Source organism: Streptomyces sp. Ag109_O5-1, assembly GCF_003814875.1.
Lineage (GTDB): Bacteria > Actinomycetota > Actinomycetes > Streptomycetales > Streptomycetaceae > Streptomyces > Streptomyces sasae.
Genome location: NZ_RKQF01000001.1, coordinates 8,150,874 through 8,207,560 on the forward strand (window position 1 = coordinate 8,150,874; position 56,687 = coordinate 8,207,560).

Genomic DNA, 56,687 nt, shown 5'->3' on the forward strand with positions numbered 1-56,687 from the left:
GGAACTGCGGCTGTCCGTGGGCGACACACTCGCCGCCGAGCTGTCCAACCAGCTGCCGGACAGGACCACCACCTCCATCCACTGGCACGGCATAGCCCTGCGTGCCGACATGGACGGCGTACCCCCGGCCACCCAGGCCGCCGTACGCGCCGGCGGCAACTTCACCTACCGCTTCGTCGCCGACGCCCCCGGCACCTACTTCTTCCACCCGCACGTCGGCGTCCAGCTCGACCGGGGCCTCTACGCCCCGCTTGTCGTGGAAGACCCCAAGGAACCGCTCCAGTACGACGACGAGTGGGTCATCGTCCTCGACGACTGGGTCGACGGTGTCACCGGCACCCCCGATGAGGTCTACGCCGAGATCAAGCAGGGCATGGGGGGCATGGGTATGGACATGGGCGGAGCCGGCGCCGACCCCGGCGACTCCTCCAGCGGCGACATGGGGGGCATGGGGGGCATGGGCGGGATGGACATGACCAACATGAGCATGAACAGCGGTAGTTCGGACGCGAGCGCCTCGCCGTCCGGCTCCGGCGGCATGTCGATGAAGTTCATGCTCATGGGGGCTCAGAGCAAGCTGCTCGGTGGCGACGCGGGCGACGTGAAGTACCCGTACCACCTGGTCAACGGACGTGTCCCGGCCGACCCCGACGTGTACACCGGCAAGCCGGGCGAGCGGGTGCGGCTGCGCATCATCAACGCGGGCGGCGACACGGCCTACCGGGTGGCGCTCGGCGGGCACAAGCTGACCGTCACCCACACCGACGGATACCCCGTTCAGCACCAGCAGGTCGATGCCCTGCTCGTCGGCATGGGGGAGCGGTACGACGTCCTGGTCACCCTCGCGGACGGTGTCTTCCCGCTGGTCGCCCTCGCCGAGGGCAAGGACGCCAATGGCATGGCGCTGGTCCGGACCGCCTCCGGCAGCGCGCCGACACCGACCGTCCGCCCGGAGGAACTCGACGGCATCATCATGACCGCCTCTCGGCTGAAGGCGGCGGACGACGTCCGGCTGGCGACGAAGAAGGCCGACCGGGTGCACCGTATCGAGCTGACCGGCAGCATGGGTAAGTACAACTGGGGCATCAACGGCAAGCGGTTCGACATGGGCAACCCGACCGCGAACCCCATCCTGGTCGAGCAGGGCGAGCGGGTCCGCCTGGACTTCGTGAACAGGACGACGATGTGGCATCCGATGCACCTGCACGGCCACACCTACCAGCTCGGCACCGACGGCCCGCGCAAGGACACCACCATCGTGCTGCCGAAGAAGACGGTGTCCGTCTACTTCGACGCCGACAACCCGGGCCAGTGGATGCTGCACTGCCACAACGCCTACCACGGGGAGGCCGGCATGATGGCGCTGGTGGCCTACCAGGCCTGACGAACGTCAGACCGGGCTCTTCCGTCGGCACCGCTTTCGCCGTGCCGACGGAAGCGCCGGCGACCACGGTCGTTTGTGTACGGCACGTCGGTGTTACCCGGCTGCCTGCCGTGCGGGTTCCGCGAGCGGACACGCGGGGCCGGGTTCAAGTCCTCGACGGCTCTGATGAACGCGTCTGCTTCGCCGTCATCCGCGTGCGCGACGGTGCGCAGGACGCCACCTTCCCGGACCACGACCTCATCACCTCTGGGTCTGCTCCTGGCCGGCCGCGGCCGTACCGGTCTTCATCCAGAACGTCGCGTCTCCCACGCGTGTCCGGCCTTCGCGACCCTGTCCGCCGGCGGCGCCCGTTACGTTTCGGCGCGTCTTCCGGCGTTGCGCAGGGCCTTGCGGAGCGCGGTGATCTCGGTGGAAGACATCTGGTCCACGAAGTGGGTCAGCGCCACCGGGCGGTCCTCGCTGGCGCTCAGGGCGTCCTCCATGAGGGCGGCCGAGTACTCCTCCCGAGTGCGGACCGGTTCGTACAGCCAGGCCCGGCCGTCTTTCTGCTCGCGTACCAGCCAGCCCTTGCTGTGGAGGATGTTGGCCACGGTCATCACGGTCGTGTAGGCGACGGGCCGGGTCCGGTTGATGTCGTCGACGATCTCGCGCACGGTCGCCGGGCGCCTCCACCTCCACAGACGGTCCATGATCTCCGCCTCCAGATCGCCCAGCCGTCGCATGCCCAGCGTCTCCTTCTGCACCGCGGTAATAGGGGTCATCGTAGAGGCTGCAGTACGGCCGGTGGGGTGGCCCGAGTGAGGACGAGCCCGCCGCGGCACGACTTCTGGACGCAGGTTGGACACGAGGACCGGAACGGACCGACAAGGACCGAGAAGGAGTGAGGGGCCGAACTCGGTTCGACCTGGCAAGACGGCCAAGATGAGCATTGATCGGCAAGGCCCGCCAAGATTCTCGCAGGACTCATGATCCGTCGGCTGTGGGTTCGAGTCTCACCCGCCCCTCCAGTGCAGGTCCCTGACCTGCGAAAACGTTTGTTTTTGGGTGTCGGTGCGTCAACTTCGCCTGAACGGACTGAATCTGCTGCTCGTGAGTGTGGGGCCGGGTTGGTCTGCGTCAGCGGGTGGTCGTCTGGCCTGTACGAATGCGTGCAGGTGGGGAGACTTGTTCCGCTGCGTCGTGGTGCGGTAGGACCATGAATCGAGGTCGGCCTGAGGCCGCCGGTGACGAGGACCTGCCGCCAACGGGGCCGCACTTCGGCCGGTATGTGTGGGTCGAGGCGTTCGACGCGGTGGCCGTCCGGGGTCGCGGCATACCGAAGTGCGTGTCAACGATGACGGCCGGTGGGTGTGGTGCTCCGTGGCCAACCTCGCTCAGAGCCTCGGCGGAGACCTGGCGCTCGACACCGCAGAGCCTGCCGACGGGGCAGCCCGCGTCGGCTACAGCGACGGGCGAGGCATCAGCTTCCGCGTCGACGCTGGCGAAATCACCGGATCACCGGCAGTGTCCATCCCCGCTCCGGATGACATCACCCTGGCGGACCAAGCCCTCTGAGCGTCGGTGCGGCGCTGTACTCGTCCAGTTCGGTGGTGCGGCCGAGCGGGTCGGTGACGGTCGTCTTCACCGTGCCGCCCTTGGGCGGGATGACGGTGGTGGTGTCCCCGTTGTAGACGTTGACGGTCTCCTGCGCGAGGTTCGCGTACTGCTCGGAATCGTCCACGACCGTGTGTCCGAGGCCGTCGAAGGTGTAGACGTCCTGGTTCGGGATCTTCGAGTCCTGTACGGAGGCCACGGCGAGCGTCGGGGCGGTGGCCGGGTCCCAGTACTGGTTGTTCTTCTTGCGGACCCAGCCGCGCGAGTCGTAGAACGAGTCGCTGATCAGGCGGCCGCCCTGAGGAGTGGGGTCCTGGGTCTGCCGGACCCGGCCGAGGGAGTCGTACACGGTGACCGAAGTGGCGTAGCCGAGCGAGTCGTTGAGCCGGTCCGTCACCGTGCCGGACAGCCCCGTACCGGAGACGGTGCAGTCGTAGGTGATGTTGGCGGGTGCCGAGGTGGCGCGGGAGTTCTGCCATACGGCGGTGACCCGGCCGAGCGCGTCGCAGCTCCGTGACTGGGTACGGAGAACGCCGAGGCTGTCGACCGCGCCCGAACTGCCTACGACGACCTTGGCGGCCGTCCACCTGCGGATGCCGTCTTGGTGTGCTGATCCGGCTGTGAAACTCGCAGGTCGGCACCGGGTGCCCAGACGCTGAGCTTGACCTTCGATTCCAGGCCGCCCAAGGTCGCTGGCGATTGCACGTTGTCACTCGGCGCCAGTCTTCGCGCGTATACCTGTCGCTTTCCTGTGATGAACATCTTGATTCCTGCATCGCCCTTCGGCCTGTCGGCGCCCGGGCGACTGCCCCGCCCTCCCGAAGGAGAGCGGGGCCGCCCGGACGATCACTTGGTTACGCCGTGGCGGGGCCGAAGAGCAGCCTGAAGGCCTCTTGGAAGCGGGTCACACCCTCTTCCAATTCGCTCAGAGCCCGAGCGATCCGCTCGGTTCTCCGCTGCACCCAGCGGAACTCCAGCATCAGGCGCTTGCAAGCTGCCTTCAGCCGGGCCGACACCGTCGTAGTCCACGCCCCGGAGCCCGAGCCATGGTTCTGGTCATATCTCATGCCTGGACAACGACGAGCAGCACGCCACGCAACGCCTCGTACCGAAGTACGAACGGGTCAGCGCCAGGGCGTCAAGTCCAGCTCTGCCGGCGGTTCGGGCGCGGTCCCGGCCGGGGTGTCCGGACCCACGCGCCGCGCCCACCGGTGCAGGTCGAGATACGCGCGGGTCAGTGGCTTCCGCTGGGGCCGTTCCTCCTTCAGCTCCTTGTCGAGCCTGCTGGTGATCGCCGGCCAGTTCGCGGGCCTCGTCCAGGACGCGCAGCCGTCGGTAGCGTGCCGTGACCTCACGCAGGGCGGTGTTGACGGTGTCGCGCTTGGTGGTGGTGCAGAGTTCCTTGGCTGCCTCTTCCAGCGCCTCGTCCTGGAGGCGCAGAGCACGTTGCGGCCGGGGAGAAGCGGTTTCGTCGGGCGGAGGTGGTGCCGGCGCTCGGGGAGGCCCGGCAGCCCACTTCGGTGAAGCGTTTGTGCCTGTCTGTTCTGCTCCGGGCTGTCGCCGACGCTCTGACCCGAGGGTCTGTGATCGGTCGGGAACGAGAGCACCAGCGGCAGACGTGCTCACGCCCACCCCGAAACCGTGACGTGGTGTTCCCCGCGGATAGGGTGGGCGGTGATCGACAGGGACGGGCTGGGCGAGGGCGGCGGACGGCATGGGTGGTGCCGAGGAGAACAGGAGCGCGGGGACCGGGCGCCCCACGTCCCGGGACGTCGCCCGGCTCGCCGGTGTGTCGCACACCGCGGTGTCCTTCGTGTTCAACGGCCGGGCCGAGGGCAACCTGTCGCCCGCCACCCAGGAACGCATCCGGCAGGCCGCCGCTCAGCTGGGCTACCGTCCCGACCCCGTCGCCCGCGGTCTGCGCCGACGCCGTACGGCCGTGCTCGGGCTGGTCACCGACGAGATCGCGTCCTCGCCGTTCGCCGGCCGGCTGCTGCGCGGGGCCATGGAGACCGCCTGGGACAGCGAACACCTCGTGCTCACCGTCGACTCCGGCGGTGACCCCGCCAAAGAGGACGCGGCCGTCGCGGAACTGCTCGACCGGCGCGTGGACGGCATCATCTACGCGGCCATGTCACTGCGCCGGGTGCGGGTCCCCGAGGGACTGCACCGCACCCACTCCGTGCTGGCCAACTGCCTGCCCGAGGACGACTCCCTGCCCGCCGTCGTCCCGGCGGAACGCGCGGGCGGGCGTACGGCGGCCCGGCTGCTGCTCGACGCGGGCCACCGCCGGCTCGCCGTGATCGGCGGCCTGGACGACATCGCCTCGGCCGAACGCACCCGCGGCTTCCGGGACGCGCTGCGCGCCGAGGGCGTCACCGTGCCCGAGAAGTGGATCGTGCGCGGCGGCGGGGAGATCTCCGCGGGATACGCGGGGGCGCTGCGCCTGTTCGACGGGGTCGGGCCGGACCGCCGCCCCACCGGCGTCCTCTGCTACAACGACCGGGTCGCGGCGGGTGTCCTGCACGCCGCGACCCGGCTCGGGATCGACGTCCCCGCCGATCTGTCGGTGGTCGGTTACGACGACCAGGAGCACATGGCCGCGTTCCTCACCCCGCCGCTCACCTCGGTCGCGCTGCCGCACCGGGCGATGGGCGAGGCCGCGGCCCGGCTGCTCCTGGACGCCATCGACTCCGGCCGGACGCCGCCCGCGACCGTCCGGCGCCTGGCCTGCCCCGTGGTCAGCCGCGACTCCGTGGGTCCGGCGCCCATCCGGTGACCCGGGCACCCGGCCCTTCGACCATCAGCTCGGCGATGTCGCCCGGGCGCCGGTAGACGCGCTCGGTGACCGTCGCCCGCTCCCCGACGAAGAGTTCGAGGAGCGAGCCGTCGACGAGGAGCCGGAGTGCGAGTTCCGGCGCCTTCGGTACGCGCACGGTGATCGGGGCGGAGCCTTCCCTGCCGGTCCGGGGCCAGGCACCGCGGTCGAGGAGGACGGTTCCGCCGACGGGGTCCGCCCGGACGGTCAGCTCCCGGCCCGACGCGTCCCGGAGCAGGCTCACCGTGGTCGGTCCGCATACGGTGATCGCCAGGTCGTACGTCTCCGGAAGCGGAACCCGGCCCGGCGCGGTGACGAACGGCTCGGCCGGGCGGAGCAGGTCGAGCTCCGGGGCCGGACGGACGCGCAGCGAACCGTCGGGGTGCACGTCGACGACCCGTGGCGCGGTGAGGACGCCCGCCCAGCCGGCCCGGTGCACCTCGTCCTGCGGACGGGCCTCCCACGACCAGCCCCACAGCAGTGCGCGGTCCGGCTCCTGGAGCACGGCGGGAGCGTAGAAGTCCCGCCCCTGGTCGAGCCGGCCGCCGGTGCGCGTCACGAACCTCAACATGCCCTGACCGTCGGCCTGCAGACGGCCGGTCAGGTACCCGGTCGCGCAGGGGTCACCGTCCCACAGGGACACCAGAAGGACGTGGTCGCCGCCCGCTGTCGCGTACAGGTGCGGGCACTCCCAGCCCACCGCCTTGTCGCCGAACACACCCGCGGCCACCGGGTCGTTGCCGTCCAGCAGCACACCGGCGAACCGCCAGTCGGTCAGGTCGTCGCAGTCGTAGAGCAGGACCGACGGCGTGCCGTCGGCGTGCCCGGCCCCGAGGAGGGCCCAGCGCCGGTCCGCGAAGCGGAAGACGAACGGGTCGCGGAACATCACCACGTCCAGTCCCGGCGGCGGCCCTGCCACCACGGGCGTCGGCAGCGGCTTCCACTCGGTCAGCCGCTCGTCGTCCGGGTCCGCCGCCCGCGCCAGGCAGATGGTGCCGAGACCGGTGTGGTGATGGTCGATTCCCGTGTATATGGCGGTCGGTGTGCCGGCGTCGTCGACCACGCATCCCGACCAGCAGCCGGCCTCGTCAGGCCCGCCGGGCGTCGGCGCGAGGGCGACCGGGTGGTCCTCCCAGTGGACGAGGTCGCGGCTGGAGGCGTGGCCCCAGTGGATGTCGGCGTGAACCGGGGCGTGCGGGTTGTACTGGTAGAAGAGGTGGTGGCGGCCGCGCCAACGGAACGGGCCGTTGGGGTCGTTGATCCAGCCGGTGGGCGGACGGACCCTGAACCGGGGCGCGTTGGGGTCGTGGTTCACCGGTTGACTCCCGCCGAGGTGATGCCCTCGCGCAGCGGGCGCTGGCCGACGACGAACACGGCGAGGGCGGGCAGCATCGACAGCACGACTCCGGCCAGGACGACCGAGATCGACCCGGTGCCGAGGTTGCCCTGGAGGGAGACCAGGCCCAGCGGAAGCGTGTAGTTCTGGCTGGAGGTCTCCAGGATCAGCGGGCGGAAGAATTCGTTCCAGTGGTAGTTGAACGCCAGCACGCCGACGATCGCCAGGCCGGGTGCGGCCAGCGGCGCGTACACCGAGCGGAAGATCCGCCAGGGCCCCGCGCCGTCCAGCATGGCCGCCTCGCCCAGGTCCTTCGGCATGCCGAGGAAGTACTGGCGCATCAGGAAGGTGCCGAAGGCGGTCGGGAAGGCCGGGATGATCAGGCCGAGGAGCGTGTCGGTGAGGTGCATCGACTTCAGCACCAGGAACACGGGCACGATGGTGACCTGCAACGGCACCATCATGGTCGCAAGCACCAGGCCGAACAGCGGCTTCTTGAAGCGGAACTCCAGGCGGGCGAAGGCGTATCCGGCCAGGCCCGCCGTGACCATCTGGCCGAGCGCGATCAGCGCCGTCACCAGCGTGGAGTTCAGGGCGAGCAGCCATACGTCGATCTGCTGGAAGACCCCGCGGTAGGCCGCGGTCGTCGGGTGTGCCGGGATGACCTGCGGGGGCAGGTCGAAGGACTGGGCCGGGGTGCGCAGGGAGGTGGAGACGGTCCAGATGACCGGGCCGAGCGTCAGCAGGGCGCACACGGTCAGCCCGGCGATCCGGGCCCAGGGGGCGAGCGAGTGCCGTACGCGGCTCAGCGCAAGGGGCAGGGGCAGGGTCGGGGTTGCTTGGCTCATGCGGCTCACCGGCTCACTGGTAGTGGACGAAACGCCGGCTGAGCCGGAACTGGACGGCGGTGACCGCCATGATCAGTGCGAAGAGCAGCACGCCCACCGCGGATGCCTCGCCGAAGTCGAGCTGTTCGAAGGCCCGTTCGTAGATCACCATCACCACGGTGCGGGTGGCGTCGCCGGGACCGCCGTCGGTGAGGACGTACGGCTGCTCGAAGACCTGGAGCGCGTTGATGATGCCGACCACCGACGCGACGAGCAGCGTCGGCGACAGCAGCGGCAGCGTGATGCCCAGGTGCTTGCGCAGGCCGGTCGCGCCGTCGAGGGCTGCGGCCTCGTGGATCTCCTTGGGGATGTTGTTCAGACCGCCGACGAACAGCAGGAACGAGAAGCCGAACTGCTGCCAGACGTAGACCAGGACCACCGTGGCCATCGCCGCGTGCTCCGACGTCAGCCAGGGCACGGGTGCGACGCCGACCAGGCCGATCAGCCAGTTCACCACCCCGAAGTCCTGGTTGAACAGGTACTTCATCACCACCGAGATCGACGCGGCGGACAGCACCAGCGGAAAGAAGAACGCCGAACGGAACACCGACCGCAGCCACCCCGGCATCCGCCCGTTCAGCGCGAGCGCCAGCGCCAGCGCGATCAGCAGCTGCAGCGCGACCGCGAGGACCATGAAGAGAAGCGTGTTGCGGAAGGAGACCAGGACGGTCGAATCCGTGAACGTCGTACGGTAGTTGGCGCCGCCGGCGAAGTGCGGCGGGTCGATCACGTTCCAGTGGAACAGGCTCAGTACGACCGACCCGATGATCGGTACGACCGTGAAGACGACGATGCCGACGATCGTGGGCGCCAGGAACAGCGCGGCCAGCAGCCGGGTGCCGCGGTCGCGGACGGGGGGCCGGGCGGTGACCGTGGAGGGCGGGACCGGACGTGAACTCACTTCCTGTACCTGGGTGTTCGTCATACCTCACGCTCCATGGCCTGTTCCAGGTCGCTCTGCATCCGGCGCAGCGCGGGTCCCACCGCGCGCGGCGAGGCCAGCGCGGTGCCGGTGTACTTGAGCAGCACATCGGTCACCTCGGCGACCTGCGGCGGCGCGGGGATCGGTCCGGTGTCGGGAAAACGGTCGAGGGTGTCGTAGAAGACCTGCCAGTGCGCCGGGCCGCTCTCGGCGTAGCGGGCGGCGTTCAGCATCGAACGCCGGGCCGGGGTGGTCTGGTTGCCGCGGAACAGCCGGGTCATGGTGTCCTTGCGGGCGGCGTACTTGATGAACTCCCAGGCGGCTTCCTGCTTCTTCGAGGTGCGCAGCAGCGCGTAGCCCGCCGCGCCGAACTGGTGGCGCTGGGTACGCCAGCGCGGGAAGTACTGCACGTCGTAGTCGGCGGCCCGCATGCCGGCCAGCTGCAGGCCGCCCGCCCAGAAGCCGCCCGCCGGGGTGACGCCGACGCGGCCGGTGGAGAACACGCCGACCAGGTTGCTGCCGTTGCCGCCCTCGGGCCGGGTGCACAGGTTCTCCTGGACGAGGGAGGCGAGATAGTCGTACGCCTCCTCGACCCGGCCGTCGGTGGCCTGCGGGGTCGTCCAGCGGAAGCCCCCGCCGCGCCCCTGCCGGTCGGCGGCCGGGTAGAAGGTGTCCCACAGCCAGGAGCCGCCGGGCGCCTTGGACTCCTTCAGCAGGTTGGTGCCGTTCGCGAAGAGCCAGGGCACCACGCCGCCCCACAGCCGGTTGGTCCAGAAGTACGGTGTGAAGTGCGCATCGCCGGCCCGCTTCATCTCCCGCAGCAGCGCGGTGAAGTCGTCGCGGCTCCAGTCGGCCGCCGGGAAGCCCGCGCCCGCCCGCTTGAGTACCTGCTTGTTCAGGTACATGTCGGCGGCGTTGAACTCCATCGGCAGTTGATAGAGGTTCCCCTCGTACATCATCGACTCCACCAGCGAGGGGTGGACGTCGGCGAAGTACTCACGCAGCTCCGCCGCGTCCCGCCGCACCCAGCGGTCCAGGGGCACGCCGAGCCGCCGGGCGAACAACTGCACGCCCTCGGTGGCCACATACACCAGGTCGGGCGCGCTGCCCGCGGCGATCTGGGTGAGGATCTTCGCGAAGAAATCCGACCAGTCGACGGCCTGTACCGCGTTCACCCGCAGCGGGATGTCGGGGTGGAGTCGGTGGAAGCCCTGGGCGAGGGCGTCGACGGTGGCCGGGTCGAAGGCGGAGCCGAGGGTGGCGACGACGAGGGAGCCGTCGTCGCGGCCGGGTATGTCCGCCCCGGTGAGCCGGTCCCAGCTCGCGGCGGTCGCGGACAGGGCGGCTGCTCCCGCTCCGTAGGCGCCGTACCGCAGCAGCGCGCGGCGGGGGAGGTGCGAGTCAGTCATCCAACAGGCCTAACTCGTGTTAGATCAGGGTTGATGCCCCAGATGATGGGAACCGCGCAAGAGGCCTGTCAAGGGTCGGGAACACTTGACCTTTAACGAGTTAGGTCTACAGTCCTCGTTCACACGAGCCGCTGTTCCACGCCCTGTGCGTGGTGAGTCATGAAAGGGCGATGCGTCATGCCCGGAACCTCGGGGATCTCCCGGAGAGCGTTGTTCGCGGGGTCGGCCGCCGGTGGAGCCGCCGCACTGCTGCCCATGGGAACGGCCACGGCCGCACCGGCGGCCGCGCCGACGGCCGAAGGCAAGGCCAGAGGCAAGGCCGAAGCCAAGGCCAAGGCTAAGTCCTGCACGACCGCGGCGAGTTACCGTGCCGCGTACCACTTCACGGTTCCCGACCAGTGGAAGAACGACCCGCAGCGGCCCGTCTGGGTCGACGGCGAGTACCACTACTACTACCTCTACAACGCCGACTACTTCACCGGCGTCGTCGGCACCGCGTGGCGCCTGGCCACCACCGGGGACCTGGTCTCCTTCACCGACCATGGGGTCGCCGTGCCCAAGGACACCACGCCGGGCGGCGATCTCTGGTCGGGTTCGGCGGTGGTCGACACCGGCAACACGGCCGGGTTCGGCGGGGGCGCGGTCGTCGTCATCGTCACGATGTCCCCGGGCGGCGGCACCGACCACCAGGAGCAGTTCCTGTACTACTCGACCGACGGCGGCCGCACCTTCAGCAACTACGGGACCGATCCCGTCCTGCCCAACCCGGGTGTCGCCGACTTCCGCGACCCCAAGGTGATCCGCGACGAGGACCGGGGCCGCTGGGTGATGGCCCTCGCCGAGAACGACAAGATCGGCTTCTACCACTCCGACGACCTCAAGTCCTGGACGTACGCGGGCGGTTTCGTCCACGACGGCATCGGCGTCCTGGAGTGCCCCGACCTGTTCCGCATCACCGCCGGCGACGGCACCGTCAAGTGGGTGCTCGGCGTGAGCGCCAACGGCAAGGGCTCGGGGCTGCCCAACACGTACGCCTACTGGACGGGTTCCTTCGACGGCAGCGCGTTCACCGCCGACGCGGGCGACCCGCAGTGGCTCGACCACGGCTGGGACTGGTACGCGGCCGTCACCTTCGAGAAGCGGGACGCGGGCGGCGCGGTGGACGCGGCCGCCCGCTACGCGATCGGCTGGGTGAACGACTGGGACTACGCCGACACCACCCCCACCATCGACTGCGACGGCTTCAACGGCACCGACTCCATCGTCCGCGAGGTCACCCTCAACAGGGCATCGGACGGCACCTATTACCTTGCCTCCCAGCCGGTCGCCGGTCTCGACTCGTACGTCTCCCGCACCGTGAACCTCGGCGACGTGACCGTGGACGGCACGAAGGTGCTCGACTACACCGGCATCTCCTACGAGGTGACGACCGAGATCGCCTGGTCCCAACTCACGGGTGCAGGGCTCCAGTTGCGGCGCTCCCCGGACGGCGGCCGGCACATCGACGCCGGGATCTACGCCGACTACGCCTTCCTCAACCGGCGCAACACGGTGAACGCCGACACGTCCGGCAAGTGGCAGGAGAGCCACACCCCGTTCGACCCGTCCGCCGGCACGGTGAAGCTGCGCATCCTGGTGGACCGCACGTCCGTGGAGATGTTCGTCGACGACGGCCGCTACGTGCACACCAGCCAGGTGTTCCCGTACCTGCTGGACACCCGGCTCGCGCTGTTCACGATCGGCGGCAGCGCGGTGTTCCGCAACACGGTGATACGCGAGTTCTCGGTGTGAGGCGGGCCACGGACCGGACGGCCGCAGCTCTCGCCGGGACCTGCCCCAGGCGAAGTCCCTGGGCGTCGGAAGGGACATCCGCTGCGCGCGGGTTCGCATCCCGTCCTTGAGCCGGCGCAATCGTCCCCTGCACCGTCGGCGTCATTCTGCAGGTTTCCACCGAGCCCATGGGGTGCCGTCGAAAGACGCTGATGAACAACCCATCGCACAGGACACCCACGGGCCGGCTACGTGGCTACCTGTCCCAGATCTTGCGGTAGGCCTCGCGGTAACCCTCGGAGTCCCAGGACGGTGTGCCGCCGCTGTTGGCGGAGAGAGGGCGGCACGGCCGGTACGGCCCTGGTCACCGGCGGCGAAACCGACGCCTCCGCGCCCCTGGTCCACGCCCACGTGACTGTCTGACCGGTACGGAGGCGGTCAGCGCGCGGCCGCCCGCCGTGGACCACTGGGCGGAACAGGACATGACAATCGCGGTGTTGCGAACCAAGCTCCCTGGCGCACCTGTCCGGTCCGCTCGCCGGATCACGGACACGCCGACCGCGAGGAAGGGGCAAGGATGACCACGGGAGAAAGCTCCGGGCTGGAAGTGCGCGTACTGGGACCGCTGGAAGCCGTCGTGCACGGCCGGCCGGTCGATCTGGGCGGTCCTCAGCCGCAGGGCGTCCTCGCCGAGCTCGCCGCCGTGCCCGGGCGGACGGTGAGTGTGGGGGCCCTGGTCGACGAGCTGTGGGGTCCGCTCCCGCCGCGGGACGCGCACCGCACAGTGCGCACGTATGTGTCGAGGCTGCGCGCCGCCCTGCGCCACGTCACCGGCGGCGACGCGGCGACGGTGCTGGTCACCCGGCCGCCGGGCTACGAACTTCGCGTGGACCCGGGCTTCGTGGACGCCTGGCGGTTCCAGCGCCTGGTGACCTCGGGGCAGCAGGCGCTGGGGGCACAGCCCCGGCTCGCGTTCGAGAGACTGACCGCGGCGCTCGGCCTGTGGCGGGGCGATGCGTTCGCCGAGTTCGGCCATCTTCCGGGGATCGCCGCGAAGTCGGAACAGCTGGAGCGACTGCGGTTGTCGGCGACGGAGGCCCGGATCGAGTCCGCGCTCGCTCTGGGGCTCGATGCGCAGGCCGCCGCCGAACTGGAGGTGCTGGTGCGGGCACACCCCACCCGGGAACTGCTGTGGGGTCAGTTGATGATCGCGCTCTACCGCCTGGGACGGCAGGCCGACGCGCTGGGAGTGTTTCGCGTGGCGCGGGCCCTGCTCAGGGAGGAACACGGGGTCGAGCCCTCACCGGCGCTCTCCGCGGTGCATTCCCGGATCCTCCGGCATGATCCCTCGCTGAGCGGTGCGGGGCGGTCCTCACTGCAGGGGACGGCCGTCATCGGTTCGACGGCCGTGGTCGGTTCGACGGTCCTGCAGTGACGGCCGGCCGAGTGCTGCCGGTCGGCGGAGTGGTGCCGGCCGGGGGTGGCGAGCGGTTCCCCGCCCCGGTACCGACCGTCCCGCGATCAGGAAACGACGATCCGCACGAACGCGTTCACGGAGTTCAGGCACTGGTTCCCGGTGCCGTTGTCGTGTGCGGTGTAGCCGTTGTCCGAGTAGCCGTCGTCCTCGTAGCCCAGTTTGAGGCTGCCTCCGCGGCCACCGACGACGTACTGCCGGCCGACCACGTTCACCAGCCGCACCAGGTCACCCGTTGCGCCGGGAATGGTGATCAGGCCGTGGTAGAGGTCGTTGTCGGACGCCGGGTCGACGTACCGCTTCCAGGTCAGTCCGTGGCCGCCGGTCTGCACACACCCTCCGGCGTTCACCGTGACGTGGTCGCCGGGGAGGAAGGAGAAGGGGTACGTCGTCTCGTGCTGGGTGACGACCGGCTCGGTGATCGTGCAGTCGATCGGCAGTGTGGTGCTGGAGCAGCCGGGGCTGTAGATCACGTCCGCCGCCTTCAGGGCCGCGGGTATCCGCCTGACGTCGCGGTCCACGGACTGCCCGTGGCGGCCGGTCCCGGCGGCGTCCGCGCGGGCCGGGCCGGCGGGTGCGGCGCCCGCGGCGGGGGCCGTGGCCATCGCCGCGCCCGTGGCCAGGACTGCCGCGGCGACGACGGTCATGATGCTTTTTCTCATGCGGGATCACTCCAGGAGTGGGGGGTTCGCCGGTGGAAGTTCTCCGGTCTGGACACAGCTCAGTCTGGCGAGAGCCGTCCACAGTCCGACTGCAGACCGTCGACAGCTCGTCGACACGGCGCTGCCCCCTACGAGGGCGGGCGGTCCTCGTTGTCCCCGAACAATTCCCGGGGACGGCGCAGCAGCGCCTCTCGCACGCCGTCCGGGGACGGTGCGCGTAGCGGGGTGCCCAGGCGGAGCAGGCAGCCGCCCCACGGACCGGGCTCGGACTCGACGCCGTGGCCGAGCTCCCGCAGCCTGGCGACGTCCCGGCGGACGGTGCGCTCGGTGACCTCCAGCCGCCTGGCCGGCTCACGGCACGTCCACGACGGCCGCGAGGACAGCAACGAGACCAGTGACAGGAGGCGGGCGGAGGCGCTGATCACATCCCGAACTCCCTCTCACGACTAGGACAGAGGCTGTCCTAGTCCCGGCCTAGCGTCTTCTCCATGAGCACCGAAACCACATCCGCGCCCGCCATCCGCTACGCGGCCGTCACGTTCGACTGCCCGGACCCCGCCGAGCTGGCGCGCTTCTACGGAGAGGCCCTCGGCCTCCCTGTCCTCTACTCCGGCGACGACTTCATCCTGCTCGGCCAGGAGGGCTCGGCCGGACTGGGCTTCTCGCGGCTGGCCGGCTATCAGCGCCCCACCTGGCCGGACCCCGCTCGCGAAAAGCGGGCCCACCTCGAACTGGGGGTCGACGACCTGGATGCCGCCCAGGCCCGGCTGTTGGCCCTCGGCGCCGTAGAGCCCCCGGCGCAGCCGCAGCCCGATCGGTGGAGGGTCCTGCTGGACCCCGCCGGCCACCCGTTCTGCATCACCACCCTGGCCTGAGTACGACAGAACTCCTGTCACCGTAGCCGGGGAACGGGCGTGCCGGTCAGAAGCCCGTGGTGAGGACGTGGCCGAGGAAGCCGGCGAAGTCGTCGTCGGCGGCGCGGCCTAGGCAGAGCGGTGGGTGATGCTCCACAGGAGGTGCTGGATCAGTCGCAGTGCCCGCTCGGTGTCCCAGAGCCGGGGGGAGGCCAGGGGGCCGCTCTCGGCGCGGAGTTCGTCCGGGGGGAGGTCCGCGGGGGTGGGCAGGGCGCTCAGCAGATCGTTCAGCAGCGTGCCGAAGTGCTCGCCGAGCGGTTCGGCGGCCGCCCGGCGCAGTCGCTCCAGCGTCGCTTCCACCGTGGCCAGCCGGGCGAGTACGGCGGCGTCGTCGACGGTCTCCCCGGGCGGCGGTGCGAAGTCCATGGACCGTACGAGCCGTTCGGCCACGACCGCGTCAGCCGGTGCGGCCCGCCACTCGTGGGCGTCCATGGCGTCCTGGGCGCGCCGCACGATCCCGGCCACCGCACGGGCGACCGGCCGGGGGTGCAGGGCGAGGGCACGGCCCGTCCACTCGCCCGCGTACTCGGCGAACGAGGGGTCGCTCCTGATGTCGCTGTTCACCTCGACGTAGTCGATGTCGATCCGCTCGTGGGCCTCGGAGTGCTCCCACATCAGCTCCACCGGGTGATAGGCGTGCTCGTACAGGAACTTCCACCACGCTTCCCGGGGGACCGGGGCATCGAGCAGCGGCAGCGTGATCCTGCACCTGTGGCACGCCACGTCGACGGGCTCCCACATGGCTTCCTCCCCTTTTCCCGGCGTGATCTCCGTCCGCCGGGTGACGTCGGACGACGGATGGACCGACGCGTCGCCGACGGGGAGTGGTTCGGTCCGGCGGGGCAAATGATCAACAAAGGATTGTTGGGCAACGCTTGTCCCGTGTCCGGGCGGGCTGCGGCGGCGCGCCGCCTAGCATGGCCGCGGTTGGTTCGGGCAGGTGGAGGAGCGAATGGGAACGAGTCGGCGGATGGTGCTGGCGGCTTTGGCCGGGGGAACCCTGGCCGGCTGCGCGGCACCGACGAAGGCGACCGGGGCGGGGACGATGGCCTCCCCCTCGCCCGCCTCTGCCTCCGGCTCCGGCTCCGCCGACGGTCCGTCGCCCGCAGCCTCCGCCGCTGCGTCGCCCTCGGCCACGGCCACGCCGGCCGGTCTGCCCGCCGTCACCCGCGCCGAGACCATCACCCGGTACGGTCACGCCGTGCCCCACACCTGGGGCTTCGACGCGCCCGGCGTGGTGCACCGGCTGCCCGCCGGCCAGCAGGGGATCGCGCTGACCTTCGACGCCTGCGGCGGCCGGGGCGGCAGCGGCTACGACCGTGCCCTGATCGACTTCCTGCGCAAGCGCGAGGTACCGGCGACCCTGTTCCTCAACTCCCGCTGGATCGACGCCAATCCGGCCGTCTTCCGCGAACTGGCCGCCGAGCCGCTCTTCGAGATCGCCAACCACGGCACCCGCCACCTCCCCCTCTCCGTCACCGGCCGCTCCGCCTACGGCATCCCCGGCACCCGCAGCGCCGCCGAGGTATACGACGAGATCGCCGGCAACCGGGCGAAACTCACCCGGCTGCTGGGCAGCCCCCCACGTTTCTTCCGCTCCGGCACCGCGTACTGCGACGACGTCGCGGCCCGGATCGTCGCCGCGCTGGGCGAGCGGTTCGCCGGCTTCTCGGTCAACGGCGACGCGGGGGCCACCTTCAGCCCCGAGCAGGTCCGTACGACCGTCGGGGCCGCGCCCGCCGGCTCCGTCGTCATCTGCCACATGAACCACCCCGAGGGCGGTACGGCCCGGGGCATCGCCGCCGCCGTACCCCGGCTGCTGGCTTCCGGCCATACGTTCGTACGGCTCTCGGACGCACTGCGCTGATGTGCTTGACGACCTGTCAAATACCGTATCGAGAAAGGTGATTGACGGTCGAATCAGGGCAGTGAAAGGGCGTACGCATACCTTGCCCGCCGTGTAGCTTCTACCCGTCAGTAGAGGCCCGAGCAAGGTTGGATATGTGGTTGCCTCTCCGCATACCGAGAAGTTCGCCGCCCGCCTTCGGATGCTGAAGGACCGCAGTGGCCGGGGCCACGGCCGCCTCGGCAAGGAGGCGGCCGTCAGCGGTTCCAGTCTGCACCGGTACTGCTCCGGCCTCCCCGGGCCTCGGTGCCGCCCCCGAAGTCGCCGTCGATCGTCAGCGGCTGATAGTGGAACGGCTCCATGGCCAGGTTCAGCCGGCACTGCAGCTCCTTGACCTCGACGCCGTTCGCGCCCTTCTACAGGGTCGGGCGGGTGTCGGTGTGGCCGCACACGGCGGTCTGCGCCGTGGCCGATGTGCCCTGGGCCGCGCAGGTGTGCGGCGTGGCGGCCCAGGTGTTCAGCGCCGCCCAGGTCAGCGGGCCGAGCACACCGTCCGGGGTCAGCCCGGCACACGCCCGGAACTCCTTGACCCGCGTCTCCGTCGCCGCCCCTAACGAGCCGTCCGCCGCGATCGGCGTGTACCGGCTCGGCTTCGTCGCCAGATCGAGTTCGCACTGCGCCTCGACCGTCGGATCCCCCGTCGATCCCCGCCGCAGCGTGGGCTGTTCGCCGGTGTGCCCGCAGACCGCGACCGCGGTGGCCGCGGTCTGGGCCGCCTGTACCGCGGAGGGCCCGTACAGGGGCAGGACCGCCGCCACGGCGAGGGTCAGGCCCCGCAGCAGCGTCCTCCGTCCCATCTGTGTTCCCCCTCCTGTGAGTCGGCCGGGAGCCCCCGGCACGCACCATGCCGGCAGCGGCTGTCCCGAAGCCCGGGTGCGCTTGCCCGGATGGGGACGCCGGGACGGTCACACGTCCGTGACCTGCGAGGACGGATCACCGCTGGGACGGAGAGGGGACGGAGAGGGGATGGAGAGGGATGGCCGGCGATGGCCGGCCGTCACGGGCGAACGCGAGAACGGGGGGTCACCACCCGAAGGTGATGACCCCCGTACGTCGATGGCTCGTCGCCGGACGGTGGAGGCGGGGCAGCGGAGGCGGGGCGGTGTTCAGCCCGTGGTGCGGTTGCCGGGGTCCGGCTGGTCCAGGTGGGAGGCGAGGACGGCCGCCTGCACGCGGCGCTGGACGCCGAGCTTGGCCAGGAGGCGGGAGATGTGGTTCTTGACCGTCTTCTCCGAGAGGTACAGCTTCTTGCCGATCTCGCGGTTGGTCAGGCCGTCGCCGATCAGGGCGAGGATGTCGCGCTCACGGGGCGACAGACTCGCCAGCTCGGGGGCGACGGCGGAGGCCTCGGCCGGGTCGGCGCGCAGCGAGCGCATCAGGCGGGCCGTGGTCGCGGGGTCCAGCATGGACTGGCCCGAGGCGACCGTGCGGACCGCCGAGACCAGGTCGGAGCCCTTGATCTGCTTGAGGACGTAGCCCGAGGCCCCGGCCATGATCGCGTCGAGCAGGGCGTCGTCGTCGTCGAACGACGTCAGCATCAGACAGGCCAGCTCCGGCATCTGGCTGCGCAGCTCCCGGCAGACCGTGATCCCGTCGCCGTCCGGGAGCCGTACGTCGAGGACCGCGACATGGGGGCGCAGCGCCGGACCGCGGACGAGGGCGTGCTCGACGCTGTCCGCGTCGCCGACCACGGAGATGTCCGATTCGGCGTCGAGCAGGTCGGTGATGCCGCGTCGTACGACCTCGTGGTCGTCGAGCAGGAAGACACGGATCGGATCCTGCTCCGTGAAGGTGCGCGCCTCGGCCATGACGACCCCTGTTCCCCGGTGGCGATCGGGCTAAGGGCTGCCCGTGAACACGATCATCGCTCGCCGGACCCGGATGTACTAGGGCCGACCGGCCCCAGTACCCGAGGCGTGGCACGATCCCGGGGCGGATCCCCTCGGCGGTCTTCTGTTCAGGCGTGGCTGCCGGCGCCGTACGGGGCGTACAGGTCCAGCAGCCGGGTGCGGGCGGCGTGGAGGCGGTGGGCGAGTACGTCACCGACCCACTGGGCGACGGCGTTGCCCAGGGCCGGGTCCTCCTGGCACATGAGACGGACGGCGGTGGCGTCGAACTCGTAGGCCCGCACCGGGGTCGCCGCCTCGGCTCCCAGGTGCCAGGCGTGCGGACTGAACAGCCAGGACCAGCCGACGAGCTCGTTGTGCCGGAGGGTCTCGATGACCGCGGCGCGGCGGCCGGGGATGTGCATGTCGAGTTCGACCGTGCCGGTGCGGATGATCCAGAACCGGTCGGCCCGGCCGCCCTCCTCGAACAGCCGGGCGCCCTGCGGGAAGCTCACCTCGCGGGCGACGCGCAGGAGCCGCTCGCGTTGCTCGGCGGGCAGTGCCCGCAGCATGCTGGGCGTGGGGGTGCCGGTGGTGGTCATGGCGTGCCTCCCGACAAGGTGTGGAAACGGCCATGGCCAGCGTGTCTCCGACGCCCACCGCCGGACCATGGGCCACCCGGCCCTGCGCGCGGGCCACCCGGCTCCGACCGCCCGCACGACCGCGCCGCGACGGCTTCCCGGGCGGCTCCACGGGACCGAGGCTCTGGGCCCGGGGCCCCGGACAGGGCCCCGGGCACGGTGCTCCGGACACGGCGTCCGGGACCGTCCACGGCGTCCGGGACCGTCCACGGCGTCCGGCACCGGCCGCCCCCCCGTGTCCCCGGCACCCACCCCGACGGCCCCGGAGCGCAGGGCCGTTCAGCCCTGACGGCAGCGACCTTCGGCATCCGGTGGCCGGCAGCCCGCCCGCACGAAGGTGGGAGGCGCCAGATGACCGACCCACTGCGAAGGAGCAGACACCATGAAGGCAGCGGTCGTACGAGCTTTCGGTGAGCCCCTCGTCATCGAGGACCGCCCCGACCCCGAGCCCGGCCCCGGACAGGTCCGCATCCGGGTCGAGGCCTCCGGGCTGTGCCACACCGACATCCATGCCGCTCACGGTGACTGGCCGGTCAGGCCGAACCCGCCGTTCGTGCCCGGACACGAGGGCGTCGGCCTCGTCGAGAAGCTCGGGGACGGGGTGACCCACCTCAGCGTCGGGCAGCGGGTCGCCGTGCCGTGGCTGGGTAAGGCCTGCGGGCGGTGCGAGCACTGCCTGTCCGGCTGGGAGACGCTGTGCGAGCAGCAGATCAACACCGGCTACGGCTGCGACGGCGGGTACGCGGAGAAGATGCTGGCCTGGGCCGACTTCGCCCAGCCCGTGCCCGACGGCGTCACCGCCCTCGACGCCGCCCCGCTGACCTGCGCCGGCGTCACCACGTACAAGGCGCTCAAGGTCGCAGGTGTCCGGCCCGCCCAGCTGGTCGCGGTCTCCGGGATCGGCGGCCTCGGTCACCTCGCCGTGCAGTACGCGAAGATCGCCGGAGCCACCGTCGCGGCGGTCGACGTCACCGACGACAAGCTGGAGCTCGCCACCTCCCTCGGCGCCGACCTCGTGATCGACGCCCGCAAGGAGGACGTCGGCGAGGTCCTCAGGCAGCACGGCGGCGCGCACGCGGCGATCGCGCTCGCGGTGGACGACGCGGCCTTCGAGGCCGTCAACGCCGGTCTGCGACGCGGCGGCAAGCTCGTCATGGTGGCTCTCCCCGCCCACGGCACCGTCCGGGTCCCGATCTTCGACACCGTCCTGAACGGCACCAGCGTGATCGGCTCCATCGTCGGCACCCGGCAGGACCTCGCGGAGGTCTTCCAGTTGCACGCCGCCGGACAGACCAAGGTCATCCGCGAGACCCGCCCGCTGGACTCGGTCAACGAGTGCATCGACGAGGTACTGCGCGGCCAGGTCAGGGCACGGATCGTCTTCGACCTCGCAGCGGGATGGTGAGGGCGATGTTCCTGCCGATCGTCGTCGGCGTCGACGGCTCCGGGACCGGCCTGCGGGCCGTCGACTGGGCGGCCGACGAGGCCGCCGTACGCGGAGCGCCGCTGCGCCTGGTGTACGCCTCGCTGTGGGAGCGCTACGAGGGCGGCCACCTCACCGAGGACCTCCACAAGCCGTCCGAGGAGATCATGGCCGAGGACATCGTCGAGAGCGCGGCCCGGCGTGCCCGGGGCCGGCGTCCCGACGTGCGGGTCTCCACCGCCGTACTGCCCGAGGAACCCGAGTACGCGCTGGTGCGGGAGAGCCAGGAGGCTTCCCTGCTGGTGACGGGCGCCCGGGGCCGCAGCAGCCTCGCCGCGGCCCTGCTGGGCTCCGTGAGCCTGACGGTCGCCGGACACGCGCACTGCCCGACGGTCGTCGTACGCGGCGACCTCGACGACCGGGCCGGTGCCGGTGCCGGAGCCCACGGCCGGGTCGTCGTGGGCGTCGGGGAGAAGCCGGCCGGCTCGGCGGCGGTGCGCTTCGCCTTCGAGGAGGCCCGGCGGCGGGGCGTGCCGGTGGAGGCCGTACGGGCCTGGCGCTGCCCCGCGTACGAGACCACCGACCACCCCCTGCCGGCCGGAGAGCCCGCCCGGCTGCACGAGCAGCAGGCGGTGGAGGCCCTGGAGGAGGCCCTCCGGGACGCCCCCGCCGGCGTCGAGTCGCGGCGTCGTACGGTCGAGGGCCGCACCCGGACCGTACTGGTGGACGCCTCCCGCGACGCCGGTCTCCTGGTCGTCGGAGCCAGGCGCCGCCCCGGACACTTCGGGCTCCAGCTGGGCCGGGTCGCCCACGGGGTGCTGCACCACTCCGCCTGCCCTGTCGTCATCGTCCCGGAACCCGGGTGACAGCGCTGCCGCCCGGCCTGGGACGGGAAGGGGCCCGATCGGCCCAAGCGGGGTTCGCGCGGGTGGGGCAGGCTGGACATGCGGGGCAAATCCGGCGCGGGTGGCGACAGCACCCGCACGGCCGGCCTCGAGGAAAGGACGTGACGGCCATGCCCGAACGAACACCGACCGGCGTCGGGCCGACGGGCGGACGGCCCCTGGGCGACCTGGGGCGCCGCCTCGCCACCCGGCGCACGGAACTGGGGCTGACCCGGGAGGAGGCGGCCGCCCGTGCAGGTGTGGCGGCCAACTATCTGAAACACCTGGAGGAGCACCCCGGCGCCGCACCGCAGCGGGGCACCCTGCTGGGCCTTGCCGCGGCCCTGGAGACGACGTTGTCGCAGCTCACCGGTGGAACCGCGAACCTGCCGCCCGGACCGGAACAGGCCGTGCGCGGCGCGGACTTCGCCGAGCTGGACCCCGACGAGTGCGACTCCCTCCTCGGCACGCACGGTGTCGGGAGAATCGCGGTGTCGACCGATTCGGGGCCGGTCATCGTGCCGGTCAACTACAGCGTCGTCGACGGCTCGATCGTCTTCCGCACGGCCTCCGGTACGACGCCGTCGCTGGCCGCCGGTCACCAGGTCGCCTTCGAGGTCGACCGGATCGACGACGCCTTCAGCTCGGGCTGGAGCGTGCTCGTACGCGGTCCCGCGCTGACCGTCGCGGACCCCGACGAGACACACCGGCTCGACGAGCGGGCCCACAGCGAGCCCTGGGCGGGCGGTGACCGGGACGTCTGGGTGCGGATCGAGCCGGACACGGTCACCGGGCGCCGGATCTCCGTGTGACGGCCGCGTCCCCACGACCGCAGAGGAAGTACGGCTGATGTACGCCGACGAAGGGTTCCGCGAACTCGACCGGAGCGAGTGCCTGCGCCTGCTGGCGCTGGCTCCCGTCGGCCGTGTCGTCCACACGCGTCAGGCCCTGCCGGCGGTGCTCCCGGTCAACTTCGCCCTCGACGGTGAGGCGGTGGTCGTCCGTACCTCGGCCACCTCGGAACTCGTCCGCGCGGTCGACGGCTCGGTGGCCGCCTTCGAGGCCGACGAGGTCGACGCGGGTGCGCACTCCGGCTGGAGCGTCATGGTCACCGGACCGGCCCGCCTGGTCACCGAACAGGCCCACCACGAACGGCTGTTGCGGACCGGGCCGCGCTCCTGGGTGCCCTGGCCCCAGGAGGTCTTCCTGCGGATCGAGCCCGAGCTGGTGACCGGCCGGGAACTCGTCGGCGGGCTGTCGGTCCACGGACTGGACCTCAGGTCCTGAGAAGCCGCGTCGCGCGCGTCATCGCCCCCCCGGTGCTCGGCACCGGGCGGGCGACGGTACGAGAGGCGGACGACCGCCCTGTCTCAGACGGACGACTGCCCTGCTGGGCATCAGCGCCACCGCCGCGCACAACGTGTTCGGCGGCGGCTACGTCTTCACCGGCACGGCCACCACCGGCCCGGCCACGGCAGCCGGGGACTTCGTCGACGTCAGGTGACGGTGTTCCGCAGCACGGCACGCCGGTGAGTTCCGGGTGCGGGCGCGTCGCGGTCGCTCGCGCAGTTCCCCGCGCCCCTGAAGGGGCGCCGAGTGGACGCCCCTGAAAGGGGCGCGGGGAACTGCGCGACCAGCCCCCACCGGGGCCGCACCCGGAGGACCGCCGTCTCGGGGCACGCACGCGCGAGCGGGCCGGCGCGGGCCGGGAGTCATCCCCGTCCGCGCCGGCCCCTGTGGCCGTGCCGTCAGCCGAGGAGCTTCGCCGCCAGGGTCGAGGCGTTGTACGAGCCCCAGCCGGTGGTGAAGTCCCAGCCGGTGGCCGCGGAGTAGGCGCCGTTGCTGCCGCTGGTGATGTCGTGGAAGCCGGTGCCGCTCGCCGAGTAGAGCGAGGGGTTGGCGAAGCCGAGGTTGGCCTTGCCGGCCGCCGCGGCCTGCTGGTTGTAGAGGGCCGCGAACGCCGCCCACTCGGGGGCCGCGGCGCTGGTGCCGCCGACCGAGGACCACGAGCCCTGGGAGTAGATGGAGACGCCGGGGCTGGGGTTGGCGTGCGCCGAGACGTCCGGGACCTGGCGGTAGCCGCCGCCGGCGCTCTTCTGGACCGCGGTCTGCCAGCTCGGGATCTTGAAGACGGTGGACTTGCCGCCACCGCCGCCGGACCAGGCCACCTCCTTGCTCCAGGCGTTGGCGGAGGTGACGGTCAGCTTGGTGCCGCCGACGCCCGTGACGTACGGGTCGCTGGCCGGGTAGTCGACGGAGGTACCGCCGTCGCCCGCGTCGTCCGAGCCGTCGTCGCCCGAGGCCGCGTAGAAGCCGAGGCCCTCCGCGGCGCCCGCCTTGAAGACGGCGTCCACCGCGTTGATGTTGGACGTGGTGCGGGCGCTCTCCGCCGCACCCCAGCTGATCGAGGTGGTCGGGATGCCGCTGTCGACGATCGCCTGGTAGGTGTCGACCTCGCCGGCGTCGGAGTTGGGGCCCTCGAACACCGTGACGTTCGCCTTCGGGGCGATCGCGTGCAGCACTTCGATGTCCAGCTCGACCTCGACCTGGCCGTCGCCGAGCGCACCGGAACCGCCGTCCACCTTGGACACGGTCGGGGTGGGCGAGCCGAGGCTGTAGTTGGTGTCGTACTTGGTGATGTTGGACTGCTGGAAGCCGTCGAACTCCAGCAGCGCGATCTTCTGGCCGCTGCCGGTGTACGTGCCGGAGACGTTGTAGCCGCCCTTGAGCTGGGCCGGGGTGTAGCCGCCGCCGGGGCCGTTGTGCGGGGAGACGGTGCGCGGGGTCGCCTGGTGGTGCAGCTGGACGCGGTTGTTGAGGCCGGCCACGTCGCTGACGATGGAGGCGAGGGTGGACGGCAGGGTCGGCGCGCTGTCGTTGGCATAGAAGGAGCGGCCCGACTTCGCGTCCTTCCAGGTCGACAGCCGGGTTCCGAAGGCCTTCTGGAGCTGGGCGGCGGTGCCGCTGGCGTCGACCAGCAGGTTGCCCGGGTGCACCTTGCCGACGGTGACCCCCTGTGAACGCAGGTAGTCCTTGAGCTGCTTGACCTCGGCGTCGGTCCGGCCGAAGCGGGCCGCGAACTGGCCCTTCGTCAGATAGTAGCCGTAGGCGGCCGAGTGCGGGTCGCTCACCTTGGCGATGAAGGTGTCGAGCGCGTTGCCGCCTCTGGGGGTCAGGCTGATCGCCACCGATATCCGCTTGCCGGAGGCCACTTCGCCGGTGCGGGACGCGTTGTGCTTCAGACCGGGCAGGACGTCTCCGGCGACGGCGGCGCGGGCCGTGTGCGGGGCGTCGGCCGCGTAGGCGGCGGGGACGACCGCCGCGACCAGGGCCGGCGCGGCGACCAGACCGAGCAGTTTCAGGCGTGACTTCACCGAAGTCCTCCGGAAAGTGGGGGGTGGGGAGTGTGTCCCGCAAGCGGAACGGGATCACCGTAGGAACTCCGGCCCCACCCTCGTAAGCGGGGGAACCCTTGCGTCATGTGTTAACTGCGGATGTCACCGTGGATGGCACGTCAACGGCGTGTGTCGAGGGGGCGGGGCAGACGGGCCCGGGACGGCTGACTCGACGTCACCACCTGGGCGGCGGGCCCCGGTCGGTCGTCGCCCGCGGCCACGGCCGCTCCGGACGCGATGACCGCGACCGCCATCGCATGGGCCAGCGCGGTCCGTGAGCGGACGCCGAACTTGCGGTAGACCCGGGACAGCGCCCCTTCCACCGTCTTGACGCTGATGAACAGCTCCGCGGCGACCTCCCTGTTGGTCGCCCCGCCGCCGACGAGTTCGGCGATCCGGGCCTCCGTGGGCGTGAGTTCGGGCCCGCCCGCCTCGCCGCCGCGCTCCCCGGCGTCCAGCCGGGCCAGTTCCTCCCCGGCCCGGGCCGCGAGCGGAGCCGCGCCGATCCGGGTCGCCGTCTCCAAGGCCTCGGCGAGCGCCTCACGTGCCGCGTTCCGGCGGCGGGCCCGGCGCTCGACCGCGCCGAGCGCGATCAGGGTGCGTACCAGCTCCATGGGCAGCGGGAGCCGGCGCAGCCGGTCGACGGCGGTGCGCAGCCGTACCGCCCCCTCCTTCGCCTGGCCGAGCCCAGCCTCCCGCAGGCCCTCCGCCCGCTCCAGCGCCGCCAGTACGCTGCCGGGCGCGCCGTCCGGCACACGTGCCCGGGCGTCGCGGAGAACGTCTCCGGCCGCACCGGTCTCACCCAGCACGACCAGGGCCTCGGCGAGGTCGCCGTACCAGTGCAGCAGGGGCGGGTCGGCGGCGCACATGGCCTCGCCGAGCTCCTTGACGCGTTGCAGCGCCTCGACCGCGGCCGCCGCCCCGCGCGGATCGCCGCCGAGCAGCTCGGCCTGCCCGAGCACCGCGAGTGCGCGCAGCAGGAACAGCCGGTCGCCGTCGGCCTCCGAGGCGTGTACCGCCTGCGCGGCCAGCGTCCGGGCCTCGTCGGCGGTGCCGCCGGCGGTCGCGGCCAGCGCCCGGGCGTACAGCGCCGGAGCGGCCCGGTCCATCACCCGGGAGCAGCGGGCCGCGGTGTGCAGGGCCTCGCGGCAGTGCCCGGCGCGGACCTGGATACGGGTCAGCGCCACCTCGGTCGCCAGCACCTCCTCGGCCCCGGCCGACTCGCCGATCGCCGCGAGCAGCCGGACGACCTGGTCGCGGGCCTCGGTGACCCGGTCGGAGTCCAGGGCGAGGATCGCCCGCATCCGGACCAGCCGCCGGCTCTCGGGGCCGCCGTCGGCGCCGCCGGCCAGTGCGAGGGCCTCGGCCAGCGCGGTGTCGGCGGCGACCGGTTCCCCGGCCAGGGACCGCACCCGGGCGAGGGTGGCGAGCGCCCCGATCCCGGTGTCCGTGTCGCCCGCCGCGGCCGCCTGCCGTGCGGCCCGCCCGGCGTGCCCGGCCGCCGCCGCCAACTCCCCGCACAGCAGCCCCCGTACGGCGGCCCAGTGGTGCAGCTGTGCCTCGGCGCGGGGATCGCCGGCCGCGTCCCGGAGGCCGTCCTCGATCAGCTCCCCGGCGCCCTCCAGGGCCTGCCCGGCGCCGCGCAGCAGGACCAGCCGGGCCCGCACCCGCTGCGCCGCGGAGTCCGACCGGGCGAGGACGTCCCCGGCGGCCTCGCCGGCCTCCTCGGGCCGTCCGGCGTCGCACGCGTACTCGGCGGCGGCCAGCAGCCGTTCGGCCCGCTCCGCCGGGAGCCCGGCGGGGGTGCGGCGGGCGGCGAGAACGGCCAGTTCGAAGGCGGCGCCGGGGAGCCCGGCACGGCGGGCGGAGCCGGCCGCGGCCATCACGGTGCGGGCGGTGGTCTCGTCCGCGTAGGGGTGGGCGAGCGCGAGATGGCGGGCCCGCTCCACGGGCTCGGCCGCCGCGCGGGCCAGCAGCGCGTGCGCCTGCCGCCGGCCGTGCTCGGGGGCGTCGGCGTGCACGGCGGCCCGCAGCACGGGGTGCCGGAAACGTACGGTCCCCTCCGCGTCGGCCGTGGCGATGCCGAGCCGTTCGGCCTCCCCGAGGTCCGCGGCGGGGTCGGGGAGGCCGGCGGCGCGCAGCAGGGTGAGGCTGGGGCGGGCGGCGACGCTCGCGACGAGAAGGGTGTGCCGGACCGCCTCCGGCAGCGAACGGGCCCCCGACAGAAGGAGGTTGCGCAGTCCCGGGGGCACCGGCGGAACCGGGGGGAAACCGACGGGAGCCGGCGCGTGCCGGGCGGCGGCCCGCCCCAACTCCCGCGCGTACAAGGGGTTTCCGGCGGCGGTGTCCTGGACCGCCCGCAGCAGCGCCGGGGGCAGGTCGCCGCCGAGGTCGGTGCGCAGGAGGTCCGCCGTCTCGTCGTCCGTCAGCGGCGGCACGGGCAGTTCGACGGTGCCCGGCGGGCAGCAGCGCAGCCGCTCGGGCTGGCCGCCGTCCGCCACCCGCTCGGCGGCGAGCATCCGTACCCCGTGGCCTTCGAGGCGCCGTACGGCGAAGGCGAGGACCTCGGCGGTCGGTTCGTCGAGCCACTGCAGGCCGTCGACGACCAGCAGGACGGGGCCGGTCACGGCCAGTGTGCGCAGCGCGTCGAGGGCGGCGACGCGCACGGCGAGCAGACCGCGGCCGTCCGCCGGCTCGCGCCCCTGCAACAGGGCCGCCCGCAGCGCCGCCCGGGGTTCGGCCGGCAGGGCCGCGAGACAGCTCTCCGGGACCGGCGCCAACAGGTCGGCGAGCGCCGCGAAGGGGAGCCGGGCGTCCTCCTCGGCGGGCGCGCAGCGCAGCACCGTGCCGCCCGGCGGGGCATCGGCGGCCAGGGCCGTCAGGAGCGTGGACCTGCCGATGCCGGCGGGGCCGTGGAGGAGCAGTCCGGGACGCGCCGCCGCCTGGACCCGGGCGGCGTCGAGCAGCGCACGGCGCCCGGTCAGAAGCATGTGTTCATGACAACCCTCGGTGATCGGCTTGTCAATGACATCGGTCACCTCCGGGGGCCTCGTCCCCGGTGTGACATGGGTAAGGGCCGCGGTGTGACATAAAGGAACAGGCAATGACTTCTTCCTGAATCCCTCGTTACGGAACGCGGAAGGCCCTTCGGCCCTCCTTCTGTGCGTAGGCAATGTGCACGGGTAGGGAAGTCAGGACTAAGTGACATGGGTTTGACCAGTCGAACGACCGTATACGCGATGGTGGCGCTGTCCGCCCTGTGTGTGGCGCTGCTGGTCTGGCTGTGGCCACGCCTCGCGAAGCCGGGGCTGTGGCATGTGCTGGGTCGGCTGGGCGCCATCGGGGTGACACAGGTGACGATCGTCGCCGCGTTCGCGTGCGGGGTGAACTCGTCGTACCAGTTCTTCGGTTCCTGGAACGAGCTGTTCGGCAACGTCGACACCGCCCCCGTGGGCGTGACCCAGGCGTCCGGCGACAACGGCGACGGCACGATAAGCGGCATAAGCAACGTCCACGGCTCGCTCGTACAGCCCGCCGGCGACCAGCAGTTGAGCCGGGTCAGCGGACTGCCCTCCGGGCCGCCCGCGGTCGTCGGCCGGGTGGACTCGGTCAAGGTCATCGGCAAGCGCACCGGCGTCGTCGACCCGGCCTTCGTCTATCTGCCGCCGCAGTACTTCCAGAAGGCGTACCACCGCCAGCGCTTCCCGGTCATCGTCGCCCTCAGCGGCTACCCGGGCTCCATCTACAACCTCGCCCAGCACCTGCGGGTCCCGCAGACCGCCGCGGAGCTGCAGAGCAAGGGCGAGATGCAGCCGACGATCATCGTGATGATCCGGCCCACGATCGCCCCGCCGCGCGACACCGAGTGCGTGAACGTCCCCGGGGGACCGCAGACCGAGACGTTCCTGGCCAAGGACCTCCCGCTGGCGATCAAGTCCGTCTACCGGGCCGGCCACGACGCCAGTTCCTGGGGCGTGATGGGGTACTCCTCGGGCGCCAGCTGCGCCCTCCAGCTCACGATGCGCGACCCCCACGTCTACACCACGGCCGGTGCCCTGTCGCCCGACTACAAGGTCAAGGACGACCCCACCACCGGCAACCTCTTCGGCAGCGGTCTGGGCCGCCAGGCCCGGGTCGACGGCCACGACCTGATGTGGCGGCTGGCGCACCTGCCCGTCCCGCAGGTCTCGGTCCTGGTCGCCCACAGCAAGAACGGCGAGAAGGGCTACCCGGAGACCGAGGCCTTCATCAAGGCCGTCAAGGCGCCCATGCGGGTCGTCTCGATACTGCCCGAGAGCGGCAGCCACAACTTCCCCACCTGGCTGCGGGAGCTGCCCGCCACCCTGAAGTGGATGAACGACCAGCTGACCTTCCCCCAGGACGTCGTACCCCAGCACCACCCGAAGAAGGCGAACGAGGCCGGAGGCAAGCCCTCGCCCTCGCCGTCGCCCAGCGCCGACCGCGGCTCCCTGCGGGCGGAGGGCACGGAACCGAGGCCCACGGCCGCGACCCACAAGTGACGGTCGCGCATCCGCCGTACGGCCTTCCCGTCCGGCCTGTCGACGCCTCACGGCCACCCTCGCGAGGGTGGCCGTGAGGCCGTTCTGGCGGAACACCGGCCGTGTGCGGCACGGGACCGGCGGGAACCGGTTTGCCCGGAGAAGAATCCGGGCCATGCTTGCCGCCTACATCGAAGAGCTCGGTTCGCCGGACGTCATCCGGGTCGGTGAACTGCCCCCTCCGCAGCCCGGGCCCTCGGACGTGCTCGTCGACGTCGAGGTGACCGCCGTCAACCAGGTGGACACCTTCGTACGGTCCGGGGCCTGGCGGACACCGCTGTCCTTCCCGTTCGTCATCGGCCGCGACCTGGTCGGTGCGGTCGTGTCGGCCGGCCCCGGTGCACCCGGCTTCCGCCCCGGCGACCGGGTCTGGTGCAGCAGCCTCGGGCACGCCGGCCGGCAGGGCGCCGCCGCCGAGCAGGCCGTGGTGCCGTACGACCGTCTGTACCGGCTGCCCGACGGCGTCGGCGCGGTGGACGCGGTGGCGCTCGCCCACCCGGCGTCCACGGCCTGCCTCGCGCTGTTCACCCATGGGCGGCTGCGCGCGGGGGAGACCGTCGTGATCCTCGGGCCCGCCGGGAACGTCGGTGCCGCCGCCGTGGTGACGGCCGCCCAGGCCGGGGCCCGGGTGGTGGCCGTCGCCTCGGCCCGGGACGCGGACCACTGCCGCTCGCTCGGCGCCCGGCGGGTGGTCGACTACCGGGATCCCGAGGCGGCCCGGCGGATCCGGGAGGCCGCACCCGACGGGGTCGACCTGTACCTCGACACCTCCGGGCGCAACGACCTGGAGACCGCGCTCGGCCTGCTCGCGCCTCGCGGACGGGTCGTCGTCATGGCGGGGCTGCGGACCCGGCCCGTCCTGCCCGCCGGGGAGTTGTACACGCACGACCGGTCGGTGCACGGCTTCGCCATCTCCGGTGCCCGCACCGACGAACTGGCCGGGGCCGCCGCCCATGTCGCCCGGCTGACGGCCGACGGTCTGCTGCGCCCGCGCGCCGTCGACGTACTGCCGCTCGGCGAGGCGGCCGAGGCCCACGCCCGGCTGGAGTCGGGCGGGGTCCGAGGAAAGCTGGTGCTCCGGGTCTCCGGATGAGCTTTCTGGATGAGATTTCCGGATGAGTGTCGACACTAGTCCGGTTTTCAGTGGTCAATGGCGACCGATTCTTAGAATCTCGCTCAACTGTCGACAGTAGGGCGGGGGTTGGGGCAGACTGCGCGGCTATCCGGAACCGTCTGCAACGCCATGCGCACCGGCCGGAACATGGTGCTGGGCTTCGACGCGGCGACCGTCGCGGGCGTGCTGTCGGCCTCCGAGTCCCGGCATGCCCTCAGCACCATCACCTCCGCCGGGTACGCCCAACTGGGCCATGTCACCAACACCGCGCAGCCGGTCGTCAACAACGGGGTGGTCGTGACGCTCGACGGCGGCTCGCAGTGGACGGTCACCGGCACCTCGTACCTCAGCCGGCTCACCCTGTCGGCGGACTCCGCGGTGGCCGCGCCCGCCGGGAGCACGGTCTCGATGACGGTCGACGGGGAGCCGACCGCCATCGAGCCGGGCGGGGACTACAGCGGGGCGATCACTCTGACGGTGAGCTGATCAGCTGCACGAGCCGGTAAACACGTCCACCGCGTCGTCGCTGCTGCTCGCCACCAGCAGGTCCTTGGTGCCGTCGGACGTCACGTCGGCGGCGGTCGCCTCGTAGGCGCCGTCCGCCGACAGCTCGGTCAGCTCGCTCAGCGAACCGCCCGAGGTACCGGTGTGGACCGAGACCGAGTTGCCGTTGTCGGAGGAGACCAGCACGTCCGGGATGCCGTCGCCGTTGACGTCGGCCGAGTTGACGGAGACGGGCAGGACGGACGTGGTGTGGTCGACGGGGTCCTGGAAGGTGCCGTCGCCGTTCCCGGCGTAGACCTCCAGGGTGTCTGTCATGGGCACGGGAACCTACGGGCACCGCCTGTGAGTCACGTGTTACCGGACCGTGGTTTCCCGGAGTTCCGCGGCCGGAGGGGTACGGCGACGGTGGCCGTCCCCCCGTCGTCGTCGCTGACGGTGACCACCGGCCGGTGCCCGCCGGGCCTCCGGTACAGGTGCTCGGCACGGCAGACGGAGCCGCGGACCCTGCCCTGTGTCGGGCGGGTGCCGTCCTTCCAGTCGACGACGCAGGTGTGGGTGTCGGAGCGGCCCGGGTCGGTGAAGCGGACGGTGAGGGTCACCAGCCGGTCGCCGTGGCCGTGCGCGTCGGTGATGACCGGCGGGGCGTTGGAGACGGTCACGGTCGTGGTGTCGGTGCTGCGGCCGCCGGTCAGGGTGAGGGTGAAGGTGCCGTTGTCGGTGCAGGTGACGGTGGTGGCGGCCGATCCGGGGTCCGCGACCGTGCAGGGGGCACCCGCGGGGAGGGTCCACTTGCCGGGACCGGCCCCCGACACCGTGCCGGCGAGCGCAATCGCGCCCCCTTCCGTCCCGCTGACGTCCGGCCCCGCGTGCACGACGGTCACCGGATCGATACTCGTCAGCGTCGGTACGACCGGCTTGATCAGCCCGTTCGCGTCGAACTCCAGCTTGTCGATGGTGGTTTCGCGGTGGGTGCCGTCGCCGCCGGGGATGGCGAACCGGTGGTAGGCGATGTACCAGTCGTCGGTGTTCGGGACATGTACGACGCTGTGGTGGCCGGTGCCCCTGATGCCCAGGGAGAGGTCCTTGGAGAGGATCACGCCCCGCTTGGTCCAGGGGCCGCTGGGGGAGGGGCCGGTGGCGTAGGCGACGCGGTAGTTCTCGTCGCGGGTGTCGTTCTCGGACCACATGAAGTAGTAGACGCCGTTGCGCTTGATGACGAACGAGCCCTCGTTGTACCCGCTCGGCGTGATGTCCTGGACCTTCGAGGTGTCGATGGACGTCATGTCGGCGTTCAGCGGGACCACATAGGCACGGCCGTTGCCGAAGTAGAGGTACGACTGCCCGTCGTCGTCCGTGAAGACGGCCGGGTCGATCATCTGGCCGCTGAAGTCACCGGACTTGAGGAGCGGTTTGCCGAGGGCGTCCTTGAAGGGCCCGGTCGGCGAGTCGGAGACCGCCACCCCGATGTTCGCGTCGGCGCAGAAGTAGAAGTAGTACTTGCCGTCCTTCTCGGCGACCGTCGGCGCCCAGGCCCTGCTGTCCGCCCAGCTGATGTCCGGGCCCAGGTCGAGGATGACGCCGTGGTCCGTCCAGTGGACGAGGTCGGTGGAGGAGTACGCCTTGAACTGGGTGCCGCTCCAGCCGTCGTAGCCGTCGGAGGTCGGGTAGATGTAGAAGGTGTCGCCGAAGCGGACGATGTTCGGGTCGGCGTTGAGCCCCGGCAGTACCGGGCTCTTCATGATGAGGGCCGAGACCGTCCAGGTGCGCTGCTTGCCGTCGGAGCCCGTCACCTCGTAGGTCACCGGCTTGCTGAAGTCCTGCACGCTCCCTGAGGCCGGGCTGATCGCGGCGCCGTGGGCGAGGGTGAACTTTGGGGCGAGGGCGGTGAGATCGGTGCCCTCGGTCATCGGCAGCGTGATCCTGCTGTCCGCGTCGTCGACGATGGCATCGACCTTCAGACCGGTCTGGGCCGCCTTGGCGATTCCGGCCGTGTTGCCGCTGAGCTCCATCACCTCGGCGGCCGACAGGGCCCGGTCGTAGATGCGGAAGTCGTCGACCTCACCGCCGAAGTAGGGGTCGGCCGAGTACAGGGAGCGGCCGATGTAGCCGGTGTAGTCCTTGCTCGCGTCGTACAGCTCGGACGGCTTGATGGTGGTCGTCGTACGGGCGACCTGGATGCCGTCGACGTAGAGGACCATCGTGCCGGTCGGGCCGTCGAGGGTGACGGTGACGTGCCGCCACTGGCCGGGCGTGAGCTGCGTGCCGGCCGTCAGCTTGGACTCCGCCGACCAACTCGCCTTGGTGATGGCCGAGTAGAGGCTGGAACCGCCGTTGGACGGGGTGGCGAAGAGGTACTTGTCGCTGTCGGGACCCAGCCCGAACAGCCACTGGAAGCTGTCGCCGCCCTTCCACTTGGCGTACGTCGACACGGTCATGCTGTCGGCGTTCTTCAGCACCCCGTTCGGGATCTTCACATACGGCGAACTCGTCGCGTCTCCCGACATCTTGAAGGAGCCGCCCTTCACCCCCGTACCGAAGGCGGGCGTGCGGACGTACGTGCCGTGATAGCCGTGCCCGCTGCTGTCCACGGCGATATTGCCACCGCTCTCGTCGAAGTCGTAGTGCAGCAACAGGTCGGCCGGGACGTCGGGCCCCTCCTCCGACACGGTGACCTCGGCCTGGACCGGGATCGCGGTGCCGTCCGGGAGGCTGCCGGTGACGGTGAAGGTGCCGGGCTGCGCGTAGGCGGAGGCCGGGACGTCGTCCCAGGTGACGGCCACGGGCCGGTCGACGCCGTCGGCGTAGGAGGCGATGACGGTGGCGGGGAGGACCGGGGCCTGCCCTGTCCGCGTCTTCACCTTCACGCTCTCGACACTTTCCACCAACTGGTCGGGCTGGTAGGCGCGGAGGAGCCGGTCGTACTCGGCCTGGGTGACCGGGAGCACGGTGCCGTGGCGGGGTTTGGCCGGGAGGTCGTAGTCGGTGACCGGCGTCCAGACGCCGGAGTCGAGGTCGTCGGTCTCGAAGGGGATGTAGCCGCGCCCCCCGAACTCATCAAGGAACGCGTACCACTTGTCCTCCGTGTTCGACTTGAAGACCAACGGCCCCTCGGCCGCGCTCATCGCGCCCTTGCCGATGCCCTCCGCGACCGACGTCCAGTCGGTGGAGAGGATCGAGTCGCTCTTCTCCTCGAAGATGAACTTGCTGTTGGGAGTGGAGGAGGTGTTGTTCCGTTCGTCCTTGGAGAGGCGGTAGTAGGTCCCGTCCTTCTGGATCATCGTGGAGTCGATGATCGACCAGCCGCGGTCGACCCACACCTTGGGCTCGCTGAAGGTGTAGAAGTCGCGGGTGGTGGCGTACATCATGCGGTTGTACGTGTCGCCGGAGTGAGCCGCGTTGTCGTACAGCTTCGACGCCCAGAAGACGACGTACTCACCGAGCTTCGCGTCGTAGAACGCCTCGGGCGCCCAGGTGTTGCCGGCGCTGTCCGGGGCGACCTTGACCAGTCGCTGGTTCGTCCAGTGGACGAGGTCGGTGGACTCCCAGACCATGATGGACTTGCTGCCGGTGCGCTGGGCGGCGTCCCAGTCGCCGTTGCCGTAGATCCTGAGGTCGGTGGCGATCTGGTAGAACTTGTCGCCCTCGGGGGAGCGGATGATGAACGGGTCGCGCAGGCCCTTCTCGCCGAGGGTGGAGGTCAGGACGGGCTTGCCGTCGTTCAACTCCCGCCAGTTCAGCGGGTCGTTCCCCTTGCTGAGGGCGGCGTAGAGCTGCTCGCCGTCGGCGGTGCCCTCGCCGGTGAAGTAGCTGAACATGTAGCCCTTGAGGGCTTCCCTGGCGGGGAGTTCGGGGACGCGTGCGGTGAAGGTGCGGGTGCTGTGCGCGTCGCCCTTGGTGACCGTCGCGGTCAGGTCGACGGTCGTTGCTCCTTCGCCGTGCGCGGGACGGTGGACCGTGCCGTCGGCGGAGACGACGTCCGGATCGGCGGAGGACCAGGTGACGGCCGTGCCATAGGCGCCGGTGTCGGGCAGGGTGAGGTTGCCGCGGACGTCGTCGACGTTGTGGACGGTGAGGGCGTCGGCGGCCTGCTCGGTGGCGGTGGCGTCGTCGAAGTCGGCGCGGACGGTGATGTCGAAGGTCCTGGTGTCGGTGACCGTACCCTTGGTGAGGGTCGCGGTGAGCGTGGCACGGGCGTCGGGGGAGCCGGCGGCGGGCCGGGTCACCTTGCCCGAGTCCGAGACGACATCAGGGTTGTCGCTGGACCAGCTGATGGCCGAACCGCCCGCCGTACCGGTCTTCGGCAGGTCCAGGTCGGCGGTCACGGCACCGGTGTCGCCGAGGCTCAGGGCCGCCTTGTCGTCGGCGACGCCCTGGGCGTCGACGGGCAGGGCGAGTTGCTCCACCTCGGAGCCGTCCAGGGCGCGGTCGTATACGCGGAAGTCGCGGATGCGGCCCTTGAAGAGCTTGTCGCCGGAGTAGACGGACCTGCCGATGTAGTTGGCGACGGTGCTGCCGGACCCGATGGCGCCGGGCGTGATGGTGACGGAGGTGTTGCGGCCGACCTCGACGCCGTCCTCGTAGAGCACGCCCGTGGTGCCGGTCTGGGTGTAGGCGATGTGCTTCCACACCGACCGGGTGAGGTTGTGGGAGTCGGACGGCCTGGTCGTCTGCTCGGTGGACCAGTTGCCGGTGGCGAGGGAGGTGCGGAAGGAGTTGCCGGTGGTGAAGAGATAGCCGTTGCCACTGCTGCCGCTGGAGTTGCCGAAGCCGTAGAGGAAGTACGGGGTGGACTGGGCGGAGTCGATCCGCACGTCCAGGGACACCGTGATGGCGTCCATGCCCTTCATGACGTCGTCCGGGACCTTGACGTAGGTGTCGGAGCCGTCGAAGCCGAGGCCCTGGCCGGCGGCCGACCAGTCGGCGGTGCCGTTGAGGGTGCCGTCGCGGCCGTTGCCGGAGGCGTCGGGGACGGTGGTGCCCGTGCCGGCGTCCAGGGGGTACCAGAGGGCGAGGCCGTCGGTGGGGGCGGTGGCTTCGGCGGCCTGTGCCGCGGCCACCGCGGGGAGGGCCGGTCCGGCGAGGGCGAGGAGCGTCGACGCGGCGGCCAGTGCGGCGAGATGACCCGCCCGGCGTCTCGCGCGGCCACGGGGTCGTGCGGTGTGCGTCATGACGGCTCCCTGCCAAGTCCCTTGTCGTTACATGGAGATGACGTCGCGTTGCGAGAGTGTCAAACGCTGTACATCTGCCCGTCAAGAGCTTTCGAACGATGTCCGACTGGTCGAACGTGAAAGGCGGCCGGATTCCCCGCTCCCGGCGGTGTGTTGAGCTGGGCCGTTGCGCCGACAACCAAGCTCTGGCCATGACTTGGCCTACGGTTGCCCGGCTCGCGTCCAATCTTCAACTAAGCAGTACCCGTCCCAGGCAAAGAGGTCTACCCGCATAGAGCCCCCGGTGCTGTCATGCCCACGACTGCCCGGAAACGTGCCGGGCACCTCACCGGGAGACCCCCACATGTCCCGAATACCTCGCCCCCTCGTCACCGGCGTCTCCGCGTTCGCCCTCGCCGTCGCGGGCCTGACCATCACCACCGGCACGGCCCACGCCCAGTCGTGCAGCCAGGCCTACCTCCCGCTCCCCGACCCCAGCTGCCAGCCCGGTGACTTCAACCCCGACGTCACCCAGAGCACCATCGACTCCACCATCTGCGTCTCCGGCTGGACCGCGACCGTACGTCCGTCCAGTTCCTACACCACCGCGCTGAAGAAGAAGCAGATCGTCGAGTACGGCTACACCGACACCAGCACCTCCGACTACGAGGAGGACCACTTCGTCCCGCTGGAGCTCGGCGGCGCCCCCAAGAGCGAGCTGAACCTCTGGCCCGAACCGGAGTACGGCACCAAGACCGCCGCCAACAAGGACACCGTCGAGAACAAGCTCAAGAAGGCCGTCTGCGCAGGCACCGTCAGCCTCGCCGACGCCCAGGACGCGATCGTCACCGACTGGACGACGGCCCTGTCCGACCTCGGCCTGAGCTGACCGCACCAACTTTCCTGCCCCGCACGAGGCTTGGATCTGTCACGTGCGGGGCAGAGCCCTCCTACCGGACACCAGGTACGGGTCAGGGCTCGGCAAGAGGAGGGCGTCATGGACGGTCGGATCCGAGTACGCGTCGTTCGTCGGCCCGCTCCCCGGGGGCAGGAGATCGACCGCAGGACGCCTTCCGGGCGGATTCTGCCGTACTGAGACCGGGCAACCGGCAGGAGCAGAGGCCGCGATCGGCTGTCTCCCGGGTGGACGGTCGACGTGGTCAGTCGCGCAGGATCCCCGGTGGCCAGAGCACGGTGACCCGGCGGCCGTTGGCCCGGGCGTACTCGACGACCTCGGCCGTGCCGCCGCGTCCGCGGGCCGGGCGGCCGTCCCAGACGGCGACCAGCAGCCCGCAGTGGTCCACGACCCAGCGCCCCGCCATGTCGTACGCCGCCTCCGGCGAGGGCTCGGCCGGCAGGTCCACGCGGGTCGTGCAGCGGGCGAGCAGCCGGTGGTAGGACGCCAGCGCCGCCGCGTCCTCGAACTGGGCCTCGTAGTCCGTCCCCGGGATCACGGCGGTGACCCGGGCGCCGGCCGCCAGCGCCAGGTCCGCGCACAGCTGGTCCGCCCCCGCCGCGAGACTGGTCAGCAACTCGGCCTCACCGCCCAGCAGCCCGCGCATCCCCTCCCGCACGGCGGACCGCACGGCATCGGGAAGAACACGGTGCCCGGTGACGCCGATCCTGGTCACACCGCCGGCCAAGCCCCTGCCGGTCATGCCGCCGCCCTTCGCCGACATCGGATCGACTCCGCGCACTCTAGGACTGTCCGAGGGGCTCCTGCCAGGTGAAGGTCTGTCCTGCGCGCCATCGGCGACCGCCGGGCGGTGGACGGAAGCGGCGAGTGCTTCGAGCCGGGAGGTCGTGAGGTCGTGAGGTGCACGGCGGTCCGCTCCGGCAGACAGCCGTCCACCGGGCCCGCGCAGCGGGCGGAGGGCCGGGAGTCCGGCCCGGCGGCGGCCACGGCCGAGGGCGGCGTACCGGGCGGCGGGAGAAGCGGCGGCGGCCGCGGCACCGGGCCGGACAGGGCGGTGCCCTACGCGGCCAGCGGCCCCAGCGCCAGGGGCTCGATCCGGCCCTCCAGCATCGCGCCGATGCCCTGTACGACGCACACGTCCGGCCGCTCCGCGATGTGCACCGGCATGCCGGTGGCCTCCCGGAGCAGTTCGTCGAATCCGGGGAGCAGCGCCGAGCCGCCGACCATCATGATCCCGCGGTCGGCGAGATCGGCGACCAGGTCGGGCGGGCAGTCCCGCAGCACCTTGCCGATCCCGTCGAGCACGGCCGTCAGCGGGGTCTGGATGGCATCGCGCACCGCGGCGGTGTCGACGAGCACGCTGCGCGCGCGCCCGGTGGCCACGTCCCGCCCGTGGATCTCCGTCGACGTCGGCCCGTACGGGGTGAGCCCGTTGCCCGACAGGGCGATCTGCAACGGCCGTACCGACTGGCTCGGCAGCATCAGCTCGTGCTCGTGCCGCAGCAGCTGCACGATCGCGTGGTCCACGGCCTCGCCGCCGACGGGCAGCCGCTCGGCGCACACGATGGACCCGAGGGAGAGCACGGCGACCTGCGTGGCGGCGGCCCCGCACACCAGGATCATGGTCGCCTCGGGCCGCTCCACGGGCAGGCCGCACCCCACGGCGGCGGCGATCAGCGTGTCGACCAGCTCCACCCGCCGCGCCCCCAGCCCCACCAGCGTCTCGATGGTCGCCCGCTGGGCCAGCGGGTCGGCGTCGTGCGGGGTGCAGGCCGCGGCCCGGAGCCGGGGCTTGCGGCGCAGCATCCGGCGGGTCTTGTCACCGAGCAGATGACGCAGCATGCGCTGGGCCATCTCGATGTCGACGACGGTGCCGCCGGCGACGGGCCGCACGACACGGATGTAATCGGGTGTCCGGCCCGTCATCCTCTCCGCGAGCTCGCCGACGGCGATCAGGGCGCCGGTACGGGTGTTCATGGCGGCGACGGAGGGCTGGTCGACGACCAGCCCCATGCCCTTCACGTACACCCGGGTGCGGGCGGCCCCCAAGTCGACGGCGAAATGGCAGCGGCGCAACTGCTCCAGGCTGACGGTCACGGCGGATCCTCCCGAGTGCGCGGGCCGTGGGGCGGGCGACGAACGACGGCTTCCTTCGCATCCTCCGGGGGATCGGCTCGGCGCGCCTGCGGGAGGGGGCCGGGCGGGGTGCGGCTGAATGGGGGGTTTCGGGCACGGGAGCGTGAGAAGGCTCGGGCGCCCGTTTGTCACCGAAGGCGACGGGCCGTGTCAGGGCAAGCGCGTCACGATGCCCCGGACCACCCCCAGCTCCACCAGGTCCTGGGGCCGGATGCGCAGCTGGTCGGCGGTCGCCTCGACCTCTTCCGGGGGGCGTTTCAGGATGGCCGCGGCCAGCTCCGGGGCGATGACGGAGAAGTAGCTGTCCGGCGTGGCCCAGGTGTTGCCGGGCGCGGCCAGCGCCAGCGCACCGCCCGAACCGCCCTCGCCGATGACGAGGGTGGTGATCGGCATCCGGGCCGCCGCCACCTCCCCGAACAGCTCCGCGATCGCCGCGCCCGCGCCCTGCCGTTCCGCGTCGGCGTCATTCGCGGCGCCCGGGGTGTCGACGAGGGTCAGCACGGGGATGTCCAGCCGGTCCGCGAGCCGTATCAGACGAGCGGCGGTGCGGTACCCGGCCGGCCGGGTGGCCGCCCCGGTCTGCGCGGCGAACGCGATGGTACGGCCGTTCCGCTCGCCGAACCCGCACAGCATCCCGTCCGGATCCGCGCCGCCGCACCGGTCGCCGACGAGGGCGACCCGGCGGGTGAAGTAGGCGTCCAAGTAGGCGTGGGCGCGGGGGCGTTGCGGGGCGCGGGCGCGCCGGACGGCCTCCCAGCCGGTGGCGGGCAGCCCGGTGGTGGGCAGGCCGGTGGTGGGCAGGCCGGCGTCGGGCAGGCCGGCGTCGGGGAGTCCGGTGGCGCCGAGGGCGGCCGGCGGGTCCGCCGGGTCCGTGGCCGGTGCGGTCAGCAGCCGCAGCCACAGCCCGAGCACCGTCCTCAGCTCGGCCAGGGGCACCACGGCGTCCACCGCCCCCGCCGCCAGCTGCGCCTGAGCCGTGTACGCGGCCGGGTCGGCGTCCGGCGGGCGGACCCGGGAGCCCGCGAAGCCGACCTGGGCGCCGGGCAGCGCCAGGACCACATCGGCGCCGGCGCCCAGGGTGGCCCAGCCGCCGCCGGTCGTCGGGTCGCGCAGGACCGCGATCTGCGGCAGCCCCGCCTCCCGGGTGAGCGCCGACTGCCGTGCCACCCGCTGGAGTTGGGACAGGGCGAGCATGCCCTCCTGCATCCGGCTGCCGCCGGTCGCGACCAGCGGGACCACCGGGAGGCGGTGGGCGCGGGCATGGACGTACGCCGCCTCCAGCCGGTCCCCGGTCCGTTCGCCCAGCGAGCCGCCGAGGAACCCGAACTCGAACGCGATCAGCACGGCCGCCGTGCCCTCGACGCGTGCGGTGCCGACGACGACCGACTCCTCCTCGCCGGTGCGCTCGGCGGCGCGGGCGCGCGAGGCGTCGTAACCCTGCCAGCCGAGCGGGCCGTCGGGCCCGGACTGCCGTGCCGGGGGCGGGAGTTCGGCGAAGGTGTCCGGATCGGCGACGAGGGCGAGGATCCGGCGGGCGGAGAGCCGTTCGGGCGTCTGCTCGGGCATCTGCTCAGGCACCCAGGGCCCGCTTCATGATCTTCCCCATGTCGTTGCGGGGAAGGGCGTCCAGGTAGCGGACCACGCGTGGCCGTTTGTGCGGGGCGAGCCGGCCGGCCACATGGTCGGCCAACTCCTGCGCGGACGGCGGCGATTGCGGGTCGGCCGGGACGATCCAGGCGACGATCCGCTCGCCCAGGTCCGCGTCCGGCTCCCCGGTGACGGCGGCCTCTCGCACCCCCGGATGTTCGAGCAGCGCGTTCTCGATCTCACCGGCCCCGATCTTGTAACCCCCGCTCTTGATCAGGTCGGTGGCCTTGCGTCCGACGATCCGTACATAGCCGTCCGGCTCCCGCACGGCCATGTCGCCGGTGCGGAACCAGCCGTCGGCGGTGAAGGCGGCGACGGTGGCGTCGGGCCGGTTGAGGTACTCGGTGAACAGGTTCGGGCCGCGCACCTGGATCTCCCCGACGGTCTCCCCGTCGTACCCGGCGATCGCCGTCCCGTCCTCCTCCACCAGCCGCAGCTCCACGCCCGGCAGCGGCACACCGACGGTCCCCGCCCGTGCCTCCCCGTCCGCGCGGACGCTGGTGTTCATCAGGGTCTCCGTCATGCCGTACCGCTCGATCACCCGCCGTCCGGTCGCGGCCGCGATCCGCTCGTGGTCGTGGACGGGCAGCGCGGCGGAGCCGGAGACCAGCAGCCGGGCCCGGCCGAGCGCCTTCGCCAGTCCGGGGTCGTCCGGCAGCGCCTCGGCGATGCGGTGGTACATGGTGGGCACGCCGAACAACATGGTCGCGCCGTCGTTCAGCTCGCGGGCCACGCCGTCGGTGTCGAAACGCCCGAGGTGACGGACGCTGCCACCGCGCCGCAGCGGTCCGAGGATCCCCAGTACGAGCCCGTGCACATGGAAGAGCGGGAGGCCGTGCACGAGGGTGTCCTCCCCGGTCCACTGCCAGGCGTCGGCGAGCGCGTCCAGGGTCGCGGCGAGCGCCCGGCGCGGGATGACGGCGCCCTTGGGCGGGCCGGTGGTGCCGGAGGTGTAGACGACGAGGGCGGGGTCGGACTCGGTGGTGCGGTCCTCGGGGACCGGGCCGGAGGCGTCCACGTCGACGTCGATGCGCGGCAACGAGGCGAGGGCGGGCGGGAGTTCGGCGCCCGGAGCGGCCAGCACCGCGCTCGGCGCGCTGTCGGCGAGGATGTGCGCGAGTTCCTTGTCGCCCGACTTGGGGTTGAGCGGTACGGCCGCCTTGCCGGCGAGCAGCGTGCCGACGACGGCGACGGCGGTCTCCAGTTCCGGGGTCGCCCACACGGCGACCCGGTCGGCGTCCCCGACCCGGCCGGCCAGGGCGCCCGCCGCGGCGGCGAGTCGCCCGTACGTCAACGACCGTGGGCCGAACCGCAGGGCGACCATCCCCCAGACTCCGTCCGGGGGGACCCCCATCTCGCTGCGCTCGCCGGAGCCGTCCACCAGGGCCGGAAACAGAAGGGACACGCGACGACTCCTCACATCGGAAACACCGGTCGGAACCTCGACAGCCCCTTCCTACACCAGGAGCAGCGCTCCCAGGGCACCCCACCCGCGCCCCGGACCCGGGGTGTTGATCACGGTGACGGGAGCGGGGGCAACGACAACGGGACGCGAAGCCGGCACAGGCCGTCACGGGCGCCGCGTCCCGACGACGGTGCACAGATCGGGTGCGAGCCGCACCTCCGTCGCCCGCAGGGCGGGATGCTCCAGCCAGTGCAGCCGCGCCCGGTCCACACCTCCCGCGTGCCGGGGCGGCCACCGGTCGGAGGGCGTGAAGTCGTCGATGACGACGGTGCCGCCGGGGACCAGCAGCCGTTCGACGTCGGCGGGCACATCGCCGTCGGCCTTCCCCTGCCCGCCCCCGTCGAGCACGAGCAGGTCGTACGGCCCGTACGCCCCGACCTCCCGCCAGTCCCCGCACAGCACCCGCACGCCGGCCCGGTCCCGGAACACCTCGGCGGCGGCCCCGGCCCGCCCGGCGTCCCGCTCCACGCTGAAGAGCCGCACCCCGTCCCGGGCTCCCGACGCCAGCCAGGCCAGCCCCACCCCCAGCCCGGTCCCGGTCTCCCCGATCCGCCCCGACACCCCGACCCCGCCGGCGAGCAGCTGCAGCAACCGCCCCTGCTCGGGCCGGCAGGAGTAGGGGAAGGAGCGGTCCCGGGCGGCGCCGAGGGCACGCTCGACGAGGGAAGGCAGGCCAAAGAGGCCGGAATAGGCGTCGGTGCCGTGAAGTGTCATGGCAGAGTTTCCAGCTCTTCCCCGTCTTCTCAGCCGACCGGGACGGGTGGGCCGGTGGGAAGCACGACGTCGGCGACGACCGCGCTCACATTGTCGGCCCCGCCCGCCGAGTTGGCCTCCTCGACCAGCACCCGCACCGCGTCCCCGGGCTCGACGACATCCAGCAGCTCGCGGATCCGCTCGTCGGAGACCTCCCGGCTCAGCCCGTCCGAGCACACCAGATACCGGTCCCCGTCACGCGCCTCGTGCAACTTCAGATCCGGCGTGGCCGCCCGGTCCCCCGACAGCGCCTTCGCCAGCAGCATCCGCTGCGGATGGCTCTCGGCCTCCTCCGGCGTCAGCCGCCCCTCGTCGATCAGCGACTGCACCACACTGTGGTCGTGGGTGATCCGGAACAGCTCACCGTCCCGCAGCAGATACGCCCGCGAGTCCCCGATGTGGACGAGGGCCAGCCGGGACCCGGTCCACAGCAGCGCGGTGAGCGTCGTACCGACCTCCGCGCCTCCCTCTGCCGCCTCCCGCACGGCCTCGCTCGCCGACCGCACCGCGTCCTCCAGGAGGTTCAGCACGTTGCCCGCCGAAAGCTCCTCGTCCTCCAGGGATTTCAGCGCCTCCACGGCGGCGGCACTGGCCAGTGCCCCGGCCGGACCCCACCCGTCGGCGACCGCCAGCAGCCGGCGCCCCGCGTACGCGGTGTCCTGGTTGGACGGCCGGACAAGCCCCCGGTCCGAGCGGGCGGCATAACGCAACTCCAGCATCTTCGTCGTTTCCCTTCTCGACTCTCCCGACAGGTGGTCGACGAGGAACGCGGCCAGGTCCCGTCGTACGACGGTCTCCGCCTCGATACGGGCCCAGTACGCCCGTATCTCCCGGGCGGCCAGGCCGGCCGGCAGCCCGCACACCTCGCGGATCAGGGCCAACGGCATCCCGAGCCGCCGCAGCCAGGCGACCAGCCGGGCGCGTTCGAGCTGCTCGACGGCGTAGTAGCGGTAGCCGGTGTCCGGGTCGACCCGGGCCGGCCTCAGCAGTTCCAGCTCGTCGTACAGCCGCAGCGCCTTCGGCGACAGCCGGCAGGCCTTCGCGAAGGCGCCGATGGTCATCCACTCCATGCCGTCACCCTGCCCTGCCTCGCGTTCCTCGACGTCCACCACCGATGCTGGGGCTTCACCGAAGGTGAAGGTCAACGGGTTAGTCTGCCGAAGAATCGCAGTCACCGTCAGTCAAGGGAGCCCCCGCCGTGCCTCGCATAGCCCTCGCCACCTACGACCCCGGTACGGAGCCGAGCAAGGACCAGGACCTGCCGGTGCTGCTGCGGGCGCTGGCCGCCGGCGGTGCGGACGCCGTCGCGCATGCCTGGGACGAGCCCGGCGTGGAGTGGGGCGGCTACGACCTGGTCGTCATCCGTTCCACCTGGGACTACAGCTGGCGTACGGACGAGTTCGTGCCGTGGGCGGAGCGGGTCGGGAAGGCGACGCGGCTGGCCAACCCGGTCTCCGTCGTGCGCTGGAACACCGACAAGCGGTATCTCGGCGACCTCGCGGCGGCCGGGGTACCCGTCGTGCCGACGCGGTACCTCGCCCCCGGCGACCCGGCCGAGGCCGCCGGTCTCCCCGCCGACGGTGACTTCGTGGTCAAGCCGACCTTCGGCGCCGGGGCCCGGTTCGCCGCCCGCTACACGCCGGGCGAGCACGAGACGGCCGTACGGCATCTCGCGCGGATGCACGACGAGGGGCTGACCGCGATGGTGCAGCCGTACGTCGCCGGGATCGACGTCAGCGGGGAGCGGGCTCTGCAGTTCTTCGGCGGGCGGCTGCTGCACGCCAGCCGCAAGCGGGCCGTGCTCACGCCGGGCACGGCGTACGACGCGGACAAGGTCGCCCACCCGGACCTGGAGCGGTGGAGCCCGACGCCGGCCGAACTCGCGGTCGCGGAGCGCGCGTTGGCCGCCGTACCGGAGGCGCCCGAGCTGCTGTACGCCCGGGTGGACCTGGTCGACGGGGAGGACGGGCAGCCGCGGGTGATGGAGCTGGAGCTGGTCGAACCGAACCTGTTCCTGTTCCTGCATCCGGGGTCGGTGGACGCCGTGGCGGCGGCGGTCATCGGCGCGGCCCGTCGATGACGGCGGTGCGCTGCAGCAGGCCCCAGGTGAACTCCGCGACCACCTGACGGCCGTCGGGCACCTTGAAGGTCAGGCCCCAGCGAGTCGGGGCCGAGCCCTCCAGGGGGCGGGCGGGGGCGAAGGCGCGGGCGGCCTCGTCGACCGTGCAGGACCAGGGGGTCAGATCCTTGTACGTCTCCAGTCTCGGCGCCGGGGCGCCGGGGGCGCGGACCAGCCACTCGTTCCAGACCGCGCCGCCGGGGCCGACCATGATCTCGAAGCGCAGGGTCGGCCAGAGGGGGAGCGCCCACTGCCAGGCCATGCACTCCAGGTCGACCACGGTCCGTTTCGTCTCCGACTCGGGCGGGCCGAGGACCGAGCGGTAGCGGGCGGCGACGGACCGGGACCTGGACGACCGGACCATCGCCTGCCAGCGCTTGTTGGCCTCCCTCATGTCCGCGATCGACGCGCCCAGTTCGCGCCGGGCGGTCTCCACCAGGTCCGGGTTATGGTCGGCCATACGGCGCAGCAGCACCAGCTGGAAGTCCAGTTGCATGGGACCCATGGTGGCCCGATGGCGGCCCCATGGTGCACATGCCCGTGGCCGGGTCGTTCCCGACCATTGCCCGGGCAATCCTCGATGGTTAGCCTGTGTTCGTCATGCCGATCGCCTGTTGATATCTCGAACGGCTCCGCCGCTCCGACGAGATCTGGCGCTTAGACCCAAGGGAGGGGGCCGGACGTGGGACGCCTTGTGCCTGCCGTGACCCGGGCTCTCGACATTCTTGAGCTCTTCCTGGACGGGGACGGGACCCTCTCCGCCCCCGACATAGTGCGCAAACTCCAGCTGCCGCGGACCACCGTGCACGAGCTGGTGACCACGCTCTCCGCCCGCTCGTACATCGTGCCCGTACCCGGACAGCCCGGACGCTACCGGCTCGGTGTCCGCCCGTACCAGCTCGGCAGCAGATATGCCGAGCAGCTCGACCTCGCCGCCGAGGGCCAGCAGGTCGCCCGGTCCGTCGCCGAGACCTGCGACGAGACCGTCCATGTGGCGATCCTGGAGGGCACCGACGTCATCTACATCGCCAAGGTCGACTCCACGCACGCGGTCCGCATGGTCTCCGCGGCCGGCCGCCGGCTGCCCGCCCACTGCACCTCGGTCGGCAAGATGCTGCTGGCCTCACTGCCGGAGCCGGAGCTGTCCGCGCGCATCCCGGACGACGCCGACCTGGTCCGGATGACCCCGAACAGCATCACCGAGCCGGACGCCCTGCGCGAGGCCCTCGCCGAGATCCGCGCCCGCGGCATCGCCGTGGAGAGCCGAGAGTCCAACCCGGACGTCTCCTGTGTCGCCGCGCCGGTCCGCGACCGCACCGGCCAGGTCGTCGCGGCGCTCTCCATCTCCGTCCCGATGATCCGCTGGAGCGACGAGCGCCGGGGCGAGCTGGAGCAGCTCGCCGCGAAGGGCGCCGCCGAACTCTCCGAGCGCCTCGGCCACCGGAGCGTGGGATGACGACGACGGCTTACGAGGTCGCGGTCGCGGCGGAGGCGACGCTCGGCGAGGGCCCGACCTGGGACCCGGCGACCGGCCGCCTCATCTGGATCGACATACTCGGCTCGCGCGTCCACACCTACGACCCGTCGACGGGCCGTCGTACGACCCGGACGACGGACCAGCACGTGGGCGCGGTCAAACCCCGCGCGAACGGCGGCCTGGTCCTCAGCCTCCGGGACGGCGTGGCCCTGCTCGACCCCGACGACACGTTCCGCTGGCTGCACCACGAGCCGGTCGCCGGGCGCCGCGCCAACGACGCGGCCGTCGCCCCCGACGGCTCCCTGTGGGCGGGCACGATGCGCTACGACGAGACGACCGGGGGCGGCACGCTCTCGCGGGTGACGGGCGACGGTACGGCGACGACGCTGCTGCCCGACGTCACCGTCAGCAACGGCACGGGCTGGAGCCCGGAGGGCCGCCACGTCTACTACATCGACACACCGACGCGCCGCGTGGACGTCTTCGACTACGACGGCGAACTCCCCGTCAACCGCCGTCCGTTCGTGACGATCGAGGAGGGCGCCGGTTACCCCGACGGCCTGACGGTCGACGCGGACGGCTGTGTGTGGGTGGCGTTGTGGGACGGGGGAGCGGTGCGGCGGTACACGCCGACGGGTGAACTGGACCGTGTCATCACGCTGCCGACGCCCCGTACGACGGCCTGCGCGTTCGGTGGCGCCGACCTGACGGATCTGTACGTCACGACGGCGCGGGTGGGGCTGGATGCGCCGCATCCCACGGCGGGTTCACTGCTGGTGATTCCGGGCGCGGGACAGGGAGTTGCCCAACCGGCGTTCGCTGGGTAGAGGTTGCCCGGACGACGTGTTCGTCCGCGGGTGCGTGGGGGCTGGTCGCGCAGTTCCTCCCCCAGCCTTCGGCCGGGGGTACCCCCAGCGCCCCTGAAGGGGCGCTGCAGCCGCCGCTTCTTCCCAGCCGGCGCCGTTTTCTCCAGCCGCGGGCAGTCGTGTCTCCCCCAGAGGCACCCTGCAAGCGCCGGTAAGCGTCCCCGCCACCCCCGGCCCCGGTTCCCTGCGCTACTCAAGCACCGCGACTTCCTTTGTCCGGACCGTCGCGTGTGCTCGTACCGCCGCTATCTCCTGCGGGTGCCTCAGGATCCGGGACACCGCGCCGATCTCCTGGAGGAGGTGGGTGGAGTCCGGGGTGTCGGTCGTGTCGGTGGGGTCGGGAGTGCGGTCCCGTGTGTCCACGGCGTTCAGGATGCTGACCGCGGAGGCCAGGGCCCGGGCCCGTTCGGACGGGTGGCCCAGGTCGAGCGCGGCGTCGTAGGCGCGCCTGTCGAGGTCGGCGTCGATGTGCCGGGTCAGGGGGAGCAGGACGTCCCGGATGAACGTCTCGCGTCGCGTCAGCCGCAGTTCGGGCGTGGCACGCAGCACGAAGGGGACGCCGTCGCCGTGCACGGTCCGGGTCAGCTGGTACAGCGGCCGCAGCTCGCGGTGGGCGATCCGGACCCGCCAGCGGTCGTGGAGGTACTGGCCGACGTGGGGGAGGATGAAGCCGACGGCGATGTTGATGGCGGAGAGGGCGGCGGCGGCCGGGGCCAGGTCGGTGCTGAGCCAGTCCAGGTCCGCACCGGTCCAGCGGGCGGCGACCGCGACCAGCTTGGCCGCGTCGAAGATCAGGTTCAGTACGTAACCGACGCCGAGCAGCTTCAGTCCCGAGCGCAGCCATGCGTCGAGGCCTTCCGTGCGCACCCAGTTCCAGATCAGCCGCGAGGTGATGACGCAGGCCAGGGAGTGGGCGACGAGGTAGAGCAGGATCTCCTCGCGCATGTACGGGGTGGTGGCGTAGTACGTGTCCAGGTCCCGCAGCCGCTCCACGGGCACGTCGGCGAGGGCGAACAGCAGCCACAGGGTGGCGATCACCGCGGAGTAGCCGGAGATCACCCAGCGGATCGCACGCCGGGTGGCCGCGGACCGGTCGGACAGGCCGTTGCGCCAGGCGATGATCAGCAGCAGACAGGAGGCGCCGAGCGCGGTGAGCAGTGAGTAGCACCAGGGCGCCGAGATGTTGGGCACACCGGTCCACCGGTTCACGGCGGCGATCGTCGAAGGGGTGCAGAACACGAACACCGCGCTGCCGAGCAGCAGCAGTCCGCCGACCGCGCGCAGCAGCGGGTCCCGCCACAGCCGGATGATGGAGGGCAGCTTGATCACCAGGGCGGTGGTGAGCACCGCGGTGGGGATCCAGAAGGAGATGTAGAACTCGCCGAGGACTCCGGCGGGGTTGGGCATGGCCAGGGGGGAGGTCACCGCGCCGCTCCGCCGCGCCCGCGGTAGCCGAGGGAGCGCTGGACGGGGTCGTGCGGGGAGCGGCCCGGCCGTTCGACGTACGGCCGGAAGGCGGTGGCCAGCCGGTAGCCGAAGTCGTCGGCCTCGGCCTCGTCGGTCTCCCGGGAGCCGTTGCGCGCGGCGACCGTCAACGCCGTGTCCCGCCAGCCGGGTTGGCCGGCGAGCGCGCGGGCGGCCTCCGGGGCGACCCCGTGCTGGTGCCGGTGGCCGGCCTGTAGATGCCACAACTCATGGCCGAGGATGACCAGTTGCTGTACGGCCTCGGCCCGCTCCTCGACGATGACCAGGTCGAAGTCCTGGAACTCCACCCACAGTCCGGTGACCTCGATCTCGTCCGGGAACCGCTCGAACCGCAGCTTTACCGGCCGTCCGGCGCGCAGCGCGGTCATTTCCTCGCACAGCGCCCGGCACAACTCGCCCACGTCGGCGGGCGGATACGGCCGGGCACGGACGGCGGCGGCGAGGCCGGCGGCGAGGACGCGCATCTGTGCGTTCGGCCGGGAGAGCCGCAGCCTCGCGGTGATCCGGGCCCACAGGTGCCGAGCGCCGGCCAAGTCCATCGCTCCCCCTTCGCACCGCCCCGACGGCGGTCACCGCGCCGCGGCGGCCCGTCCGAGGTTACGCGTCCGGATGTGTCCGCGTCATGCGATCCGACGTCGGTGATTCACCGGGGAACGAGTGAGAACGAGTGCCTGATACAGGAAAGTCGCGCTGTACCCATTGACGCGGAAGCGCTTCGATTTTACGGTCCCGTTCGAAGTTACGGGCATGATTCGATATGTCGAACGAGTGTAAGGGCAGGCAATGGGACGACCTGGCCTCAGTCGCAGGCAACTACTGGGCGCTGCGGGCGGGCTGGCGGTGGCGGGGAGCTTCGGCTTCGCGGCCCTCGGCAGCGGCGCCGACGCGCTCGCCTCCACCGCACGCACCCGCGTGCGCTACTGGAACCTCTTCAGCGGCGGTGACGGCTCCAACATGATCGCGATGCTGGACGCCTTCCGTAAGGCGCACCCGGACATCGCGGTGAAGGACTCCACCCTCCAGTGGGGCAACCCCTTCTACACCAAGCTCGCCATGGCGGCCGCCGGCAACCGCGCACCGGACCTCGGCGTCATGCACATCGGCCGGGTCGCCGGCTTCGCGCCCGGCCGCCTCCTGGACGCCTGGGACGTCGGCCTGCTCGCCAAGTACGGCCTGCGGGAGTCGGACTACAACCCCAGGCTGTGGCAGCGCGGCATCGTCGACGGCAAGCTCTACGCCCTCCCGCTCGACGTCCACGTCCAGCTCTGCTTCTACCGCAAGGACGTGCTGAAGAAGGCGGGCCTGCTCGGCGCCGACGACCGGATCGTGCCCGTCACCTCGACCGACGACTGGTTCGGCGTGCTCAAGGAGGCCAGGAAGGCCACCAAGAAGGGCCTGCAGACCATCGGCCTGTGGATCAACGACCAGAACTTCCAGTGGTGGTTCTTCGTCGCCTTCTACACCCAGCTCGGCGGCACCTGGTTCAACGACGCCCGCACCGAGGTCACCTTCGACACCGACAAGGCCACCCAGGTCCTGGAGTTCCTGCGCCGCCATGTCACCGACGGCTACGCCGACCCGACGATGGGCTCCGTCAACGCCGAACAGTTCATCAACGGCGCCCCGTTCGCCTGGGAGGGCAACTGGTCGGTGCCGGTCTACTCCGGCGCCAAGCTCGACTACGGCGCGATCCCGCTGCCGCCCGTCTTCGGCACCCAGGCCACCCACGCCGAGTCGCACTCCTTCGTGCTGCCCCACCAGTCCGACCGCGGCGGTGCCACCAACGAAGCGGCCCACCAGCTCGCCGCGTACGTCGTCACCCACGCCCAGCAGTGGGCGGCCGGCGGCCACATCCCCGCCTATCTGCCGACCCTCTCCACCCCCGCGTACCAGAAGCTCTACCCGCAGAACGAGTACGTCTCGGCCATGAACCACCAGGCCAACGAGCCCAAGGTGTGGTTCGCGGGCTCCACCGGCATCCTCGCCCAGCGCGTCGGCCCGGTCGTCGTCTCCTCGACGATGGGCTCCGCCAGGCCCGACGCGGCGGCCCGCCGGATGAAGAGCGAACTCGCCACGCTGCTCGCGATGAAGAACCCCATGGACGGCAGGACCGCCGCGCAGGGAGGTACGGCCGCATGACGACCGCCGAGACCGTTTTCGCACCGGCCCGCGCCAGGACGGCCGCCGCGAGCGCCACCCTCCGCCGCAGGCAGGGCTTCCAGCACGGCGGCTGGTTCGTGGCGCCCTTCCTCCTCCTCTTCACCCTCTTCGTGATCTGGCCGCTGCTGCGCGGCGTCTACCTCAGCCTCACGGACGCCAACATCACCGGCACCGGCGAGAGCTTCATCGGCCTCGACAACTACCGCGAGGCCCTCAAGGACCCGCTGATGTGGGACGCCCTGGGCCACAGCGCGTACTTCACACTCCTGGTGGTCCCCTGCATCACGGTCCTCGCCTTCCTCCTCGCGATGCTCGCCCACCACATCGAGCGCGGCAAATGGCTGTGGCGCCTCTGCTTCTTCGCGCCCTTCCTGCTCCCCTCCACGGTCGCCGGCAACCTCTGGCAGTGGCTGTTCAACCCCGGCACGGGAATGATCAACTACGTGTTCGGCATCGACACCCCGTGGCTGACCGACAAGTCGTACGCGATGCTCGCCATCGTCATCGAGACCCTGTGGTGGACGGTCGGCTTCAGCTTCCTGCTCTACCTGGCCGCCCTCCAGTCCATCCCCGCCCACCTCTACGAGGCCGCGAAGCTGGACGGCGCCAACGCCTGGCACCGCATGGTCCACATCACCCTGCCGATGCTCCGCAACATCACCGGCCTGGTCATAGCCCTGCAGATCCTCGCGTCACTCCAGGTCTTCGACCAGGCCGTGGTCATGATGGACTTCGGCCCCGGCCCCGAGAGTTCCACCCGCACCTTCGTCCAGTACACCCTGGAGGAGGGCTTCACCAGCTACCGCGTGGGCTACGCCTCCGCGATCTCCGTCATCTTCTTCGTGATCATCGCGGCCGTCGCCCTCGCGCGCATGTGGCTGCTGCGCAACCGCACCGAGGAGGCCACCCGATGACGACCGCCGTACCCGTGAAGCCCCGTAGGGCATGGACCCCCAGCCAGATCGTCCTCACCCTCCTCGGCGCCGCCGTCTCCGTGGTCTTCCTCGCCCCCCTCTTCTGGGGCCTGTTCACCTCCCTCAAGTCGGAGACCGAGGCCGTCGACGTACCGACGCACTGGCTGCCCAAGCACTGGACGGGCCAGGCCTGGAAGGCCCTCTTCGAGACCGGCAACATCACCAACTGGTTCGTGAACTCCCTGGTCGTCTCGGTCTGCGTGACGTCCGTCGTCGTACTGGTGAGCGCGCTCGCCGGATACGGCTTCGCCCGCACCGAGTTCCGCGGCAAGGGCGCGCTGATGGGCCTGGTCATGTCCGGCCTGATGGTCTCCCCGGCCGTCCTCGGTGTCCCCCTCTTCACCACCGTCCAGCAGATGGGCATGGTGGACACCTACTGGGGCATGATCCTGCCGCAGTGCGCCCCGGCCGCGATGGTCTACATCCTCTACAAGTTCTTCCAGGGCATCCCGCGCGAACTGGAGGAGGCCGCCTTCATCGACGGCGCGGGCCGCTGGCGGGTCTTCTTCACCATCGTCCTGCCGCTGTCCCGCCCCTCCCTCGCCGCGGTCGGCATCTTCACCTTCATCGCCTCGTGGAACAACTTCCTGTGGCCCTACATGGTGACCAACAACCCCGACCTGATGACCATGCCGAACGGCATCGCGACCGTCATGAACTCCTACGGCATCCAGTGGGCCCAGCTCATGGCCGGCGGCCTGATGGCGGGCCTCCCGCTGATCGTCGTGTTCGTCTTCTTCCAGCGCCAGATCGTGGCGGGCGTCGCCCACACGGGCCTGGCCGGCCAGTAGGGAGCCCGAGTTGAAGCGCTTCCCCGGACTCGCCGCACTCGTCACGGCCGCGGCGATCGCCCTCCTCCCCACCACCGCCTCCGCCGACGCCACCTACCCCGACCCCCTCCCCCTGACCGGCCAGCAGATCATCCACGACCCCACGGTCCACCAGCTGAAGAACGGCCGGTACGTCGCCTACTCCACCGGCGGCATCATCGGCGCCCGCCTCTCCACGAACCTCCGCGACTGGACCGACGCGGGCAACGCGTTCACCACCCCGCCGAGCTGGTGGTACGACTACAACTCCACCGCCGACCCCTGGGCCCCCGACCTCTCCTACCGGGACGGCCGCTACTGGCTCTACTACGCGGTCTCCTCCTGGGGCACCAACCACTCCGCGATAGGCGTGGCGACCTCCCCGTCCGGCCTCCCCGGCACCTGGACCGACCACGGCCCCGCCTTCACCTCGCAGACCACCGACTCCTGGAACGCCATCGACCCCGCGATCGTCCGCGCCGACGGCCGCCTGTGGATGGCGTTCGGCTCCTACTGGACCGGCATCCGCATGGTCGAACTCGACCGCAGGACCGGCAAGGCGCTCCCCGGAGCCCCGGTCGCCCACCTGGCCACCCGCCCCGACGCCCCCTACGCGGTCGAAGGCGCGTCGATCCTCCACCACGGCCGCTACTACTACCTCTTCGCGTCGTACGACGCCTGCTGCGCGGGCGTGAACTCGACGTACAAGATCAGAGTGGGCCGCTCGACGTCGGTGACGGGCCCGTACACGGACAGCACGGGCACGCCGATGCTGCAGGGCGGCGGAGACCTGTTCCTGGCAGGCCACGGCCGCTACATCGGCACGGGCGGAGAGTCCACCTTCCGCACCCACGGCAAGACCTGGCTGGCGTACCACTACTACGACGCCGACGACAACGGCACGCCGAAGCTGGGGCTGAATCCTTTGGGCTGGACAAAGAACGGCTGGCCGAAACTGAGCTAGGGGCAGCGGCCCCATAGGGGCGCGGGGAACTGCGCGACCAGCCACAACGCACCCGCACCCGCCCACGATTGAGAACAACCCACCCCGAAAGGCGAAAATGCGCACCGCCCGCTTCACCCTCGACCCCGCCTTCACCATCGGCGAAGTCAACCCCCGCTTGTTCGGCTCCTTCGTCGAGCATCTGGGCCGCTGTGTCTACACCGGCATCTTCGAGCCGACGCACCCCACGGCCGACGCCGAAGGCCTCCGCACTGACGTCCTCGACCTCGTCCGCGAACTCGGCGTCACCACCATCCGCTACCCCGGCGGCAACTTCGTCTCCGGCTACCGCTGGGAGGACTCCGTCGGCCCCGTCGAGGACCGCCCCCGCCGCCTCGACCTCGCCTGGCGGTCGACGGAGACCAACCGCTTCGGACTCGGCGAGTACATCTCCTTCCTGAAGAAGGTCGGCCCGCAGGCCGAGCCCATGATGGCGGTCAACCTCGGCACGCGGGGCGTGGCGGAGGCCCTGGAACTCCAGGAGTACGCCAACCACCCCTCCGGCACCGCCCTCTCCGACCTCCGGGCCGCGCACGGCGACAAGGACCCCTTCGGCATCAAGGTCTGGTGCCTGGGCAACGAGATGGACGGCCCCTGGCAGACCGGCCACAAGACGGCCGAGGAGTACGGCCGCATCGCCGCCGAGACCGCCCGCGCCATGCGCCAGATGGACCCGTCCGTGGAACTGGTCGCCTGCGGTTCCTCCAGCCAGTCCATGCCGACCTTCGCCGAGTGGGAGGCGACGGTCCTCGCGGAGACGTACGACCTGGTCGACTACATCTCCCTGCACGCCTACTACGAGCCCCAGGACGGCGATCTCGACTCGTTCCTGGCCTCCGCAGTCGACATGGAGTCCTTCATCGAGAACGTGGTCGCCACCTGTGACCACGTGGGCGCGAGGCTGAAGTCCCAGAAGAAGATCAACCTCTCCTTCGACGAGTGGAACGTCTGGTACACCTCGAAGTGGCATGAGATCGAGAACTCCGACGCGCGGGACTGGCCCGAGGCCCCCCGTCTGCTGGAGGACAACTACAGCGTCCTGGACGCGGTGGTCTTCGGCTCCCTCCTCATCGCCCTGCTCCGCCACGCGGACCGCGTCACGGTCGCCTGCCTGGCCCAGCTGGTCAACGTCATCGCCCCGATCATGACGGAGCCCGGCGGCCCGGCCTGGCGCCAGACGACGTTCTTCCCCTTCGCCCAGGCGTCGCGGTACGGCAGGGGCCAGGTCCTGGACGTACGCGTGGACTCACCGACGCACCAGACGAAGAAGTACGGCGAGACGAGCCTGCTGCACGCGACGGCGGTCAGGGCCGACGACGGCACGGTCACCGTCTTCGCGGTCAACCGCGGCCGGACGGAGGCCCTGCCCCTCGAAATCGCCCTGAGCGGCCTCGACCTGACCCAGGTCACGGAGCACAGCGTCCTCGCCGACCAGGACCCCGACGCCCGCAACACCCTGGAGGCCCCGGAGCGGGTCACGCCTCACCAGGCCGAGGGCACGACACTCAAGGAGGGCACGCTGAGCGCCGTCCTGGAGCCCATGTCCTGGAATGTGATCCGCCTGGCGTAAGCGCCCCTTTAGGGGCGCGGGGAACTGCGCGAGCAACCACACACAACCCGCACCTAACGGCCGGGGGAGTCCACCCCCACAACCCGGACTCCTCCGGCCGCACTCCCCAGCAACTCCAGCCGTACCGACCCAGGACCGATCTCCGTCGTCCCGTCCCCGAGCACGGCCAGCGCCAACGTGTTCGCGCCCCGAGTCCGCAGAATCCCGTTGGGCAGCACGAACGAATGCTGCGGCCCCACATCGTTGATGTACTGCCCCAGATTCCACCCGTTCAGAAAGATCTGCACCCGGTAGGCGCGAGCCGGATCGTCCTCCAGCACCAGCCCCACCGACGCGTCGACCCCGTCCGGCACGGCCAGCCGGAACCCGGTCCGGTACCAGGTGACACCCATCCCCTGGTCCGCGCGCGGAAGTTCGGCCGACTCCCACGCACCGTCCGCGAACCCGGGCAGATGCCAGCCCTCCCGTTCGCCGTACAGCCCGCCGTTGTTCTGCGGCCCCCGCACCGGATCCGGCGCACCGGCCCCCTGGATCCGCCAGCTCACCGTCGGGGAAGCCCCCTTGAAGGTCACGGTGGTCAATCCGCGTGCCGCCTTCTGCGTGTCCACGGATTTGCCGTCCATGTCGTGCTGCATCCGCCGCACGAGTACGGACAGCACATGCGACCGCTTCTCCTCCGCCTTCTCCCGGTCCTTCTTCGTTTTCGGCCCGGCGACGGGGAATTCGGCGGTGGCCGTCC

50 protein-coding genes and 2 pseudogenes (2 of these 52 cut by a window edge) are annotated in these 56,687 nt (G+C 71.5%); 24 read left to right on the forward strand and 28 right to left on the reverse strand.

The features are described from left to right. Positions 1-1,384, forward strand: the 3' portion of a protein-coding gene (locus tag EDD90_RS37095; protein WP_123982038.1) for a multicopper oxidase family protein. Its footprint begins 266 nt before the window's first position; 1,384 of the gene's 1,650 nt are visible here — the last part of the coding sequence; its start codon lies off the left edge, out of view; its stop codon occupies positions 1,382-1,384. Positions 1,385-1,734: 350 nt separating this feature from the next. Here the strand turns inward: EDD90_RS37095 and EDD90_RS37100 are convergent, their stop codons facing one another. Then, entirely contained in the window at positions 1,735-2,106 is a 372-nt protein-coding gene (locus EDD90_RS37100; protein WP_123982040.1) for a BlaI/MecI/CopY family transcriptional regulator, read from the reverse strand. Positions 2,107-2,743: 637 nt separating this feature from the next. Here EDD90_RS37100 and EDD90_RS37105 point away from each other — a divergent pair. Further along, positions 2,744-2,938 (forward strand): hypothetical protein, encoded by a 195-nt coding sequence (locus tag EDD90_RS37105; protein WP_123977286.1) that lies wholly within the window; start codon positions 2,744-2,746, stop codon positions 2,936-2,938. Here EDD90_RS37105 and EDD90_RS37110 read toward each other — a convergent pair. The 3 genes and pseudogenes from EDD90_RS37110 to EDD90_RS37115 all read right to left on the reverse strand — a co-directional run. Next, positions 2,913-3,374: a hypothetical protein gene (locus EDD90_RS37110; RefSeq protein WP_123977288.1), complete on the reverse strand. Its 462-nt coding sequence runs from the start codon at positions 3,372-3,374 to the stop codon at positions 2,913-2,915. The genes EDD90_RS37105 and EDD90_RS37110 overlap by 26 nt on opposite strands. A 727-nt stretch (positions 3,375-4,101) precedes the next feature. Continuing rightward, a complete protein-coding gene (locus EDD90_RS57805) occupies positions 4,102-4,332 on the reverse strand; it encodes a hypothetical protein (RefSeq protein ID WP_260328373.1) in 231 nt (76 codons plus the stop codon). After that, positions 4,268-4,417 (reverse strand): annotated as a pseudogene (locus tag EDD90_RS37115) (type II toxin-antitoxin system VapB family antitoxin); the annotation flags it as partial. The gene EDD90_RS57805 and the pseudogene EDD90_RS37115, both read right to left, overlap by 65 nt. Positions 4,418-4,691: 274 nt before the next feature. Between EDD90_RS37115 and EDD90_RS37120 the strand changes: the two are divergent. Next, positions 4,692-5,756, forward strand: a complete 1,065-nt coding sequence (locus tag EDD90_RS37120) for a LacI family DNA-binding transcriptional regulator (RefSeq protein WP_123977290.1) — start codon at positions 4,692-4,694, stop codon at positions 5,754-5,756. On the opposite strand, the gene EDD90_RS37125 is transcribed toward EDD90_RS37120, so the two are convergent. From EDD90_RS37125 to EDD90_RS37140, 4 genes are read right to left on the reverse strand one after another with little or no spacing between them, the layout of a single operon-like run. Further along, complete coding sequence (locus tag EDD90_RS37125) at positions 5,719-7,110, reverse strand: glycoside hydrolase family 32 protein (protein WP_123977292.1); 1,392 nt, start codon at positions 7,108-7,110, stop codon at positions 5,719-5,721. The genes EDD90_RS37120 and EDD90_RS37125 overlap by 38 nt on opposite strands. After that, on the reverse strand, positions 7,107-7,979 hold the full coding sequence (locus EDD90_RS37130; RefSeq protein WP_123977294.1) for a carbohydrate ABC transporter permease: 873 nt from the start codon (positions 7,977-7,979) through the stop codon (positions 7,107-7,109). The genes EDD90_RS37125 and EDD90_RS37130 overlap by 4 nt, the downstream gene beginning before the upstream one ends. A 13-nt stretch (positions 7,980-7,992) precedes the next feature. Then, a complete protein-coding gene (locus tag EDD90_RS37135; protein ID WP_123977296.1) occupies positions 7,993-8,943 on the reverse strand; it encodes a carbohydrate ABC transporter permease in 951 nt (316 codons plus the stop codon). Next, positions 8,940-10,349: an extracellular solute-binding protein gene (locus EDD90_RS37140; RefSeq protein WP_123977298.1), complete on the reverse strand. Its 1,410-nt coding sequence runs from the start codon at positions 10,347-10,349 to the stop codon at positions 8,940-8,942. The genes EDD90_RS37135 and EDD90_RS37140 overlap by 4 nt, the downstream gene beginning before the upstream one ends. A 177-nt stretch (positions 10,350-10,526) precedes the next feature. On the opposite strand from EDD90_RS37140, the gene EDD90_RS37145 reads away from it, so the two are divergent. Next, complete coding sequence (locus EDD90_RS37145; protein ID WP_123977300.1) at positions 10,527-12,140, forward strand: GH32 C-terminal domain-containing protein; 1,614 nt, start codon at positions 10,527-10,529, stop codon at positions 12,138-12,140. 556 nt (positions 12,141-12,696) lie between these two features. Continuing rightward, positions 12,697-13,554, forward strand: a complete 858-nt coding sequence (locus EDD90_RS37150; protein WP_123977302.1) for an AfsR/SARP family transcriptional regulator — start codon at positions 12,697-12,699, stop codon at positions 13,552-13,554. 86 nt (positions 13,555-13,640) lie between these two features. On the opposite strand, the gene EDD90_RS37155 is transcribed toward EDD90_RS37150, so the two are convergent. Continuing rightward, on the reverse strand, positions 13,641-14,255 hold the full coding sequence (locus EDD90_RS37155) for a hypothetical protein (protein ID WP_123977304.1): 615 nt from the start codon (positions 14,253-14,255) through the stop codon (positions 13,641-13,643). Between the two features lie 224 nt (positions 14,256-14,479). Next, a pseudogene (locus EDD90_RS37160) lies at positions 14,480-14,680 on the reverse strand (HTH domain-containing protein); the annotation flags it as partial. 63 nt (positions 14,681-14,743) lie between these two features. On the opposite strand from EDD90_RS37160, the gene EDD90_RS37165 reads away from it, so the two are divergent. Continuing rightward, entirely contained in the window at positions 14,744-15,130 is a 387-nt protein-coding gene (locus tag EDD90_RS37165; RefSeq protein ID WP_123977308.1) for a VOC family protein, read from the forward strand. A gap of 108 nt (positions 15,131-15,238) precedes the next feature. Here the strand turns inward: EDD90_RS37165 and EDD90_RS37170 are convergent, their stop codons facing one another. Then, positions 15,239-15,910 (reverse strand): hypothetical protein, encoded by a 672-nt coding sequence (locus tag EDD90_RS37170; RefSeq protein ID WP_123977310.1) that lies wholly within the window; start codon positions 15,908-15,910, stop codon positions 15,239-15,241. Between the two features lie 211 nt (positions 15,911-16,121). On the opposite strand from EDD90_RS37170, the gene EDD90_RS37175 reads away from it, so the two are divergent. Together EDD90_RS37175 and EDD90_RS59140 are read left to right on the forward strand one after the other, a co-directional pair. Continuing rightward, positions 16,122-17,036: a polysaccharide deacetylase family protein gene (locus tag EDD90_RS37175; RefSeq protein ID WP_123977312.1), complete on the forward strand. Its 915-nt coding sequence runs from the start codon at positions 16,122-16,124 to the stop codon at positions 17,034-17,036. 181 nt (positions 17,037-17,217) lie between these two features. Beyond that, positions 17,218-17,409: a hypothetical protein gene (locus tag EDD90_RS59140; protein ID WP_398928693.1), complete on the forward strand. Its 192-nt coding sequence runs from the start codon at positions 17,218-17,220 to the stop codon at positions 17,407-17,409. A 22-nt stretch (positions 17,410-17,431) separates the two neighbouring features. Here the strand turns inward: EDD90_RS59140 and EDD90_RS37185 are convergent, their stop codons facing one another. The 3 genes from EDD90_RS37185 to EDD90_RS37195 all read right to left on the reverse strand — a co-directional run bounded on the left by EDD90_RS37185 (position 17,432) and on the right by EDD90_RS37195 (position 19,503). Next, positions 17,432-17,872, reverse strand: a complete 441-nt coding sequence (locus tag EDD90_RS37185) for a peptidoglycan-binding protein (RefSeq protein ID WP_260328374.1) — start codon at positions 17,870-17,872, stop codon at positions 17,432-17,434. Between the two features lie 309 nt (positions 17,873-18,181). Further along, entirely contained in the window at positions 18,182-18,883 is a 702-nt protein-coding gene (locus EDD90_RS37190; protein WP_123977317.1) for a response regulator transcription factor, read from the reverse strand. Positions 18,884-19,032: 149 nt separating this feature from the next. Further along, complete coding sequence (locus EDD90_RS37195) at positions 19,033-19,503, reverse strand: Crp/Fnr family transcriptional regulator (protein ID WP_123977319.1); 471 nt, start codon at positions 19,501-19,503, stop codon at positions 19,033-19,035. Between the two features lie 421 nt (positions 19,504-19,924). Between EDD90_RS37195 and adhP the strand changes: the two genes are divergently transcribed. From adhP to EDD90_RS37215, 4 genes are all read left to right on the forward strand, one after another. Beyond that, entirely contained in the window at positions 19,925-20,947 is a 1,023-nt protein-coding gene (adhP, locus tag EDD90_RS37200) for an alcohol dehydrogenase AdhP (protein ID WP_123977321.1), read from the forward strand. Between the two features lie 5 nt (positions 20,948-20,952). Then, positions 20,953-21,831, forward strand: a complete 879-nt coding sequence (locus EDD90_RS37205; protein ID WP_123977323.1) for a universal stress protein — start codon at positions 20,953-20,955, stop codon at positions 21,829-21,831. A 149-nt stretch (positions 21,832-21,980) separates the two neighbouring features. Next, a complete protein-coding gene (locus tag EDD90_RS37210) occupies positions 21,981-22,661 on the forward strand; it encodes a pyridoxamine 5'-phosphate oxidase family protein (protein WP_123977326.1) in 681 nt (226 codons plus the stop codon). Between the two features lie 37 nt (positions 22,662-22,698). Continuing rightward, positions 22,699-23,136 (forward strand): pyridoxamine 5'-phosphate oxidase family protein, encoded by a 438-nt coding sequence (locus EDD90_RS37215; protein ID WP_123977328.1) that lies wholly within the window; start codon positions 22,699-22,701, stop codon positions 23,134-23,136. Positions 23,137-23,597: 461 nt separating this feature from the next. On the opposite strand, the gene EDD90_RS37220 is transcribed toward EDD90_RS37215, so the two are convergent. Both EDD90_RS37220 and EDD90_RS37225 read right to left on the reverse strand, forming a co-directional pair. Beyond that, positions 23,598-25,223: a protease pro-enzyme activation domain-containing protein gene (locus EDD90_RS37220; protein ID WP_123977330.1), complete on the reverse strand. Its 1,626-nt coding sequence runs from the start codon at positions 25,221-25,223 to the stop codon at positions 23,598-23,600. A 140-nt stretch (positions 25,224-25,363) separates the two neighbouring features. Further along, entirely contained in the window at positions 25,364-28,234 is a 2,871-nt protein-coding gene (locus tag EDD90_RS37225; RefSeq protein ID WP_185149369.1) for a LuxR family transcriptional regulator, read from the reverse strand. A 216-nt stretch (positions 28,235-28,450) separates the two neighbouring features. Here EDD90_RS37225 and EDD90_RS37230 point away from each other — a divergent pair, with 216 nt between their 5' ends. From EDD90_RS37230 to EDD90_RS37240, 3 genes are all read left to right on the forward strand, one after another. Beyond that, positions 28,451-29,764 carry an esterase family protein gene (locus EDD90_RS37230; RefSeq protein WP_123977332.1) on the forward strand — a complete coding sequence of 438 codons (1,314 nt, stop codon included), beginning with the start codon at positions 28,451-28,453 and terminating at the stop codon, positions 29,762-29,764. Between the two features lie 154 nt (positions 29,765-29,918). Beyond that, complete coding sequence (locus tag EDD90_RS37235) at positions 29,919-30,896, forward strand: NADPH:quinone reductase (protein ID WP_123977334.1); 978 nt, start codon at positions 29,919-29,921, stop codon at positions 30,894-30,896. Positions 30,897-31,046: 150 nt separating this feature from the next. Beyond that, positions 31,047-31,403 (forward strand): hypothetical protein, encoded by a 357-nt coding sequence (locus EDD90_RS37240; RefSeq protein WP_123977336.1) that lies wholly within the window; start codon positions 31,047-31,049, stop codon positions 31,401-31,403. On the opposite strand, the gene EDD90_RS37245 is transcribed toward EDD90_RS37240, so the two are convergent. Further along, entirely contained in the window at positions 31,404-31,736 is a 333-nt protein-coding gene (locus EDD90_RS37245; RefSeq protein WP_123977338.1) for a VCBS repeat-containing protein, read from the reverse strand. It lies immediately after the preceding gene. 32 nt (positions 31,737-31,768) lie between these two features. Beyond that, positions 31,769-36,589: a family 43 glycosylhydrolase gene (locus tag EDD90_RS37250; RefSeq protein ID WP_260328376.1), complete on the reverse strand. Its 4,821-nt coding sequence runs from the start codon at positions 36,587-36,589 to the stop codon at positions 31,769-31,771. A 343-nt stretch (positions 36,590-36,932) separates the two neighbouring features. Here EDD90_RS37250 and EDD90_RS37255 point away from each other — a divergent pair, with 343 nt between their 5' ends. Beyond that, positions 36,933-37,457 carry a hypothetical protein gene (locus tag EDD90_RS37255; RefSeq protein ID WP_123977340.1) on the forward strand — a complete coding sequence of 175 codons (525 nt, stop codon included), beginning with the start codon at positions 36,933-36,935 and terminating at the stop codon, positions 37,455-37,457. A 271-nt stretch (positions 37,458-37,728) separates the two neighbouring features. On the opposite strand, the gene EDD90_RS37260 is transcribed toward EDD90_RS37255, so the two are convergent. The 6 genes from EDD90_RS37260 to EDD90_RS37285 form a co-directional block, all read right to left on the reverse strand. Continuing rightward, positions 37,729-38,265 (reverse strand): hypothetical protein, encoded by a 537-nt coding sequence (locus tag EDD90_RS37260; RefSeq protein WP_311737238.1) that lies wholly within the window; start codon positions 38,263-38,265, stop codon positions 37,729-37,731. Between the two features lie 278 nt (positions 38,266-38,543). Beyond that, positions 38,544-39,581 carry a rod shape-determining protein gene (locus EDD90_RS37265; protein WP_123977342.1) on the reverse strand — a complete coding sequence of 346 codons (1,038 nt, stop codon included), beginning with the start codon at positions 39,579-39,581 and terminating at the stop codon, positions 38,544-38,546. Between the two features lie 189 nt (positions 39,582-39,770). Beyond that, complete coding sequence (locus tag EDD90_RS37270) at positions 39,771-41,186, reverse strand: carboxyl transferase domain-containing protein (RefSeq protein ID WP_123982048.1); 1,416 nt, start codon at positions 41,184-41,186, stop codon at positions 39,771-39,773. Between the two features lie 4 nt (positions 41,187-41,190). Further along, positions 41,191-42,672, reverse strand: a complete 1,482-nt coding sequence (locus EDD90_RS37275; RefSeq protein ID WP_398926690.1) for an acyl-CoA synthetase — start codon at positions 42,670-42,672, stop codon at positions 41,191-41,193. Between the two features lie 165 nt (positions 42,673-42,837). Further along, on the reverse strand, positions 42,838-43,446 hold the full coding sequence (locus tag EDD90_RS37280; RefSeq protein ID WP_123977344.1) for an O-methyltransferase: 609 nt from the start codon (positions 43,444-43,446) through the stop codon (positions 42,838-42,840). Positions 43,447-43,475: 29 nt separating this feature from the next. Further along, positions 43,476-44,555, reverse strand: coding sequence for a MerR family transcriptional regulator (locus tag EDD90_RS37285; RefSeq protein ID WP_123982050.1), 1,080 nt, complete (start codon positions 44,553-44,555; stop codon positions 43,476-43,478). Positions 44,556-44,683: 128 nt separating this feature from the next. On the opposite strand from EDD90_RS37285, the gene EDD90_RS37290 reads away from it, so the two are divergent. After that, positions 44,684-45,565, forward strand: coding sequence for a RimK family alpha-L-glutamate ligase (locus EDD90_RS37290; protein ID WP_123977345.1), 882 nt, complete (start codon positions 44,684-44,686; stop codon positions 45,563-45,565). Here EDD90_RS37290 and EDD90_RS37295 read toward each other — a convergent pair. Then, complete coding sequence (locus EDD90_RS37295; protein WP_260328377.1) at positions 45,543-46,100, reverse strand: hypothetical protein; 558 nt, start codon at positions 46,098-46,100, stop codon at positions 45,543-45,545. The genes EDD90_RS37290 and EDD90_RS37295 overlap by 23 nt on opposite strands. A 186-nt stretch (positions 46,101-46,286) precedes the next feature. Here EDD90_RS37295 and EDD90_RS37300 point away from each other — a divergent pair, with 186 nt between their 5' ends. Further along, positions 46,287-47,060 (forward strand): IclR family transcriptional regulator, encoded by a 774-nt coding sequence (locus EDD90_RS37300; RefSeq protein ID WP_123977349.1) that lies wholly within the window; start codon positions 46,287-46,289, stop codon positions 47,058-47,060. Beyond that, positions 47,057-47,908: an SMP-30/gluconolactonase/LRE family protein gene (locus EDD90_RS37305; RefSeq protein ID WP_123977351.1), complete on the forward strand. Its 852-nt coding sequence runs from the start codon at positions 47,057-47,059 to the stop codon at positions 47,906-47,908. The genes EDD90_RS37300 and EDD90_RS37305 overlap by 4 nt, the downstream gene beginning before the upstream one ends. A 228-nt stretch (positions 47,909-48,136) precedes the next feature. On the opposite strand, the gene EDD90_RS37310 is transcribed toward EDD90_RS37305, so the two are convergent. Continuing rightward, on the reverse strand, positions 48,137-49,354 hold the full coding sequence (locus tag EDD90_RS37310) for an MAB_1171c family putative transporter (protein ID WP_123982053.1): 1,218 nt from the start codon (positions 49,352-49,354) through the stop codon (positions 48,137-48,139). Positions 49,355-49,368: 14 nt separating this feature from the next. Then, positions 49,369-49,971: a toxin-antitoxin system, toxin component family protein gene (locus EDD90_RS37315; protein ID WP_185149370.1), complete on the reverse strand. Its 603-nt coding sequence runs from the start codon at positions 49,969-49,971 to the stop codon at positions 49,369-49,371. A 244-nt stretch (positions 49,972-50,215) separates the two neighbouring features. Here EDD90_RS37315 and EDD90_RS37320 point away from each other — a divergent pair, with 244 nt between their 5' ends. From EDD90_RS37320 to EDD90_RS37340, 5 genes are all read left to right on the forward strand, one after another. Continuing rightward, positions 50,216-51,571, forward strand: a complete 1,356-nt coding sequence (locus EDD90_RS37320; RefSeq protein ID WP_123977353.1) for an extracellular solute-binding protein — start codon at positions 50,216-50,218, stop codon at positions 51,569-51,571. Next, positions 51,568-52,506, forward strand: coding sequence for a carbohydrate ABC transporter permease (locus EDD90_RS37325; protein ID WP_123977355.1), 939 nt, complete (start codon positions 51,568-51,570; stop codon positions 52,504-52,506). Before EDD90_RS37320 ends, EDD90_RS37325 begins: the two co-directional genes overlap by 4 nt. Next, positions 52,503-53,357: a carbohydrate ABC transporter permease gene (locus EDD90_RS37330; protein ID WP_123977357.1), complete on the forward strand. Its 855-nt coding sequence runs from the start codon at positions 52,503-52,505 to the stop codon at positions 53,355-53,357. The genes EDD90_RS37325 and EDD90_RS37330 overlap by 4 nt, the downstream gene beginning before the upstream one ends. Before the next feature lie 10 nt (positions 53,358-53,367). Next, the gene (locus tag EDD90_RS37335; protein WP_123977358.1) at positions 53,368-54,339 is read left to right on the forward strand and encodes an arabinan endo-1,5-alpha-L-arabinosidase; all 972 of its coding nucleotides are present in this window, start codon (positions 53,368-53,370) and stop codon (positions 54,337-54,339) included. 97 nt (positions 54,340-54,436) lie between these two features. After that, entirely contained in the window at positions 54,437-55,948 is a 1,512-nt protein-coding gene (locus tag EDD90_RS37340) for an alpha-N-arabinofuranosidase (protein ID WP_123977360.1), read from the forward strand. 53 nt (positions 55,949-56,001) lie between these two features. On the opposite strand, the gene EDD90_RS37345 is transcribed toward EDD90_RS37340, so the two are convergent. After that, on the reverse strand, positions 56,002-56,687 hold the final stretch of the coding sequence (locus EDD90_RS37345; protein WP_123977362.1) for a beta-galactosidase. The gene runs 2,314 nt beyond the window's last position; the window shows 686 of its 3,000 coding nt (coding positions 2,315-3,000); the start codon falls outside the window, past its right edge — the gene reads right to left on this strand; the stop codon is at positions 56,002-56,004.

Coding starts and splice junctions, on each gene's coding strand:
- EDD90_RS37100 (WP_123982040.1), bottom strand. CDS start 2,106: ATGCGACGGCTGGGCGATCTGGAGGCGGAGATCATGGACCGTCTGTGG.
- EDD90_RS37120 (WP_123977290.1), top strand. CDS start 4,692: ATGGGTGGTGCCGAGGAGAACAGGAGCGCGGGGACCGGGCGCCCCACG.
- EDD90_RS37130 (WP_123977294.1), bottom strand. CDS start 7,979: ATGAGCCAAGCAACCCCGACCCTGCCCCTGCCCCTTGCGCTGAGCCGC.
- EDD90_RS37135 (WP_123977296.1), bottom strand. CDS start 8,943: ATGACGAACACCCAGGTACAGGAAGTGAGTTCACGTCCGGTCCCGCCC.
- EDD90_RS37140 (WP_123977298.1), bottom strand. CDS start 10,349: ATGACTGACTCGCACCTCCCCCGCCGCGCGCTGCTGCGGTACGGCGCC.
- EDD90_RS37145 (WP_123977300.1), top strand. CDS start 10,527: ATGCCCGGAACCTCGGGGATCTCCCGGAGAGCGTTGTTCGCGGGGTCG.
- EDD90_RS37150 (WP_123977302.1), top strand. CDS start 12,697: ATGACCACGGGAGAAAGCTCCGGGCTGGAAGTGCGCGTACTGGGACCG.
- EDD90_RS37155 (WP_123977304.1), bottom strand. CDS start 14,255: ATGAGAAAAAGCATCATGACCGTCGTCGCCGCGGCAGTCCTGGCCACG.
- EDD90_RS37165 (WP_123977308.1), top strand. CDS start 14,744: ATGAGCACCGAAACCACATCCGCGCCCGCCATCCGCTACGCGGCCGTC.
- EDD90_RS37170 (WP_123977310.1), bottom strand. CDS start 15,910: ATGTGGGAGCCCGTCGACGTGGCGTGCCACAGGTGCAGGATCACGCTG.
- EDD90_RS37175 (WP_123977312.1), top strand. CDS start 16,122: ATGGGAACGAGTCGGCGGATGGTGCTGGCGGCTTTGGCCGGGGGAACC.
- EDD90_RS59140 (WP_398928693.1), top strand. CDS start 17,218: ATGCTGAAGGACCGCAGTGGCCGGGGCCACGGCCGCCTCGGCAAGGAG.
- EDD90_RS37185 (WP_260328374.1), bottom strand. CDS start 17,872: ATGGGACGGAGGACGCTGCTGCGGGGCCTGACCCTCGCCGTGGCGGCG.
- EDD90_RS37190 (WP_123977317.1), bottom strand. CDS start 18,883: ATGGCCGAGGCGCGCACCTTCACGGAGCAGGATCCGATCCGTGTCTTC.
- EDD90_RS37195 (WP_123977319.1), bottom strand. CDS start 19,503: ATGACCACCACCGGCACCCCCACGCCCAGCATGCTGCGGGCACTGCCC.
- adhP (WP_123977321.1), top strand. CDS start 19,925: ATGAAGGCAGCGGTCGTACGAGCTTTCGGTGAGCCCCTCGTCATCGAG.
- EDD90_RS37205 (WP_123977323.1), top strand. CDS start 20,953: ATGTTCCTGCCGATCGTCGTCGGCGTCGACGGCTCCGGGACCGGCCTG.
- EDD90_RS37210 (WP_123977326.1), top strand. CDS start 21,981: ATGCCCGAACGAACACCGACCGGCGTCGGGCCGACGGGCGGACGGCCC.
- EDD90_RS37215 (WP_123977328.1), top strand. CDS start 22,699: ATGTACGCCGACGAAGGGTTCCGCGAACTCGACCGGAGCGAGTGCCTG.
- EDD90_RS37225 (WP_185149369.1), bottom strand. CDS start 28,234: ATGCTTCTGACCGGGCGCCGTGCGCTGCTCGACGCCGCCCGGGTCCAG.
- EDD90_RS37230 (WP_123977332.1), top strand. CDS start 28,451: ATGGGTTTGACCAGTCGAACGACCGTATACGCGATGGTGGCGCTGTCC.
- EDD90_RS37235 (WP_123977334.1), top strand. CDS start 29,919: ATGCTTGCCGCCTACATCGAAGAGCTCGGTTCGCCGGACGTCATCCGG.
- EDD90_RS37240 (WP_123977336.1), top strand. CDS start 31,047: ATGCGCACCGGCCGGAACATGGTGCTGGGCTTCGACGCGGCGACCGTC.
- EDD90_RS37245 (WP_123977338.1), bottom strand. CDS start 31,736: ATGACAGACACCCTGGAGGTCTACGCCGGGAACGGCGACGGCACCTTC.
- EDD90_RS37250 (WP_260328376.1), bottom strand. CDS start 36,589: ATGACGCACACCGCACGACCCCGTGGCCGCGCGAGACGCCGGGCGGGT.
- EDD90_RS37255 (WP_123977340.1), top strand. CDS start 36,933: ATGTCCCGAATACCTCGCCCCCTCGTCACCGGCGTCTCCGCGTTCGCC.
- EDD90_RS37270 (WP_123982048.1), bottom strand. CDS start 41,186: ATGCCCGAGCAGACGCCCGAACGGCTCTCCGCCCGCCGGATCCTCGCC.
- EDD90_RS37280 (WP_123977344.1), bottom strand. CDS start 43,446: ATGACACTTCACGGCACCGACGCCTATTCCGGCCTCTTTGGCCTGCCT.
- EDD90_RS37285 (WP_123982050.1), bottom strand. CDS start 44,555: ATGGAGTGGATGACCATCGGCGCCTTCGCGAAGGCCTGCCGGCTGTCG.
- EDD90_RS37295 (WP_260328377.1), bottom strand. CDS start 46,100: ATGCAACTGGACTTCCAGCTGGTGCTGCTGCGCCGTATGGCCGACCAT.
- EDD90_RS37305 (WP_123977351.1), top strand. CDS start 47,057: ATGACGACGACGGCTTACGAGGTCGCGGTCGCGGCGGAGGCGACGCTC.
- EDD90_RS37310 (WP_123982053.1), bottom strand. CDS start 49,354: ATGCCCAACCCCGCCGGAGTCCTCGGCGAGTTCTACATCTCCTTCTGG.
- EDD90_RS37315 (WP_185149370.1), bottom strand. CDS start 49,971: ATGGACTTGGCCGGCGCTCGGCACCTGTGGGCCCGGATCACCGCGAGG.
- EDD90_RS37320 (WP_123977353.1), top strand. CDS start 50,216: ATGGGACGACCTGGCCTCAGTCGCAGGCAACTACTGGGCGCTGCGGGC.
- EDD90_RS37325 (WP_123977355.1), top strand. CDS start 51,568: ATGACGACCGCCGAGACCGTTTTCGCACCGGCCCGCGCCAGGACGGCC.
- EDD90_RS37330 (WP_123977357.1), top strand. CDS start 52,503: ATGACGACCGCCGTACCCGTGAAGCCCCGTAGGGCATGGACCCCCAGC.
- EDD90_RS37340 (WP_123977360.1), top strand. CDS start 54,437: ATGCGCACCGCCCGCTTCACCCTCGACCCCGCCTTCACCATCGGCGAA.